Origin of the sequence: Microbacterium memoriense (assembly GCF_025398275.1) — a bacterium.
GTDB classification, from domain to species: Bacteria; Actinomycetota; Actinomycetes; order Actinomycetales; family Microbacteriaceae; genus Microbacterium; species Microbacterium memoriense.
Genome location: NZ_JAODOR010000014.1, coordinates 111,331 through 167,273 on the forward strand (window position 1 = coordinate 111,331; position 55,943 = coordinate 167,273).

Annotated in this window: 55 protein-coding genes and 3 tRNA genes (2 of these 58 only partly in view); 29 read left to right on the forward strand and 29 right to left on the reverse strand. The window is 66.7% G+C overall.

The genetic code is table 11. The annotated features are described in order from the left end of the window. From N4R40_RS12010 to rpmH, 7 genes are all read right to left on the reverse strand, one after another. Positions 1-200, reverse strand: partial view of a GIY-YIG nuclease family protein gene (locus tag N4R40_RS12010; RefSeq protein ID WP_261607614.1) — the 5' portion only. 124 nt of this gene lie to the left of the window's left edge; only the first 200 of its 324 coding nucleotides appear in the window; its start codon is at positions 198-200; its stop codon lies off the left edge, out of view. A 308-nt stretch (positions 201-508) separates the two neighbouring features. Continuing rightward, a complete protein-coding gene (rsmG, locus tag N4R40_RS12015) occupies positions 509-1,132 on the reverse strand; it encodes a 16S rRNA (guanine(527)-N(7))-methyltransferase RsmG (RefSeq protein WP_261607679.1) in 624 nt (207 codons plus the stop codon). 22 nt (positions 1,133-1,154) lie between these two features. Beyond that, positions 1,155-1,658, reverse strand: a complete 504-nt coding sequence (locus N4R40_RS12020; protein WP_261607615.1) for a Jag family protein — start codon at positions 1,656-1,658, stop codon at positions 1,155-1,157. A gap of 19 nt (positions 1,659-1,677) precedes the next feature. Continuing rightward, a complete protein-coding gene (yidC, locus tag N4R40_RS12025; RefSeq protein WP_407665920.1) occupies positions 1,678-2,724 on the reverse strand; it encodes a membrane protein insertase YidC in 1,047 nt (348 codons plus the stop codon). Between the two features lie 66 nt (positions 2,725-2,790). Next, positions 2,791-3,084, reverse strand: a complete 294-nt coding sequence (gene yidD / locus N4R40_RS12030; RefSeq protein WP_261607681.1) for a membrane protein insertion efficiency factor YidD — start codon at positions 3,082-3,084, stop codon at positions 2,791-2,793. 59 nt (positions 3,085-3,143) lie between these two features. After that, entirely contained in the window at positions 3,144-3,482 is a 339-nt protein-coding gene (gene rnpA, locus N4R40_RS12035) for a ribonuclease P protein component (protein WP_261607616.1), read from the reverse strand. Between the two features lie 9 nt (positions 3,483-3,491). Further along, the gene (gene rpmH, locus N4R40_RS12040) at positions 3,492-3,629 is read right to left on the reverse strand and encodes a 50S ribosomal protein L34 (protein WP_261607682.1); all 138 of its coding nucleotides are present in this window, start codon (positions 3,627-3,629) and stop codon (positions 3,492-3,494) included. A gap of 345 nt (positions 3,630-3,974) precedes the next feature. On the opposite strand from rpmH, the gene dnaA reads away from it, so the two are divergent. The 9 genes from dnaA (at position 3,975) to N4R40_RS12085 (ending at position 14,008) form a co-directional block, all read left to right on the forward strand. Beyond that, on the forward strand, positions 3,975-5,336 hold the full coding sequence (gene dnaA, locus N4R40_RS12045; RefSeq protein WP_407665921.1) for a chromosomal replication initiator protein DnaA: 1,362 nt from the start codon (positions 3,975-3,977) through the stop codon (positions 5,334-5,336). Between the two features lie 427 nt (positions 5,337-5,763). Beyond that, on the forward strand, positions 5,764-6,906 hold the full coding sequence (dnaN, locus tag N4R40_RS12050) for a DNA polymerase III subunit beta (RefSeq protein ID WP_261607618.1): 1,143 nt from the start codon (positions 5,764-5,766) through the stop codon (positions 6,904-6,906). A gap of 37 nt (positions 6,907-6,943) precedes the next feature. Next, positions 6,944-8,131 carry a DNA replication/repair protein RecF gene (gene recF / locus N4R40_RS12055; protein WP_261607619.1) on the forward strand — a complete coding sequence of 396 codons (1,188 nt, stop codon included), beginning with the start codon at positions 6,944-6,946 and terminating at the stop codon, positions 8,129-8,131. Continuing rightward, the gene (locus tag N4R40_RS12060) at positions 8,124-8,621 is read left to right on the forward strand and encodes a DUF721 domain-containing protein (RefSeq protein ID WP_261607620.1); all 498 of its coding nucleotides are present in this window, start codon (positions 8,124-8,126) and stop codon (positions 8,619-8,621) included. The genes recF and N4R40_RS12060 overlap by 8 nt, the downstream gene beginning before the upstream one ends. A gap of 112 nt (positions 8,622-8,733) precedes the next feature. Continuing rightward, positions 8,734-10,767, forward strand: a complete 2,034-nt coding sequence (gene gyrB, locus N4R40_RS12065; protein ID WP_261607621.1) for a DNA topoisomerase (ATP-hydrolyzing) subunit B — start codon at positions 8,734-8,736, stop codon at positions 10,765-10,767. Between the two features lie 30 nt (positions 10,768-10,797). Then, positions 10,798-13,383: a DNA gyrase subunit A gene (gyrA, locus tag N4R40_RS12070; protein WP_261607622.1), complete on the forward strand. Its 2,586-nt coding sequence runs from the start codon at positions 10,798-10,800 to the stop codon at positions 13,381-13,383. Then, the gene (locus N4R40_RS12075) at positions 13,380-13,781 is read left to right on the forward strand and encodes a DUF3566 domain-containing protein (protein ID WP_261607623.1); all 402 of its coding nucleotides are present in this window, start codon (positions 13,380-13,382) and stop codon (positions 13,779-13,781) included. The genes gyrA and N4R40_RS12075 overlap by 4 nt, the downstream gene beginning before the upstream one ends. A 68-nt stretch (positions 13,782-13,849) precedes the next feature. After that, a tRNA-Ile gene (locus N4R40_RS12080) sits at positions 13,850-13,926 on the forward strand. Between the two features lie 9 nt (positions 13,927-13,935). Beyond that, positions 13,936-14,008: transfer RNA gene (locus N4R40_RS12085), tRNA-Ala, on the forward strand. Between the two features lie 3 nt (positions 14,009-14,011). Here the strand turns inward: N4R40_RS12085 and N4R40_RS12090 are convergent. Together N4R40_RS12090 and N4R40_RS12095 are read right to left on the reverse strand one after the other, a co-directional pair. Next, positions 14,012-14,479 (reverse strand): aminoacyl-tRNA deacylase, encoded by a 468-nt coding sequence (locus tag N4R40_RS12090; RefSeq protein ID WP_261607624.1) that lies wholly within the window; start codon positions 14,477-14,479, stop codon positions 14,012-14,014. Positions 14,480-14,487: 8 nt separating this feature from the next. Continuing rightward, a complete protein-coding gene (locus N4R40_RS12095; RefSeq protein WP_261607625.1) occupies positions 14,488-15,060 on the reverse strand; it encodes a DNA helicase in 573 nt (190 codons plus the stop codon). Positions 15,061-15,151: 91 nt separating this feature from the next. On the opposite strand from N4R40_RS12095, the gene N4R40_RS12100 reads away from it, so the two are divergent. Together N4R40_RS12100 and N4R40_RS12105 are read left to right on the forward strand one after the other, a co-directional pair. Then, positions 15,152-15,709 (forward strand): peptidylprolyl isomerase, encoded by a 558-nt coding sequence (locus N4R40_RS12100; RefSeq protein ID WP_261607626.1) that lies wholly within the window; start codon positions 15,152-15,154, stop codon positions 15,707-15,709. A gap of 28 nt (positions 15,710-15,737) precedes the next feature. Then, positions 15,738-16,586 carry a rhomboid family intramembrane serine protease gene (locus tag N4R40_RS12105; protein ID WP_261607627.1) on the forward strand — a complete coding sequence of 283 codons (849 nt, stop codon included), beginning with the start codon at positions 15,738-15,740 and terminating at the stop codon, positions 16,584-16,586. Between the two features lie 82 nt (positions 16,587-16,668). Here N4R40_RS12105 and N4R40_RS12110 read toward each other — a convergent pair whose 3' ends face one another. Next, entirely contained in the window at positions 16,669-16,908 is a 240-nt protein-coding gene (locus tag N4R40_RS12110; protein ID WP_261607628.1) for a cell division protein CrgA, read from the reverse strand. 56 nt (positions 16,909-16,964) lie between these two features. On the opposite strand from N4R40_RS12110, the gene N4R40_RS12115 reads away from it, so the two are divergent. The 3 genes from N4R40_RS12115 to N4R40_RS12125 are packed head-to-tail and all read left to right on the forward strand — an operon-like array spanning position 16,965 to position 18,542. Beyond that, complete coding sequence (locus tag N4R40_RS12115; protein WP_261607629.1) at positions 16,965-17,747, forward strand: class E sortase; 783 nt, start codon at positions 16,965-16,967, stop codon at positions 17,745-17,747. After that, positions 17,747-17,905 carry a hypothetical protein gene (locus N4R40_RS12120; RefSeq protein WP_261607630.1) on the forward strand — a complete coding sequence of 53 codons (159 nt, stop codon included), beginning with the start codon at positions 17,747-17,749 and terminating at the stop codon, positions 17,903-17,905. The genes N4R40_RS12115 and N4R40_RS12120 overlap by 1 nt, the downstream gene beginning before the upstream one ends. Beyond that, positions 17,898-18,542, forward strand: a complete 645-nt coding sequence (locus N4R40_RS12125; RefSeq protein WP_407665912.1) for an anthranilate synthase component II — start codon at positions 17,898-17,900, stop codon at positions 18,540-18,542. The genes N4R40_RS12120 and N4R40_RS12125 overlap by 8 nt, the downstream gene beginning before the upstream one ends. Positions 18,543-18,692: 150 nt before the next feature. Here the strand turns inward: N4R40_RS12125 and pknB are convergent, their stop codons facing one another. From pknB to N4R40_RS12160, 7 genes are all read right to left on the reverse strand, one after another. Then, on the reverse strand, positions 18,693-20,375 hold the full coding sequence (gene pknB / locus N4R40_RS12130; RefSeq protein ID WP_261607631.1) for a Stk1 family PASTA domain-containing Ser/Thr kinase: 1,683 nt from the start codon (positions 20,373-20,375) through the stop codon (positions 18,693-18,695). Positions 20,376-20,461: 86 nt separating this feature from the next. Then, positions 20,462-22,264 carry a serine/threonine-protein kinase gene (locus N4R40_RS12135; protein ID WP_261607632.1) on the reverse strand — a complete coding sequence of 601 codons (1,803 nt, stop codon included), beginning with the start codon at positions 22,262-22,264 and terminating at the stop codon, positions 20,462-20,464. Then, positions 22,261-23,718 carry a peptidoglycan D,D-transpeptidase FtsI family protein gene (locus N4R40_RS12140; RefSeq protein WP_261607633.1) on the reverse strand — a complete coding sequence of 486 codons (1,458 nt, stop codon included), beginning with the start codon at positions 23,716-23,718 and terminating at the stop codon, positions 22,261-22,263. Before N4R40_RS12140 ends, N4R40_RS12135 begins: the two co-directional genes overlap by 4 nt. A 2-nt stretch (positions 23,719-23,720) precedes the next feature. Next, positions 23,721-25,097, reverse strand: coding sequence for an FtsW/RodA/SpoVE family cell cycle protein (locus tag N4R40_RS12145; protein WP_261607634.1), 1,377 nt, complete (start codon positions 25,095-25,097; stop codon positions 23,721-23,723). After that, entirely contained in the window at positions 25,094-26,332 is a 1,239-nt protein-coding gene (locus tag N4R40_RS12150; protein WP_261607635.1) for a PP2C family protein-serine/threonine phosphatase, read from the reverse strand. Before N4R40_RS12150 ends, N4R40_RS12145 begins: the two co-directional genes overlap by 4 nt. Before the next feature lie 12 nt (positions 26,333-26,344). Next, positions 26,345-26,884, reverse strand: a complete 540-nt coding sequence (locus tag N4R40_RS12155; protein ID WP_261607636.1) for an FHA domain-containing protein FhaB/FipA — start codon at positions 26,882-26,884, stop codon at positions 26,345-26,347. Next, a complete protein-coding gene (locus N4R40_RS12160) occupies positions 26,881-27,612 on the reverse strand; it encodes an FhaA domain-containing protein (protein ID WP_261607637.1) in 732 nt (243 codons plus the stop codon). Before N4R40_RS12160 ends, N4R40_RS12155 begins: the two co-directional genes overlap by 4 nt. Before the next feature lie 143 nt (positions 27,613-27,755). On the opposite strand from N4R40_RS12160, the gene N4R40_RS12165 reads away from it, so the two are divergent. After that, positions 27,756-27,839: transfer RNA gene (locus N4R40_RS12165), tRNA-Leu, on the forward strand. 62 nt (positions 27,840-27,901) lie between these two features. Here N4R40_RS12165 and N4R40_RS12170 read toward each other — a convergent pair. Then, the gene (locus N4R40_RS12170; RefSeq protein WP_261607638.1) at positions 27,902-28,543 is read right to left on the reverse strand and encodes a GntR family transcriptional regulator; all 642 of its coding nucleotides are present in this window, start codon (positions 28,541-28,543) and stop codon (positions 27,902-27,904) included. A gap of 310 nt (positions 28,544-28,853) precedes the next feature. Here N4R40_RS12170 and N4R40_RS12175 point away from each other — a divergent pair, with 310 nt between their 5' ends. Beyond that, positions 28,854-29,060, forward strand: a complete 207-nt coding sequence (locus N4R40_RS12175; protein WP_261607639.1) for a cold-shock protein — start codon at positions 28,854-28,856, stop codon at positions 29,058-29,060. Between the two features lie 27 nt (positions 29,061-29,087). On the opposite strand, the gene N4R40_RS12180 is transcribed toward N4R40_RS12175, so the two are convergent. From N4R40_RS12180 to nucS, 3 genes are read right to left on the reverse strand one after another with little or no spacing between them, the layout of a single operon-like run. Next, positions 29,088-30,344, reverse strand: coding sequence for a coiled-coil domain-containing protein (locus tag N4R40_RS12180; RefSeq protein ID WP_261607640.1), 1,257 nt, complete (start codon positions 30,342-30,344; stop codon positions 29,088-29,090). Beyond that, positions 30,341-31,018, reverse strand: a complete 678-nt coding sequence (locus N4R40_RS12185; protein WP_261607641.1) for an HAD hydrolase-like protein — start codon at positions 31,016-31,018, stop codon at positions 30,341-30,343. The genes N4R40_RS12180 and N4R40_RS12185 overlap by 4 nt, the downstream gene beginning before the upstream one ends. A gap of 19 nt (positions 31,019-31,037) precedes the next feature. Next, positions 31,038-31,730, reverse strand: coding sequence for an endonuclease NucS (gene nucS / locus N4R40_RS12190; protein ID WP_261607642.1), 693 nt, complete (start codon positions 31,728-31,730; stop codon positions 31,038-31,040). Between the two features lie 232 nt (positions 31,731-31,962). On the opposite strand from nucS, the gene N4R40_RS12195 reads away from it, so the two are divergent. Genes N4R40_RS12195 through N4R40_RS12210 form a run of 4 tightly spaced genes read left to right on the forward strand, consistent with a single transcriptional unit; the run spans position 31,963 to position 36,185 of the window. Continuing rightward, positions 31,963-33,810 (forward strand): tetratricopeptide repeat protein, encoded by a 1,848-nt coding sequence (locus N4R40_RS12195; protein WP_261607643.1) that lies wholly within the window; start codon positions 31,963-31,965, stop codon positions 33,808-33,810. After that, entirely contained in the window at positions 33,807-34,388 is a 582-nt protein-coding gene (locus N4R40_RS12200) for a DUF2510 domain-containing protein (protein ID WP_261607644.1), read from the forward strand. The genes N4R40_RS12195 and N4R40_RS12200 overlap by 4 nt, the downstream gene beginning before the upstream one ends. A gap of 8 nt (positions 34,389-34,396) precedes the next feature. Further along, a complete protein-coding gene (locus tag N4R40_RS12205) occupies positions 34,397-35,215 on the forward strand; it encodes a hypothetical protein (RefSeq protein ID WP_261607645.1) in 819 nt (272 codons plus the stop codon). Between the two features lie 25 nt (positions 35,216-35,240). Then, entirely contained in the window at positions 35,241-36,185 is a 945-nt protein-coding gene (locus N4R40_RS12210; RefSeq protein ID WP_261607646.1) for a helix-turn-helix domain-containing protein, read from the forward strand. 73 nt (positions 36,186-36,258) lie between these two features. Here the strand turns inward: N4R40_RS12210 and N4R40_RS12215 are convergent, their stop codons facing one another. Continuing rightward, positions 36,259-37,485, reverse strand: coding sequence for an MFS transporter (locus tag N4R40_RS12215; RefSeq protein ID WP_261607684.1), 1,227 nt, complete (start codon positions 37,483-37,485; stop codon positions 36,259-36,261). 68 nt (positions 37,486-37,553) lie between these two features. On the opposite strand from N4R40_RS12215, the gene N4R40_RS12220 reads away from it, so the two are divergent. The 7 genes from N4R40_RS12220 (at position 37,554) to mnhG (ending at position 44,892) form a co-directional block, all read left to right on the forward strand. After that, positions 37,554-38,615 (forward strand): LacI family DNA-binding transcriptional regulator, encoded by a 1,062-nt coding sequence (locus N4R40_RS12220; RefSeq protein ID WP_261607647.1) that lies wholly within the window; start codon positions 37,554-37,556, stop codon positions 38,613-38,615. 75 nt (positions 38,616-38,690) lie between these two features. Beyond that, positions 38,691-41,639 carry a Na+/H+ antiporter subunit A gene (locus N4R40_RS12225; protein WP_261607648.1) on the forward strand — a complete coding sequence of 983 codons (2,949 nt, stop codon included), beginning with the start codon at positions 38,691-38,693 and terminating at the stop codon, positions 41,637-41,639. After that, entirely contained in the window at positions 41,636-42,163 is a 528-nt protein-coding gene (locus tag N4R40_RS12230; protein ID WP_261607649.1) for a Na(+)/H(+) antiporter subunit C, read from the forward strand. Before N4R40_RS12225 ends, N4R40_RS12230 begins: the two co-directional genes overlap by 4 nt. Then, complete coding sequence (locus N4R40_RS12235; RefSeq protein WP_261607650.1) at positions 42,160-43,725, forward strand: Na+/H+ antiporter subunit D; 1,566 nt, start codon at positions 42,160-42,162, stop codon at positions 43,723-43,725. Before N4R40_RS12230 ends, N4R40_RS12235 begins: the two co-directional genes overlap by 4 nt. Continuing rightward, on the forward strand, positions 43,722-44,282 hold the full coding sequence (locus N4R40_RS12240; protein ID WP_261607651.1) for a Na+/H+ antiporter subunit E: 561 nt from the start codon (positions 43,722-43,724) through the stop codon (positions 44,280-44,282). The genes N4R40_RS12235 and N4R40_RS12240 overlap by 4 nt, the downstream gene beginning before the upstream one ends. Next, positions 44,279-44,548: a monovalent cation/H+ antiporter complex subunit F gene (locus N4R40_RS12245; RefSeq protein WP_261607652.1), complete on the forward strand. Its 270-nt coding sequence runs from the start codon at positions 44,279-44,281 to the stop codon at positions 44,546-44,548. The genes N4R40_RS12240 and N4R40_RS12245 overlap by 4 nt, the downstream gene beginning before the upstream one ends. Before the next feature lie 14 nt (positions 44,549-44,562). Next, positions 44,563-44,892, forward strand: a complete 330-nt coding sequence (mnhG, locus tag N4R40_RS12250) for a monovalent cation/H(+) antiporter subunit G (protein WP_261607685.1) — start codon at positions 44,563-44,565, stop codon at positions 44,890-44,892. Between the two features lie 216 nt (positions 44,893-45,108). Here mnhG and N4R40_RS12255 read toward each other — a convergent pair whose 3' ends face one another. From N4R40_RS12255 to N4R40_RS12285, 7 genes are all read right to left on the reverse strand, one after another. Further along, positions 45,109-45,735, reverse strand: a complete 627-nt coding sequence (locus N4R40_RS12255) for a TetR/AcrR family transcriptional regulator (RefSeq protein ID WP_261607653.1) — start codon at positions 45,733-45,735, stop codon at positions 45,109-45,111. 8 nt (positions 45,736-45,743) lie between these two features. Next, complete coding sequence (locus N4R40_RS12260; protein ID WP_261607654.1) at positions 45,744-47,930, reverse strand: YhgE/Pip family protein; 2,187 nt, start codon at positions 47,928-47,930, stop codon at positions 45,744-45,746. After that, positions 47,927-50,737 carry a YhgE/Pip domain-containing protein gene (locus N4R40_RS12265; RefSeq protein WP_261607655.1) on the reverse strand — a complete coding sequence of 937 codons (2,811 nt, stop codon included), beginning with the start codon at positions 50,735-50,737 and terminating at the stop codon, positions 47,927-47,929. The genes N4R40_RS12260 and N4R40_RS12265 overlap by 4 nt, the downstream gene beginning before the upstream one ends. Positions 50,738-50,834: 97 nt before the next feature. Continuing rightward, positions 50,835-52,277: an argininosuccinate synthase gene (gene argG, locus N4R40_RS12270; protein ID WP_261607656.1), complete on the reverse strand. Its 1,443-nt coding sequence runs from the start codon at positions 52,275-52,277 to the stop codon at positions 50,835-50,837. 128 nt (positions 52,278-52,405) lie between these two features. Beyond that, complete coding sequence (locus N4R40_RS12275; RefSeq protein ID WP_261607657.1) at positions 52,406-53,050, reverse strand: peptidylprolyl isomerase; 645 nt, start codon at positions 53,048-53,050, stop codon at positions 52,406-52,408. Positions 53,051-53,299: 249 nt separating this feature from the next. Then, positions 53,300-53,755 carry a DIP1984 family protein gene (locus tag N4R40_RS12280; RefSeq protein WP_196323580.1) on the reverse strand — a complete coding sequence of 152 codons (456 nt, stop codon included), beginning with the start codon at positions 53,753-53,755 and terminating at the stop codon, positions 53,300-53,302. After that, on the reverse strand, positions 53,752-53,907 hold the full coding sequence (locus N4R40_RS12285) for a hypothetical protein (RefSeq protein ID WP_261607658.1): 156 nt from the start codon (positions 53,905-53,907) through the stop codon (positions 53,752-53,754). Before N4R40_RS12285 ends, N4R40_RS12280 begins: the two co-directional genes overlap by 4 nt. A gap of 98 nt (positions 53,908-54,005) precedes the next feature. Here N4R40_RS12285 and N4R40_RS12290 point away from each other — a divergent pair, with 98 nt between their 5' ends. Together N4R40_RS12290 and N4R40_RS12295 are read left to right on the forward strand one after the other, a co-directional pair. After that, positions 54,006-55,292: an adenylosuccinate synthase gene (locus tag N4R40_RS12290; RefSeq protein WP_261607659.1), complete on the forward strand. Its 1,287-nt coding sequence runs from the start codon at positions 54,006-54,008 to the stop codon at positions 55,290-55,292. Further along, a protein-coding gene (locus N4R40_RS12295; RefSeq protein WP_261607660.1) for a lactonase family protein crosses the window boundary here: on the forward strand, positions 55,292-55,943 show its 5' portion. It continues 518 nt past the right edge of the window; the window shows 652 of its 1,170 coding nt (coding positions 1-652); it begins with the start codon at positions 55,292-55,294; the stop codon falls past the right edge of the window. Before N4R40_RS12290 ends, N4R40_RS12295 begins: the two co-directional genes overlap by 1 nt.

A 55,943-nucleotide genomic window follows, 5' to 3' on the forward strand; every position in this document is an offset into this window, starting at 1 on the left:
CCCTGCACTCGCTTCTCCCGCGCAAACGCGTCGTGAACGTTGTCGTATGTCTCACTGTAGACAAGGACCACTGGACGTCGACGCTTCGTGTACTGCGCGCCCTCGCCGATGTCGTGGAGCCAGACTCGATTTTCGAGGTTCCGACAGCTGCCTACGTAGAAGCTGCCATCCGCGCATTCGAGGATGTACATGTACGGCATGGGGACAGAGTGCAGTATTCGGCGGCGATCCATCCCAGGTACATGGCGTGATGTGGAAAGTCAGCGAAAGTGCCGGCGTGTGGAGGAGGCAGTGTTTCACGTGAAACAGGGCGTGGTTTCGGTACGGCGCCTGCGGCGCCTACTCAACCACCGAAATCTGGCCGGTCTCCGGGGATCGAGTGCCGGCGCGCGACGCAGGTGTATCGAGCCCAGATCACACCCCAGCGTTTCACGTGAAACAGGGCGTGGTTTCGGTACGGCGCCTGCGGCGCCTACTCGACCACCGATGGATGCTGCGGGCGAATGGATCAGCGGACGGTCGCGCGGATCACGCGAGTCGGCTCGGAGATCAAGCCTTCACCGACCGGCTCCACGCGCACGTTCGAGAGGCGGAACTTGCGGATCTGTTTGTCCGCCGCCGTCACCTCATTGGCCGCATTGGCACCCTTGAGAAGAATCAGCTCGCCGCCATCACGCACGAGGGGAGCAGTGAGCGGGATCAAGGTGCGAAGAGCACTGACAGCGCGGGCCGTGACGGCATCCAACACCGGCCCCTGCTTCCAATCTTCACCGCGCGCGCGAAGCACCTCGACATTGTGCAGCCCAAGATCAGCGACCTGCTCATTCAGCCACGCGACACGGCGCTCCATCGGTTCGATCAGCACCCACTGCACGTCCGGACGCGAAATGGCCAGGACGAGACCGGGAAGGCCTGCACCTGAGCCGATGTCACCAACTCGACCACCAGCGGGAAACAGTGGTCCGGCCACAGCGGAGTTCAGAATGTGCCGGCTCCACAATCGGGGGAGTTCGAGGGGACCGATCAGACCCCGCTCCTCGCCATGTTGCGCCAATGCAGCCGTAAACTGGCGCGCCTGCACGATTCGATCACCGAAGATGTCGGCTGCGACGTCAGGTTCTTGCTCGAGCATCACTGGAGTTTCACGTGAAACGTCACGCGCGACGGATGACCGTGTGGCGGTCCGCACCATCGCCATATGACTCGGAAACCAAGCCACGCTCCGAGACGATATCGTGCACGAGCTTGCGTTCGTAGCTCGACATTGCGGGCAGCGAAGCTTGGGACACACCCTCATCGAGGCGCGCAATGGCGCGGTCAACGAGCTTCTGCAGCTGCTGCTGACGTGCGTCACGCGATCCGCCGACGTCGAGAATGAGACGCGAGAAGCGACCCGTCTTGGTCTGCACGGCAATGCGGGTGAGTTCCTGCAGCGCCTGCACGGTGTCGGGCTCCGAGATCAACGACAGCGCGGCATCGTCGTCGTTCTCAACGGAGACATAAGCGCGGCCGCTGCGCACATCGAGCGCGAGATCTCCGTCGATGTCGGCGATGTCGAGCAGTCCCTCGAGATAGTCCGCGGCGACATCGCCTTCCTGCTCCAGCTGCTCAACGGTCGCCGTCGGGCGCAGAGTGTCCTGTTCGGGAGTGGTAGTCATGATGATCCTCGCGGCTCTCTCAGGCGTCCGTGGGCGGGTTGGTGTTCTTCTGCGCCTGCTTCTTCGCGCGCTGCTTGCTCACCGGCTGCTGACGCTTGGGAGCCTCCGCCTTGGCCTTCTGCGCTTCGTCGAAAAGCCGCTGCTGCTCGGCCTGGTACTTCTCCAAGGGAATGATCTTGCCCTGCGCGTCGAGCGCCTTGCCCTTACGAGCGAGTCGCTCCTCGCGAGCCTTTGCGGCATCCGAACCGGGGGTGGGGAGGTTCCGAATCACGATGAACTGCTGAACCATCGTCCAGATGTTGGACGTGAACCAGTACAGGACGACGCCGAGCGGGAAGAAGACACCCGAGAAGATGAACGCCAACGGCAGAACGTAAAGCATGATCTTCTGCATCTGGTACGCCTGGCCGGTCTTGGCCTCCGGCGACAGGTTCTTCGAGATGATCTGCAACTGGGTGAAGAACTGCGAGGCGATCATCAGGATGACGAGGATGATGAGGATGACGACGGTGACCGTCTCACCGGCACCCCACGCCTCGATCATGTTGACGTGCAGGGGAGCAACACTGAACAGCTCAGCGTCGTAGAACTGCTTGGTCAAGTCGGCGTTGAGCAGCCCGACGCCGCCCATGCTCCACTCGGCGTGCTTCTTGACGTCCGAGAGCGTGTAGAACATGCCGAGCAGAATCGGCATCTGCACGAGCAGAGGAAGGCAGCTCGACACGGGGGTGGTGCCGTGCTTCTTGTACAGCGCCATCGTCTCTCGGCTCATCGCCTCACGAGAGAGTTGATCCTTCTTACCGCGATACTTCTCCTGGACTTTTCGCAGTTCAGGGGCGATTTCCATCATCTTGCGCTGGCTCTTGATCTGCCGAACGAAGAGAGGGATCAACGCAGAGCGCACGACGATCACGAGGCCGATGATCGACAGCACCCAAGTGGTGCCGGCATTCGCCTCCATACCGATCGAGGTGAAAACCCAGTGCCAGAACACCAAGATCGCCTCGACGATCCACTTGAACGGCCACATGATCGTGCTGAAGAAGTCGAGGCCCGTTGTTGGCATCGGCGTCGTCGGCGTGGGAACAGCCGGCGACGGAGTCGCAGCGGCAAAGAGAAGATCCAGCACGGATCAGTCCTTTCTGGGGGGCACGACGAATCCGTGCGGAGTCAGTTCATGACGGAAGTGCGCGTGCGGCTTCACATCATCGATCCCACCCTGAGCCCACGGGTGGCACCGAGCGAGTCGGGCAGCCGTGAGTGCGGCGCCTTTCACCGCTCCGTGCTGCTGGACCGCTCCGACTGCGTAGGCCGAACAGGATGGGTAGTACTTGCAGACATCGCCGTAGACGTGCGAAATCGTGGCTCGATACCCGTGAAGGGCGGCCAGGACGACATTGCGGGGCAACAGGGGAAGACCCCTCATCACTTCGGATGCCACAAGTGCACCGTCGCCGACCGAAGAAACCGGAAGGGTCGAGACGCTCACGCCGCTGCTTTCCGGCCGAGACACCGGGTGACTTCATCGCGCAGCTGAGCGTAGTCAGCGGTCGCCGCGGAAGGCAGAGCACGGATGACGACGTCAGCTCCGACGCGGACTCCGGGCAACGCGTCGGCACACACGGCCTTCAGCCGGCGACGGACGGTGTTGCGGGTCACAGCGTTCCCCACTTGCTTACTGACGATGAATCCGAACCGCGCAGAGCGGTGTTCGGCTGTTGCGACCACGTAGGTCACCGTGCTCGAGCCGGCGCATCGGGAACCTCCTCGCACGACGGACTTGTAGTCCGCGCCGCGAGTGATGCGATTCCCGCGCGCCAGCACGCGGTCAGGTCAGGCCGACAGCTCGACGCGGCCCTTGGCGCGGCGAGCCGAAAGGATGCCGCGGCCGGCACGCGTACGCATGCGGGCGCGGAAACCGTGCTTCTTGGCGCGGCGGCGGTTGTTGGGCTGGAACGTGCGCTTGGTCATGAGGATCACTCCGGATCGGCGGTCACCGGAACGCTCGGGGCCGGGGACACAGGTATAGGGACTGCCCATGCGGGCGTAAGTCAACCGATTAAGGCTACGTCGAGACGGCCTGAAACTCAAACCGAGCAGTTCGGAGCCACATTATCCACCGCTCGAGCGCCATGCCTGGCGGCGACACGCAGCCCGGATCTACAGTGGATTTTGCGCCGGACACACTCCCTGACTAGCGTGTCACGGATAGTTATCCACAGGTGTGGATCGTTTTCATCATCGGCTCCCGGGAGGGACATGTCTCAGCACGAAATTCCGGATGTCCCGGTCTGGACCGCCGTGCTGGACGAACTCATGCGTGACGAGCGCGTCACTCCGCAGCTGCAGGGTTTCTTGAGTCTCGCCGTCGCACAGGGCGTCATGAGCGGCACTCTCTATCTCGATGTTCCCAACGACCTGACGGCTGCCCAGCTGAACAAGCGACTCCGGGCTCCGATCATGGAAGCTCTCGCGAATGTGGATGCCGAACCCTCGGCCTCATCCTTCCGCGTGGTGGTGAACCCCGAGCTCGCCGACGCGCATCTGACGGCGCCCGTCCCGGTGCAATCGACCGCCCCTCAGATGACGGTCATCCGACCGGCGTCGGAAGAGTATGTCGAGCAGGCGGCATCGTCCGCCCGCAGCGACACTCGCCTCAACCCCAAATACAGCTTCGACAACTTCGTCATCGGACAATCCAATCGCTTCGCTCACGCGGCCGCAGTCGCCGTGGCCGAAGCCCCGGCCAAGGCCTACAACCCGCTCTTCATCTATGGAGATTCGGGTCTCGGCAAGACCCACCTCCTGCATGCCATCGGTGACTACGCCCTCAGCCTCTACACCGGCATCCGCGTGCGGTACGTCTCGAGTGAAGAGTTCACGAATGACTTCATCAACTCGATCGCGAACAACCGCGGGTCGGCATTCCAAGCGCGGTATCGAGATGTCGACATCCTTCTGATCGACGACATCCAATTCCTCCAGGGGCGTCAAGAGACGCAGGAAGCGTTCTTCCACACCTTCAACACTCTCCACGACCACGACAAACAGGTCGTGATCACGAGTGATGTCCCGCCTCGTCAACTCACCGGGTTCGAAGACCGGATGCGCAGCAGGTTCGAATGGGGCCTCATCACCGACGTACAAGCGCCCGACCTCGAGACCCGCATCGCCATCCTCCGCAAGAAGGCACAGTCCGAGCGGCTTCTCGTTCCCGACGATGTACTGGAATACATCGCGACGAAGGTGTCTTCCAACATCCGCGAACTCGAGGGCGCGCTCATTCGTGTCTCGGCTTTTGCGAGCCTCAACCGCTCGAACCTCGATATTTCGTTGGCTCAGACCGTGCTGCGGGACATCGTCGACACCGACGACACCAACATCATCTCCCCGACCGACATCATCACCGCGACCGCGCAATACTTCCGGCTCTCGGTCGACGACCTGTACGGCTCCAGTCGATCGCAGTCGATCGCGACAGCTCGACAGATCGCGATGTACCTCTGCCGCGAGCGGACGAGTCTGTCGCTCCCGAAAATCGGTCAACTCTTCGGCAATCGTGATCACACCACGGTCATGTACGCCTGCAAGAAGATCGCGGAGCTCATGAAGGAGCGTCGCTCGATCTACAACCAGGTTTCCGAGATCACAACGCAGCTCGGGCGCATCGGCCGCTGATCGCAGCTCGCACGCAGCGGGCATATTCCTGCCCGCGCGCTTGACACGACTCCGTGCGAACGCGATCATACGTGTTCTTCACAGTGTGGAAAGCCTGTGGATAACTCGTCATCAAACGCGGACTTCTGTGAACGAATGGCAACTCCCTGTGGAATCACCGTCGACGTTCGGGATGCGGGTCGCCTCACGCCGCGCCACTCATCCGCACCTCGCCCACAAGTTACACGCGTGTGGTTTCCGTGTCTCGACTCGGATCGACCGAGTTATCCCCAGTTTCCACAGGGGTTAACACCATGACAGTTACCTCTCTTGAAGAAACCCGTTCGATAACCAGAACGAACAACGCGCTCCGTGAAAAGCCGTCTGCGGAAACCGAACCACAAGGGCACTAGCATGGGAGGGCTTTAGTCGACCCAAGGGAGCGCCAGTGAAGTTCCACGTGAATCGCGATGTTTTCAGCGAGGCCGTGTCATTCGTCGTCAAGCTCCTGCCGCAGAGAAATCCGCAGCCGATCTTGGCCGGCGTGCTGATCGAGGCATCCGAAGAGGGCCTCTCGCTCGCGGCGTTCGACTACGAAGCCTCAGCACGCACCACGATCGACGCAACCGTCGACGCCCCAGGCACGATCCTCGTCCACGGGCGGTTGCTGTCGGAGATCGCGAGTCGATTGCCGAACGCTCCCGTCCAGATCGAGGTCGGAGAGGACGATGGAATCGTTCTGACGTGCGGCTCGGCGCGGTTCACCCTGGCATCGATGCCGGTGCAGGAATATCCCGCGATCCCCGAGGTGTCCGGCGAGTCGGGCCTTGTGCCGGCCGAAGAGTTCGCGACGGCGATCGCTCAGGTCGCTTTCGCGGCATCTCGCGACGACGTGACACCCGTGTTGACGGGTGTTCAGCTCGAGGTGGCGGGTACGCAGCTCAGCCTGGTCGCGACCGACCGCTACCGCGTCGCGCTCCGCGAAGTCTCGTGGGACGGCGGCACGGTCGCGTCCGACGAGTCCACCACGGCACTCGTGCCGGCACGAACCTTGACCGAGGTCGGGAAGACTTTCGCGCACTCGGGTGACATCAAGATCTCGTTCTCGGGCTCGGGTGATCGCGAGATCATCGCCTTCACCGCGGCCAACAAGACCGTGACCTCGCTGCTCATCAAGGGCAACTTCCCGCCGGTTCGCCGCCTGTTCCCCGAGCAGACCGATCACTACGCCGTCGTGAACACCGCGGAGCTGGCCGAAGCCGTCCGACGCGTGTCGCTCGTGCTCGACCGTTCCGCTCCCCTCCGTTTCACGTTCAGCGAGGACGGCGTCTCGATGGATGCCTCCGGAACCGAGCAGGCTCGCGCATCCGAATCGGTCGACGCGACATTGGCCGGTGACGATGTCACGCTGGGACTCAATCCGCAGTACTTGCTCGAGGCCCTCGGGGCCGTCAAGAGCGAGTTCGCGCGGATCACGTTCACTTCCAGCGACAACGCGAACAAGCTGAGCCCGGTGCTGATCACCCCGCAGACGTCCGGTGGGCCGGAGAGCTTCAAATATCTGCTGCAGCCGAACCTGCTTCTGCGCTGACATCGGGAGTGTCATCCACGCCGCCTAGGCTGATCCGGTGATCGTCGAGCAGCTCAGCCTCGTCGACTTCCGCAACTATGCGGTCGCCGACGTTGCCTTGACGGCGGGTGCCAACGTCTTCGTCGGTCGCAACGGACAAGGCAAAACGAATCTCGCCGAGGCGATCGCCTACCTGGCCACACTCGGCTCCCACCGCGTTTCGCAGGATGCGCCGATGGTGCGTGATGGGGCGGATGCCGCGATCATCCGTGCTCGTCTCTCCCACGGCGATCGGCGGATCGTTCTGGAAATGCAGATCAACCGTTCCGGTGCCAACAAGGCGCGGGTGAACGGAGCGGCGGTGCGTCCCGTGGAGCTTCCGCGGTACGCGCAAGTGGTGCTGTTCGCCCCCGAAGATCTGCAGATCGTCCGCGGCGACCCGTCTGCGCGACGTCGATTCGCGGACCAGCTGCTCATCCAGCGTGCTCCGCGCATGGCCGGCGTCCTCGCCGACTACGACCGAGTGCTGAAGCAGCGCAACGCTCTCCTCAAGTCCGCACGATCGCGGGGTGTCCGCGGTGAAGGCCTGTCGACTCTCGAGGTGTGGGACGACAAGCTCGTCCAACTCGGTACCGAGGTCATTCGCGCACGTCTCGCCATTGCGGCGGACTTGTCCGCTCCCGTCGCGGCGGCGTACGCCGCAATCGCCGGCGAAGACCATCGGCCCGAGCTCGAGTGGAGCCTGACGGTGGATGGCGGTGACGCGGCCGATGACGGGGACGATCTCGATAGACCGACGCTGCGCCCCGGCACTCGATCGGCGGGTGCACCTGCCGAGCAGATCGCGACGGGGTTCCGTCAGGCACTCGCCGCCAAACGTTCGCAGGAGCTCGACCGCGCGATCACGCTCGTCGGACCGCATCGCGATGACCTTCTCCTCCGTGTGCGCGATCTTCCGGTCAAGGGCTACGCCTCACACGGTGAGTCATGGTCGGTCGCGCTCGCGCTCCGACTCGCGTCTGCTCGCTTGTTGCGGGAACAGTCCCAGCTGGGTGATCCGGTGCTGATTCTCGACGATGTCTTCGCCGAGCTCGATGCCGACCGGCGTGCCCGGTTGGCCGGACTCGTGGGCGATTTCGAACAGGTCATCGTCACGGCCGCCGTCGAGGAGGATGTGCCGCCGGCGCTCCGCGCTCGCACCGTCCGGGTCGTGGCCGGCACCATCCAGGAGGTCGCCGATGACTGAATCACACCTCGGCGGGATTCCCGAAACTGTCGCGACATACCTCCGACTGCGGGGTCTCGAGCCTTCGGCGCGCACTGCTCGGCGGCGCAAGAAGCGCGGTGACATCGACGACGACAAGATGCCCTTCGCACCGGGGCGCGACCCCACAGGTGTCGGCGATGTCCTGGCGGACCTCACACGTCAGGCGGGCTGGGATTCGCAACTCGCGCGCGAAGACCTGGTCTTGCAATGGGAACAGGTGACCGGTGCCGAGACCGCGCGGCATGCGAGTCCGGTGGCTCTGGCCGACGGCATCCTGACTGTGCAGTGCGATTCGACCGCCTGGGCCAAGAACCTTCAACTCATGCGCGCAGACATCGTGACGCAGCTCATGCGACGATTCCCCGATGCCGGGGTGCAGAACGTGCGGTTCGTCGGACCGGACGTCCCCTCATGGAAATGGGGCCCCAGAGCCGTTCCAGGGCGCGGTCCTCGCGATACCTACGGCTAATCCACGTCCTGCGGCATCCGGAGCGGTTTCCGCGCGCCACAGCGCCATTCAGACCCCTCAGAAGAGATAGAATGAACTGATCCTTCGAATCGATCTGGAGTGCTCGAAACATATGACGTCTGAAACCCCCGACAGCGTTCCCGAGGAACTCTCCACTCCCGATCAGAAGGTGCACAACGACTACGGGGCCGACGAGATCCAGGTGCTCGAGGGTCTCGAGGCCGTCCGCAAGCGTCCTGGTATGTACATCGGGTCCACCGGTGAGCGCGGCCTCCACCATTTGGTCTACGAGATCGTCGACAACTCCGTCGACGAGGCACTCGCCGGCTACTGCGACACGATCCACGTCACGATCCTCGAAGACGGCGCGTTGCGCGTCGTCGACAACGGCCGTGGCATCCCGGTCGACATGCACAAGACCGAAGGCAAGTCGACCGTGGAGGTCGTCCTCACGGTTCTGCACGCCGGTGGAAAGTTCGGCGGTGGCGGCTACGCGGTCTCCGGCGGACTGCACGGTGTGGGCTCGTCGGTCGTGAACGCGCTCTCCACCCGACTGGATGTCGCCGTCAAGCGTCAAGGTCACGCGTGGCGCCAGACCTTCCGCGACGGTGGCGCCCCCGCGGCTCCTCTTGCGAAAGAAGAGGCGACGGACGAGACCGGCACGACGATCACCTTCTGGCCGGATGCCGGGATCTTCGAGACGGTCAATTTCGATTACGACACTCTCCGCACCCGGTTCCAGCAGACCGCGTTCCTCAACAAGGGACTGCGCATCACGCTGAACGACCTCCGCCCCGACTCCGCCTACGTCCTCGATGAGGAGGGCACGGCTGTCACGAAGCAGCCGCACGACGACTTCCACTACGAGCGCGGACTCGTCGACTACGTGGAGTACCTCAACAAGGTGCGCAAGGCCGAGGTCGTCAACGACGAGATCATCGAGATCGAGTCCGAAGACACCGTCCGCCACATCTCACTCGAGTTGGCGATGCAGTGGACGACGAGCTACACCGAGAACGTCTTCACGTTCGCGAACACGATCAACACCCACGAGGGCGGCACCCACGAAGAAGGATTCCGTGCCGCCATGACGACGTACATCAACAAGTACGCGCGCGAAAAGGGCCTTCTCAAGGAGAAGGACGACAACCTGACGGGCGAAGACATCCGTGAGGGCCTCACCGCGGTGATCTCGGTGAAACTGTCCGAGCCGCAGTTCGAGGGTCAGACGAAGACCAAACTCGGCAACACCGAGGCCAAAGCATTCGTGCAGAAGGTCGTCGGTGACAAGCTCACCGACTGGCTTGACCGCAACCCCGTCCAGGCGAAGCGCGTCATCATGAAGGCCGTCGACGCGGCGACCGCGCGCATGGCCGCCCGAAAGGCCCGCGAAACGGCGCGTCGCAAGAGCGTGTTCGAGTCGGCATCCATGCCGGAAAAGCTGAAGGACTGCACCAGCAAGGATCCCTCGCTCAGCGAGATCTTCCTGGTCGAGGGCGACTCGGCCGGCGGTTCCGCCGTGAGCGGTCGCGATCCCGAGCACCAGGCGATCTTGTCGCTGCGTGGCAAGATCCTCAACGTCGAGAAGGCGCGTCTGGATCGCACTCTCGGCAACGCGGAAATCCAGGCGATGATCGCCGCGTTCGGCGCGGGTATCGGTGAGGACTTCGACGTCGAGAAGGCTCGCTATCACAAGATCGTTCTGATGGCCGATGCGGATGTCGACGGCCAGCACATCACGACACTGCTTCTGACATTGCTGTTCCGCTACATGCGTGGACTCATCGAATCGGGCTTCGTCTATCTCGCCCAGCCGCCGCTGTATCGGTTGAAGTGGTCGAACTCCGATCACGAGTACGTCTACAGCGACCGCGAGCGCGACGCCTTGCTTGCCGCCGGCGTTGCCGCCGGCAAGCGCATCCCGAAGGACAACGGGGTGCAGCGCTACAAGGGTCTCGGCGAGATGAACGCCAAGGAACTGTGGGAGACCACGATGGACCCCGAAACACGCACACTTCGCCAGGTGACGATCGACGATGCGGCCGCGTCAGATGAGATCTTCTCGATCCTGATGGGCGAAGACGTTGAGGCACGGCGCGGGTTCATCCAGCGCAACGCCAAAGACGTCCGCTTCCTCGACATCTGACCCTTCGACCAGCTCAGGGACCTCTGAAAAATGACTGACGACGAACGTCCGGACGTAACCTCCGGACACAACCACGGAAATATCGACCAGGTCGACCTGCAGGTCGAGATGCAGCGCAGCTATCTCGACTATGCGATGAGCGTCATCGTGGGTCGTGCGTTGCCGGACGTGCGCGATGGCCTCAAGCCCGTGCACCGCCGTGTGATCTACGGCATGTACGACGGCGGCTACCGCCCCGACAAGAGCTTCAACAAGTGCGCACGCGTCGTCGGTGAAGTGATGGGTCAGTACCACCCGCACGGTGACTCGGCCATTTATGACGCGCTCGTGCGTTTGGTGCAGCCGTGGTCGCTGCGCTACCCGCTCGCCGATGGCCAGGGAAACTTCGGGTCGCCCGGAAACATGGGGGCCGCGGCTCCTCGTTACACCGAGACCAAGATGGCGGCCCTCGCCATGGAGATGGTCCGCGATATCGACGAGGACACCGTCGACTTCGAGGACAACTACGACGGCAAGACGCAAGAGCCGAGAGTTCTGCCGGCGCGGTTCCCGAACCTGCTGGTCAACGGGTCCGTGGGTATCGCGGTCGGCATGGCCACGAACATCCCGCCGCACAACCTTCGGGAGGTGGCTGCCGGCGCACTCTGGGCGCTCGAGCACCCCGAAGCGACGCGCGACGAACTTCTCGAGGCGCTCATGGAGCGCATCCCCGGTCCCGACTTCCCGACCGGCGCACAGATCCTCGGCACCCGCGGGGTACGCGACGCACAGCGGACCGGGCGCGGGTCGATCACGATGCGCGCGATCGTGGCTGTCGAAGAGATTCAGGGTCGCACCTGCCTCGTCGTCACCGAATTGCCGTACCAGGTCAACCCCGACAACGTTGCGGCCAAGATCCGTGACCTTGCCCGCGATGGCAAGCTGACCGGCATCGCGGACATCCGCGACGAGACTTCCGACCGCACCGGCCAGCGCCTGGTGATCGTCCTCAAACGCGATGCGGTCGCGAAGGTCGTGCTGAACAACCTGTACAAGCACACGCAGCTGCAGGAGAACTTCGGCGCGAACATGCTCGCCATCGTCGACGGCGTGCCGCGCACGCTCGCGATCGATGGGTTCATCTCGTACTGGGTCGAGCACCAGGTGGAAGTCATCGTGCGCCGCACCGGATTCCGGTTGCGCAAGGCTGAGCGCCGCATGCACACACTCGAGGGCTACCTCAAGGCGCTCGACCAGCTCGACGAGGTCATCGCGTTGATCCGTCGCTCGCCCACCGTCGATGAAGCCCGCGACGGCCTGATGACGCTGCTCGATGTCGACAAGGACCAGGCGGACGAGATCCTCGCGCTGCAGTTGCGCCGTCTTGCCGCGATGGAACGCCAGAGGATCATCGACGAGGCTCTCGAGCTCGAGAAGCAGATCGCGGACTTCCGGGCGATCCTCGCCGATCCGATGCGTCAGCGCACCATCATCCGTGATGAGCTCACCGAGATCGTCGACAAGTACGGCGACGAGCGTCGCACCCACATCCTGCACGGCTTCGACGGCGACATGTCGATGGAAGACCTGATCCCGGTCGAGGAAATGGTCCTCACGGTGACACGTGCCGGCTACATCAAGCGCACACGCAGCGACAACTACCGTCAGCAACACCGTGGAGGCAAGGGGGTGAAGGGCGCGCAGTTGCGCGCCGATGACGTCGTCGAGCACTTCTTCGTCACCACGACGCACCACTGGCTGTTGTTCTTCACGACCAAGGGTCGGGTGTACCGCTGCAAGACGTACGAGGTTCCCGAGGCCGGCCGTGACGCCAAGGGTCAGCACGTCGCAAACCTCCTCGCCCTCCAGCCGGGCGAAGAGATCGCGCAGATCCTCGACATCAGTGACTACGCCGTGGCGCAGTACCTCGTGCTCGCCACCCGCGACGGCAAGGTGAAGAAGACCCTGCTGAGCGAGTACGACACGAACCGTCAGGGTGGCATCATCGCGATCCGGCTGCGTGGGCAGGAAGAGGAAGACGGCGACGAGGTCGTCAGCGCCCTACTGGTCGATGAGACCGACGACGTCCTCCTCATCTCCCGTCAGGGAATGTCGTTGCGCTTCACCGCCACCGACGAGTCGCTCCGCCCGATGGGACGTTCCACCGAAGGAGTGAAGGGGATGTCGTTCCGCGAAGGCGACACACTCTTGTCCGCGTCGGTGGCGCAGGACGATGCATTCGTCTTCGTCGTGACTGAGGGTGGCTACGCCAAGCGCACCGCGGTCGGGCAGTATCGCCTGCAGGGGCGCGGTGGACTGGGCATCAAGGTGGCCAAATTGAACGAGGATCGCGGTGATCTCGCGGGTGGTCTGATGGTCCGTGAGGACGACGAGGTCTTGGTGGTTCTTGCCAGCGGCAAGGTGGTACGCTCTGCCGTGGCCGAGGTCCCCGCCAAGGGCCGTGACACCATGGGCGTCGTATTCGCCCGACCGGACGACGAGGATCGCATCCTCGCTATCGCTCGGAACGGTGAGCGTGGACTGGCCGAGACCGCCGAAGAAGCGGCATCCGAAGATGCCCCCGTTGCCGCAGAGACTTCGACTGCGAGCCCCGAAGAGAGTAGTACTGACGCATGAGCACGGTAGCCGACAAGCTGGCAAAAAAGTCGTCCAGCAAGACCAGCTCCAAGCAGGTCCGCCTCCGCCTGGTCTACGTGGACTTCTGGTCCGCCGTGAAGCTGTCGTTCCTCGCGGCCGTCGCCCTCGCGATCGTCACGATCGTCGCGGTCTTCCTGATCTACACGGTGCTGAGCACGACGGGTGTCATCGGCAAGCTCGACGAGCTGCTGAAGGCGTTCGACGACAACTTCACGCTGGGTGACTATGTCGGCTTGCCGCAGGTGATGGCCTTCGCGTCGATCGTCGCGATCCTCAACCTCATCGTGATCACGGTGCTCGGCGCGGTCGTGGCGGGCATCTACAACCTCATGGTGAAGGTCACCGGCGGACTGCTTGTCGGCTTCACCTCGAACTGATTTCGGATTCTCCCGCAGTTCGGGTAAAGTCTTGGAGGTTGACGGCGCGCAAGCGTCGACCTCCGCACGGGGCTATAGCTCAGTTGGTTAGAGCGCTTCACTGATAATGAAGAGGTCCCAGGTTCAAATCCTGGTAGCCCCACCACCCCAGTCCGGGGCCTTAGCTCAGTTGGTAGAGCGCCTGCTTTGCAAGCAGGATGTCAGGAGTTCGAATCTCCTAGGCTCCACAGTTATTTGTTCTCCTGCGAGATGTCGGCCACGGTCGCCGCGTAGGCAGCGATCAGGTCATCGGCCTCGACGAACAGACTGTAGCCGTGTGCGCCGGCACCCATCGCGATGCGCCGACCCGCAATGGCCCCATCCGCGTAGATGGGCCACGCCGTGGTGCTCCCGACCGGCACGATCGTTCCCCGCTCGTATCCGGTGGCCTCAAGGGCACGCTGCGGGTCGGGGAGTTGCAGCTTGTTCACTCCGACGACGGCGCGCAGCTTCGGCCACGAGATGGACCGATCGCCCGGGATGAGCGCGAACAGATAGGTGTCGTCGCCGCGTTTGACGACGAGGGTCTTCACGATCTCCGACGGATGCAGACCGAGAAGGCCCGCCGCTTCCTCCAGGGAGGATGCGGCGGGCCTTTCGCGGATCTCGATCTCAAGTCCACGCGCGGCTGCTGCCGTCCGGACCCGTTCGAGCGTCATAGCGACGCTCAGGCGTCGGGAGCGCGCAGCGGGTCGTCGGCGACCCAGAGCTCGTCGTCGGCGCGCAAGGTCTGCCAGGCGGCGTACAGAACACCGGCGGCGGCGGCGAGACCGAAGAGGATCGCGATGACTCCGCCCGCGCTGATGCCGGACTTCTTCGGCTCAGCGATGGCGAGCCGCTTGGCCGCCTTCGCACCGTACTTGTCGGCCTTCTTCTGCAGGTCGGCGACGTCGAAGCCACCGAAGCCGCGACCAGCGGCGAGACGCGCACGTGTGTCGTTCGCGGCATCCCACACCGACAGCGCCGAACCCACGACGGCGCCCGCGGCGGGTACGAGGTTCCGGTTGTAGATCTTGCGACCGGTCTCGACGCTCTGGTTCACGTAGGGAGCGGCGTACTTCTCGTAGCTGTGCTGCACAGCCGGCACGACCTGCTCACGGTTGTAGTGACCCAGCTGACGTCCCGCTTCCCGGGCGATGTCACCGGCCTGACCGACCAGGACCTGCTGCGACTCCCAGACCTTGTTGGCCTGGGTCTGGAGCTTGCGAAGTTCTTTCTTGCGCTTACGGCTGACGCTCACGGGGTGACCTCCCTGATCGGGGAACGTTTCTCTCCATCTTGCCAGACAGCGGCGGCCATGCCAGGGGTTGACAGATGTGAGAATAGTGAGCATGACGATTCACACCGCCGTAGCCACGCTTCACACCAACCACGGCGACATCGTCGTCAACCTGTTCGGCGACCACGCGCCGCGCACCGTGCAGAACTTCATCGGACTGTCCGACGGATCGCAGGCCTGGACGCACCCCGGCACCGGCAAGCCCGGCGAGGGCGCGCTGTACAGCGACGTCATCTTCCACCGCATCATCCCGAACTTCATGATCCAGGGTGGCGACCCACTCGGACAGGGCGTCGGTGGCCCCGGCTACAACTTCAACGACGAGATCAGCCCCGAGCTGAACTTCAACGAGCCCTACATCCTCGCGATGGCCAACGCGGGCCTCCGCCGCAACGCCATCACCGGCAAGGCCGAGGGCACGAACGGTTCGCAGTTCTTCATCACGACCGACCCGACCCCCTGGTTGCAGGGCAAGCACACGATCTTCGGTGAGGTGGCGGATGCGGATTCGCGCGCCGTCGTCGACGCGATCGCAGCTGTCCCCACCGGTGCGGGCGACCGCCCGATCGAGCCCGTCGTGCTGAAGTCGGTCGACGTCGTCGCCGTCTGATCATCGACACGATCAGGAACCGGTGCACATGACGGATTCGGATCTCCGGACCAATCCGGACAATTTCTGTTACCGGCATCCTGATCGGCAGAGCTTCGTGCTGTGCCAGCGCTGTCTGCGCACGATCTGCGGAGAGTGCCAGACGCCGCTGCCGGTCGGAGTGATCTGCCCGGAGTGCCTGCGCGACGCTCAGCAGCAACAGAAGTCCGCAACCGTCACCCGGATGCCGCGGCGCCGGGCGGGTGTCGACTCCCGACTGATCGTGACGTACACGCTCGTGATCATCACGACCGTGTTCTATCTGATCGGTCTGATCCCGGGGATCGGCGAGAGCGTCCAGAGTCTGTTGGCGTTCAACGGCGTGCTGGCCTACATCCAGCCGTGGCGACTGGTCACGGTCACCCTCGTGCACGCGGGGATCTGGCATATCGCGCTGAACATGTTGGCTCTGTGGGCACTCGGACGGAGCCTCGAGCCGCTCCTCGGACGATGGCGATTCCTCACGCTTTACCTGCTCAGTGCGCTGGGTGGGTCGGTTCTCGTCGCCTTGCTCGCTCCGGGCACGTGGGTGGTCGGAGCCTCCGGCGCCGTGTGGGGGCTGCTGGGCGCGATGTTCGTGATCGGACGCCACATCGGTGCGAATGTCACCGCGATCGCCGTGATCATGGGCATCAACCTCGTGCTGACGTTCCTTCCCGGATCCGGCATCTCCTGGCAAGCGCACATCGGTGGCGGCCTCGTCGGCGCGCTCATCGGTTTCATCCTTGCGCGCACGCGGGCCACGCGGATGCGGAGCCGGCAGATCTGGTTGCTGGTCGGGGTGGGCGTGGGCCTCGTGGCCCTGCTCGCCATTCCGTACCTGCTGTACTACGCCTGAGTTATCCACAGATTCATCCACAGCTGGGGATGAATTACACCGGTGTAACTCACAGCTGTGGGATCAGCTGGGGATGGCGGGTTCAGCGCCAGCGGGTCGTCATCAGGAAGCCGACGAAGGCGATCCCGAAGCCGATGACCAGGTTCCAGCCGGCGATGCCGGGGATCGGCAGCGTCTGGTTGCTGAGGTAGAAGATGATCACCCAGAGAAGCCCGAGGATCATGAGACTCAACATGATGGGCTTGAACCACACCGGATTGGGGGTGGCGTCACCCGCGGTGTGCTCGACGATCTGTTCGTCACCCTTGCCTGAACGTGCCATGGCGTCGATTCTACCTGTCAGCCGCGGCACAACCTACGCTCGATAGAATCCTCGGCATGGGGGACCGTGAACACACGTCTCGTCGCGAGCGACGCGAGCGACCACGTCGCCGCGTATCCGTGCTCGGCGTGATCGGCGAACTGCTGATCACCGTCGGGGTCGTGGCGCTGCTGTTCGTCGCGTGGCAGATGTGGATCGGTGACGTGATCATCGGCGGGCAGAAGCACGCGGAAGCCGATGCACTGTCGCAGAGTTGGATGATGCCCGCGGCGACGCCGAGTGAATCCGCCTCGCCTGCGCCCGTTCCCACCGATGCGCCCGCCGAGGCCGTGGTTCCGGTGCTGGCGCAGCCGGCGCACGGTGAGCAGTTCGGCGTCATGTTCGTCCCCCGTTTCGGCACGGATTGGAAGTTCACGATCGCCGCAGGGACGACCCGCAAGGACATCCTCGATCTCGGCGAAATCGGCCACTATGCCGACACCGCCATGCCGGGGCAGGTCGGCAACACGGTGTACGCCGCTCATCGCTGGACCTCGGGGCAGCCGTTCGACCCGATCGACAAGCTCGTGGTCGGCGACGCGATCGTCGTCCAGACCGCGGAGGGGTGGTACACCTACCGGTTCCGCACCCTCGAATACGTGCAGGACACGCAGGTCGACGTGCTCCTCCCGGTGCCGCAGCAGGCCGGCGTCGAAGCCAACGGCCGCTATCTGACACTCACCAGCTGTGCGCCCAAGCTCAACATGCTCGAGCGCATCATCGCCTATGCCGTCTTCGACGAGTTCACCCCGACCGCTGACGGTCCTCCGGCGGCACTGACCGAAGGGGTCACCGTCTGATGTACGGCGCACTGTGGCGAATTCTTCCCGGACCCGTGTGGGTGCGTGTCCTCCTTCTGCTGATCTTGGCCGCGGCCGTGCTCTACGGCCTGTTCTGGCATGTCTTCCCGTGGGCCGCGCAGTTCATCACTCCCACGGAATCCACCATCGGTGGATGAGTTGTCCGGGCGGATCCTCGTCGTGGACAATCACGACAGTTTCGTCCACACCCTGATCGGGTATCTCGACGAGCTCGGTGCGCACACGGTGCTCGTCGAGGCGGATGCCGTCGTGGACCCGGCCGAGGTCATCTCCGGCTTCGCCGGGGTCCTGGTGTCACCTGGCCCGGGGGCACCCGAAGGCGCCGGCGCTTCGATCGACATCGTCCAGGCTGCGGTGGATGCCGGCATCCCCTTGCTGGGGGTGTGCCTCGGCCATCAGGCGCTCGCCGCCGCGTTCGGTGCGACCGTCGCCGAGGCCCCGGAACTGCGCCACGGGATCACCTCCCTGATCCACCACGACGGGACCGGGATCTTCGTGGGACTCCCCCATTCCTTCGCCGCGACGCGGTATCACTCTCTTGCCGTGCGGGCCGAGACGCTCCCGCGGGAGCTGGTGGTGACGGCGACGACGGAGTCCGGCGTCGTCATGGGTATCGCGCACCGCACGGCGCCCGCGTGGGGAGTGCAGTTCCACCCCGAGAGCGTACTGACCGAGGGGGGCTACCAGCTCTTGGGAACGTGGCTCGAGACCGCCGGGATCGACGGTGCTGCCGCCCGCGGTGCGAAGCGTCGTCCGCTCCGGCCGGTCAGCTGATCCCGATCGCCCGGGTGTCAGGTCGGTGACCTGAACAACTCCTGCAGAGTTCTGCGTGCCGGGGCGCGCCGGCCCGGAATTCCGGGGGACGATCCACACCCGCTCGTCACCCTGCAGGAGTTATTCAGGTAGTGCGACGCGGAATCCCGATCAGCCCGTGCAGACGGTCAGATCCACGTTCGAATGGATCGGCACGTCTCCCGGCGCGAGCGACTGCGACGCGACGACCGGCTCTCCCGGAGCAGCCAGGCACGCCGGATCTTCGATCACGGCGACCGTGAGGGCCATGTCATCGGCGGTGAGGTCGCGCTGCGCGGCGGCGACCGTGTAGCCGACCATGTTCACGAGCGTCACCTTGCCGCTCGCGACGACGAGGTTGACCGTGGTTCCCACGGGAACCTGTGATCCTTCGGTCTGATCTGCCGAGATGACGACGCCGGCTGCGAGATTCGGATCGTTGCTGTTGCGCACCGACCCCACCCCGAGCCCGGCAGCAGAAAGCGCCGCCGAGGCCTCGGCCTGACTGAGGGAGACCAGCGTGGGAACGGTCGCGAGTTGCGCGCCGGTCGATACGTACAGCGTGATCTGCTGGCCCGGTGTGACCCTGGTGCCGGCGGAGGGGTCTGTCCGGACGACATTCCCCTCCGCGATCGTGTCGCTGCTCTCATCGAGCCGCTCGGCTTGGAGGTCTTCGTCGAACAGCGCCTCGTTGGCCCGGTCCCACGACATGTCGATGACGTTCGGGACGACGCGGGCGTCCGGCGTCACACTGGGCCCCGGACGACTCGTCATGACCCAGATCAGCACCGAGATCAGCACGGCGGCAAGCACCGCGACACCCATCCAGATCCACGCGGCCGGGGGGCCTGCCTGCGTGCGGCGCATGGTGGTGTCGGTGCTCAACTGTCGTAGCGACCGAGCGGTTTCCGCCGCCTGACGCGGGTTCGCGCCGTACAGCTCACTGGTGAGGACCCCGACCTGGCGCTTGCTGGGGGTGCGACCATCGGCCGTCGCGTCGAGAGCTTCCCGGAAGGACGCGGCATCTTGATACCGCTGATAGGGGTCCTTCGCGAGCGCGCGGAGCGCCACGGCATCCAACGCCCGCGGCACGCTCTCGACGAGATCGGACGGCGGCAGTGGCGTCTCGCTGACGTGTTGATACGCGACCGCAACGGGAGTGTCTCCGCGGAACGGCGTGCGGCCGGTGAGGAGTTCGTACAGCACGACGCCGGTCGAGTAGACATCGGCGCGCGCGTCGACCGGCTCACCCTTGGCCTGCTCGGGAGAGAAGTACGACGCAGTGCCGATGATCGCCGTCGTTTCGGCCACGGTCGAGGAGGAATCGGAGACGGCTCGCGCGATCCCGAAGTCCATCACTTTGATCTGCCCGCGCTCGGTAACCATGACGTTGCCGGGCTTGATGTCGCGGTGGACGACTCCGGCCCGATGCGAGTACTCGAGCGCCTCGAGGATGCCGTCGGTGTAGCGGAGGGCGTCCGCCAGTGGCACCGGACCGTCCGAGATCACGGATTTCAGCAGAACGCCGCCGACCAGCTCCATCACGATGTACGGAACGGGATGCGTCGTGCCGTCCGGGTCGGTCTCGGTGTCTTCGCCGGCGTCGTAGACGCGGACGATCGTGGGATGCGCCATCCGCGATGCAGCCTGGGCCTCGAGGCGGAACCGCGTGCGGAATGCACTGTCGACCGCGAGTTCGCGCTTGAGGATCTTGATGGCGACCGAACGGCCGAGCGTGAGATCTTTCCCACGGTAGACGCTCGCCATGCCACCACGCCCGATGAGTTCGTCGATGCGGTAGCGGCCGGAAAGCACGCGCGGCTTTACTGACACTTCACTCCCTGGGCTGACTCGTAGCCAGCCTAACCGACGCCCCTGGAGGGCGCCCTCACGATTCGGCGTCAGCCGTCGTTGCCGCTGCCGTCGTTGCCGTTGCCGTTGCCGTTGTTGCCGTCGGTCGGCGCCTCCGCGTCGGGAGTGGGTGCGGCAGTGATCGTCGCCTGGACCTCTGGCGAGGTCGCCGACGTCCGTTCACCCGATTCACCCGTGCAGGTGACGGTGTAGAGCGCAGTCAGGATGCGTCCGACTTCGCTCGCGACCGTCACGGGGACGGGGCGATCGTTCGGCCCGAACGATCCGCTCGATTGTCCGTTGGACTGGAACACACCGTTGGTGAGGGTGATGTTGTACGACGACACCGTGCTCGATCCGGCGGGGCACGTGAACCCGGTCCAGTTGATCGTTGCGGTGCTGCCGGCCTCAACCGTGGGGGACGAGGCACCGTTCACCTGGATGACGGGAGCGGTCGTCGGCGTGTTCATCGGCGTCATGGGACCGTAGGCGGTCAGCGTCACCTGCTGGTCGAGCCCCACGGTGCCCGAGACCGGGTTGGTCTCGTAGATGAGTCCCTCTTGATCGGCCGTCGGCGCGGCGACGGATCCGGTCTGGCAGGTGACCGCGGTCATATTGTTCGCGTTGGCGATCTCGGTCGCCTGCGCGCACGTCTGACCGAGGAACCCGAGCGTGTCGATCTGGACCGTCGTCGGGGTCGGCTCCGGGGTGTCGGATGGCGTCGGGGCCGCGGACGACTCGGGGGACGTGTTGGTGGGCTCGGGCTGGGCTCCCGTGTTGCCGAAGAGGGCGAACAGCGTGCCACCGAGAACGAGCAACAGGATTCCGATCAGCGCGATCAGCGGCCAGGTCCACGGGCTGCGCTTCTTCTTTTCGCCGGTCGCCTCGTCCACGAGCGTGCCCGCCGGAGCTGCAGCAGGCAGGATGCGGGTGGCTTCGTCAGTCGCGAGTCCCCCCGGGTTGAGGAGCTGGGTGACGTCATTGACGGCGACCCCACCAGCGATCGCGGGCACGATCGCCGCCGCACCGGCGATGTCGCCGCGACGGAGCGCGGTCGCGGCGCGCGCCACGGCGGATGCCGTCGCCGGGCGGTCTTCCGGCTTCTTGGCGATCATGCTCAGGACGAGGTTCTTGACCGGTTCACCGATCGTGTCGGGAAGCGGCGGCGGCGCATCGTTGATCTGCGCCATCGCGATCGCGACCTGCGACTCACCCGTGAACGGGCGCTTGCCGGCCAAGGATTCGAACGCGACGATACCGAGCGAGTAGATGTCGGTCGCCGGTGAGGCGGCGTGCCCCGAGGCCTGTTCGGGAGACAAGTACTGGACCGTGCCCATGACCTGCCCGGTCGCCGTCAGCGGCACCTGGTCGGCGATACGTGCGATGCCGAAGTCGGTGATCTTGACCCGGCCATCCGGCGTGATGAGGAGGTTTCCGGGCTTGATGTCGCGGTGGACGAGGCCGGCGGCGTGGGCAGCCTGGAGCGCGGCAGCGGTCTGGGCCACGATGTCGAGCGTCTTGTCGGTGGAGAGCGAGCCCTCACGTTCGAGGATCGTCGACAGTGCCTCGCCGGGCACGAGCTCCATCACGAGGAACGCGGAGCCGTTCTCCTCGCCGTAGTCGAAGACGCTGGCGATGCCCTCGTGGTTGACGAGAGCTGCGTGCCGGGCCTCGGCGCGGAAGCGCTCGAGGAAGCCGGGGTCGCCCATGTACTCGTCTTTGAGGATCTTGATCGCGACGGTACGCCCGATGACGTGATCGGTCGCTTCCCAGACCTCACCCATACCGCCGATGGCGATCCGGGAATCCAGTTCGTACCGCCCGCCGAAGCTCACACCTTGCGTCGGTCTCATCTGCTCAGCACCGCCTCAATGACTTTCTTCGCGATGGGGGCCGCGATCCCGTTGCTCGTGCCTTGCTGCCCGAGCCCTCCGCCGTTCTCGACCATGACTGCGACGACGACCTGGGGGTCGTCGGCAGGGGCGAACCCGGTGAACCACAACGTGTACGGGTCTCCCGGACCATGCTCGGAGGTGCCGGTTTTTCCCGCCACGTCGACGCCATCTATTCTTGCACCGCTGGCTGCGCCGTCACTGACATTGGCCACCATCATCGTGGTCATCTGGGCGGCCAGATTCGCCGACAGGGCACGGTCGAACTCCGTGTCCTCGGGGGTCTGCTGGACTGTCAGGTCGGGAGCGACGACGCGATCGACCATGCGTGGATTCATCACGACGCCGTCGTTGGCGATACCCGCGGAGACCATCGCCATCTGCAGCGGCGTCGCGATGACGTCACCTTGCCCGAAGCCGGAAAGTGCGGTCTCCGGGTCGGACAGCGCCCGCGGGTACACCGAGGCGGTCGTGGTCAGCGGAATGTCGAAGCTCGTGTTGAAGCCGTACTTCTCCGCCTCGGCACGAAGAGCGTCGTCGCCGAGCGCGACAGCCAATTGCGCCATGGGGATGTTGCAGCTCAGCCGCAGGGCAGTTGCCAGCGTCACCTGGTCGCCCTCGCCGCACGTGCCGCCGTCGAAGTTGCTGATGTCCGTCGACGTGCCCGGCAGGGTGTACCGGGCGGGGTTCGGGAACGTCGAATCGGGCGTGTAATCCCCGGACGCGAGCGCGGCCGACACGACGACGAGTTTGAACGTGGACCCGGGCGGGTTCAGTTTGCCGGCGATGGCGCGGTTGTCGAGCGGTCGCAAGGCATTCGCGGTCAGGGTGTCGTAGTCGGCGAGCACCTGCGCCGTGTCGTGCGATGCCAGCAGATTCGTGTCGTAGCTCGGGCTCGTCACCATCGCCAGAACTCGGCCGGTTTTCGGTTCCATCGCGACGACGGCGCCCTGATAATCGCCGAGTGCGTCGTAAGCGACCTTCTGGACAGCGGGATCCAGCGACAGGACGACGTTCGACCCACGCGGGGGTTGGCCCGTCACGATGCGGTCGATACGCGACAGGAACTGCGAGCTGTCGGTTCCGGAGAGCACCGTGTTCATGGCACTCTCCAGGCCCCGCGACGATCCGAGCACGGGATTGATGAAGCCGGTCACCGGAGCCCACATCGTGCCGTCCGGGTACGTCCGGCTCCAGCTGTAGAGGTCGCCGCTCGGCACGGATGACGCGATCACGGTGTCACCGGCGAGGATCGAGCCCCGCTGGACTTCGTAGGAGTCGTAGAGCGCGCGCTTGTTATAGGGATTCGCGCTCAGTTCACTGGCCTGGACGACCTGGATCCAGCTGATCGCGCCGAAAAGCCCGACGAACATGACCAGCATGACGATGCTGAGGCGGCGGAGTTCTTTTGTCATGACTAGCCGATCACCACCCGCGGACGGGAGCGCACGGCATCCGACACGCGCAGGAGTAGCGCGACGATCAGCCAGTTGGCGACCAGTGATGACCCACCGGCCGCGAGGAACGGGGTCGTCAGCCCGGTGAGCGGGATCAGGCGGGTGACGCCACCGACCATGATGAATACCTGCAGCGCGATCGTGAACGAGAGCCCGGTCGCGAGGAGCTTGCCGAAGTCGTCCTGCCCGGCCATGCCGATCCGGATGCCGCGACTTGTGAACACCATGTACAGGCACAGGATCGCGAAGAGCCCGATGAGACCCAATTCCTCGCCGAGGCTGGGGAAGATGTAGTCGCTGTGCGCGAGGGGCGTGAGGTCGGGGCGTCCGCGGCCGAGTCCGGTGCCGATCAGACCTCCCTGCGCCAAACCGAAGATCCCGCTGACCAGCTGGTAGCTCGAGCCGTTGACGAGGTCGGGGTTGAAGGCATCCAGCCAGTTCGTGAAGCGCGCGCCGACGTAGGGCAGGATCCGCGAGGCGAAGAAAGCACCCGATACGGCGAGGACGACGCCGATCAGCACCCAACTGGTCTTGCCCGTCGCGGCATAGAGCATCGCGACGAACATGCCGAAGATGAGCAGACCCGTGCCGAGGTCGCGCTGGAAGATGATGATGCCCATGGACGCGGCCCAGATCAGCAGGAGGGGACCGAGTTCGCGCGCGCGCGGCCACGTCATACCGAGGAATCGGGTACCCACCGAGGTCAGTGATTCGCGCGTGCGGACGAGGTACCCGGCGAAGAAGACACCGAGCGCGAGCTTGGCGAGCTCACCCGGCTGGAACGAGAAGAGCCCCCCGATCGAGACCCAGACGTCGGCACCGGCCTCCACACCGAGTCCGGGAACGAGGGGCAACAGGAGAAGCGCGATACCCGCGAACCCGAAGACGTACGTGTAGCGGAACAGCACGCGATAGTTCTTGAGGAAGAGCACGACCGCCGTGGCCCCGACGATCGCGATGACGAGCCACGCGAGCTGGCGGGTCGAGAACGCACCCCACCCGGAGAGGTCATCGGCGAGGTCGAGGCGGTAGATCATCGCGAGTCCGAGACCCGAGAGCACCGTGGCGATCGGAACGACGAACGGGTCGGCGGCGCGTGCCGTGAAGCGCAGGACGACGTGGAGGACGAGCACGAGGACCGTGAGCCCGCCGCAGTAGTACAGGAACGTCGCGTCGATCTGGCCTTCGGCGCCCAACTGCACCAGGGCGACCGCGACCGCATTGATGAGGAAGGCGAACAGCAGGAGTCCGAGTTCCCGGTTGCGCTGCGTCTGCGGCAGACGCAGCCGCCGGAGGGCCTTCACGACGGTGGTGTCGGTCTCGACGGTGTCGGTCACGGAGTCCCTCCCGTCGTCGGGCGGAGGTTCGCGACGATCGCATTCGCATCGGCGACCGAGCGGGCCGAGATGGTGTCCTCGACAGCCATCCGCTGGTACGTCGGCAGATCTGCCAGCAGGATGCCGGTGTCGTCGTACACGGAGGACAGGGCGATCGGGCCGATGTCCTGCTGGATGCCGCGGAAGATGACGACCGTATCGTCGTCGGCGCCGACGAAGTACCGCGTCTGCGTCCAGGTGTAGGCGCCGAGGAGTGCGGTCGCGATCGCCATGAGGATCAGCGCGAAACCCACAAACCACCAGACGCGGCGGCGGCGCCCACGGCGGCGATCTTCCTCGATGAGTTCCTCGAGGAACTCGACCGCCGGCTCGAAGTGTGTGGGCTCGTTCGCCGCCTGGCGGCCCGGGTGCAACCAGCTCGTGCGTCCGGGTCGTGCGGCGGGGACCTCGATGCCCTGCGGGTTCGACGCGGACCCGACGATCGTGGGCGTCCCGCTGAAAAGCGGATGATTGCCACCCACATCGACGATGACGATCGTCACGTTGTCCGGGGCGCCGGCATCCAAAGCCTGCTTGAGAAGAAGATCGGCGGTTCGGCCCGGCGCGAAACCCTGACCCAACGCCTTCTCCGTGTGGGCGTCGTCCACGACGCCGCACAGGCCGTCCGAGCACAGCAGCCAGCGGTCACCCGGCTGGGTCGGCATGATGAAGGTGTCGACATCGGGATCGGGATCCATGTCGCCGAGTACCCGCATGAGAACCGAGCGCCGCGGGTGATACCGCGCCTCCTCGGGCGTGATCCGGCCGGAGTCCACGAGGCGCTGCACGAACGTGTGGTCCGCGGTGATCTGGGTGAGTGCGCCGTCGCGGTACAGGTAGATACGCGAGTCGCCGATGTGGGCGATGACGGCGTAATCCTCGACCATGGCCAAGGCGCTGACCGTCGTCCCCATCCCGGCGAGCTCGGGCCGCTCGGCGACCGTGTCGATGAGTTGCGTCGCGGTCTCGCCGATCGCCTCCTGCAGAGCATGCTCGGCATCGCTCGGGGTCGGGAACGGGTGATCGAGCTCTTTCAGCCGGTGCACGGCCAGGCCTGAGGCGACGTCACCGCCGGCGTGGCCACCCATCCCGTCGGCGACGACGAATAGGTTCGAGCCGCTGTAGCCCGAGTCCTGATTGTTGGAGCGCACCTTCCCCGTATGGGAGATGGCGACACTGGATCCCTCGAAGGCCATGACGAGCGGCCGCTACTTCCGCAGCTCGAACGTCGTGGCGCCGACCTTGATCGGCGCGCCGATGCGCACCGACACGGGCGTGCTGACGCGCTGGCCGTCGTGCCAGGTGCCGTTCGTCGAGTCGAGGTCCTGGATCATCCATTGGTCCCCCCACAGAAGGAGGCGCGCGTGATGACTGGAGGTGTAGTCGTCGCGGATCACGAGACCCGACTCGCTCGAGCGGCCGATCGTGAGCGGCTCGGAGCCGAGCGGGAGCTCCAGCCCGGCTTTCGGGCCACTCGTGATCATGATGCGCGCGACGGCGTCACGCGTTGCGTTCGATCCCGATCCGGTCGGTGTGGCCGCCGGCGGGGTCGACGGTGTGATCGGCGCGGTCGCGGCGTGAGCAGGGGCAGAGGCCACGGGAGTCGCCGCGACCGGTGCGGGGTCGGGCATCTTTCGCACGGTCACTCCGAACAGGTCTGCGCGCAGCGAATAGACCACGGCGAAGACGAAGAACCACAGCAGGACCAAGAATCCGATCTGCAAGAGCAGAAGGGTGAGTTCACTCACGACATGCCTCCGTGGCCGAAGGCGCGTGTCGCGTCCGCGGCCGACGTCGACGGGCGCGGCGGCGTTGCCTGTGCGATCACGTGGAAAGCGATGTCGGTGCGTCCGATCGTGACGACCGAGTCAGGGGCGAGGGCCGCCTCGGAGACGGGGCGGCCGTCCATCTTGGTCCCGTTCGTCGACTTCAAGTCGCGCACCATGGCGCGCTCGCCGTCCCACAGGATTTCGACGTGGCGGCGGCTCGTGCCGGCATCCGGGATCGTGATGTCAGCGTCGCTGCCGCGACCGATGACCGTCCGGCCCTTGACGAGTGGATGCCTCTTGCCCGCGATGTCGACGACGCCGCGCCAGGAGACGTCCCCGGCGGCGGTCCGCGAATCGACGCGGACCGTGCCCGTCGGGAGTTGGGCGTCGGCCTTGATCGCGATCGTCACGGGCCCGGCGAAGCTGAAGCCCTGCGCTTTCGCGTGGGTCTCGACGAGGAGCAGGAGCTCCTGCTCGAGCGTGGAGCCCAAGGAGTCCATCCGTTCGGCGTCGGCGGGAGCCAGCCGCACAGCGAAGGTGTTCGGCGCGAGGATGCGGTCTCGGCTGACGACGACCGCCTTCGCGTCGAGCTCGCTGCGCAGCGCCGAGGCGACCTCGACGGGCTGAACGCCACTGCGGAAGGTCTTCGCGAACGCGCTGTTGACGGCGCGCTCGAGTCCCTTCTCGAAGCTGTCAAGTAGTCCCACGGGGCTCCTCTGGCGTGCTGACCGGTTCGTACATGCTAGTTGCACAGACTGTGAGCACGCGGATGCCGCACCCTGAGCCGATTGCAGCGGGGTCTCCACTGCGTGATATCCTCGGGAAGTTGACCCGGTGGTGACACCAGTTCGCGCGAGTGGCGGAATAGGTAGACGCGCTGGCTTCAGGTGCCAGTGCCCGCAAGGGCGTGGGGGTTCAAGTCCCCCCTCGCGCACACAACACATTCAACCCCCGACCGGAATCTTCCGGGCGGGGGTTGAGTCGTTTCCGCGTCCCTCAGCCGACGTTGTGGAGGAATCGCAGAACGCGTTCGGCCTCGTCGGCGTTACGGGTGGCGATCGCTTCGCGGAGATCCCGGTATCCGTCCGCCCGCGCCATCGGGCAGGCGACGAACGGCACCCATCCGCGGAGATTCCGCCGAATCGCCAGCGACGCCTCGCGGATGAACCCGGTGAACACCGCGTTGTGCGTGGCGATCGTGACGCGGGTGAAGAAGAGGACGGATGCGTCGAACACCCGGATCGGATCGGATCCATCGACGCTCGCTATCACGGCATCCGACGCGCTCACCAATTCGGCCAGCTCGTCATCCGTGCACTCGGTGAGGGCCAGACGCAGGGCGTTGCCCATGAAGTACGCCGTGAAGGCTCCGGTGTCGGCGCGGAGCTTGTCATCGGGATCGGACACACGCGTGTAGCGGCCGACCGCGATCTCCACGAGCCCGAAGCGCTCCAGGCGCTGTAAGGCTTCGCGCACCGGAGTGCGAGACACACCCAACTGCATGGCGAGATCGACGTCACGCAACTGCTGCCCGGGTGCGAGCGATCCGTCGAGGATGGCATCACCGATGCGCGCATACACCTCGTCGCCGAGGATCGTGCCGCTGGTGAGTTCGATCGGGGGGAGAATCGCAGTCATCGCGGGAAATATCCTACTTCGCGCCGGCCCGTCTTCACGGCCGATTCCCATGAATGCACCCCTCGCTGAGGCACTGATATATCGGTAGAGTGAGCGCAGTCACGCCTAGCGTGGCATTATCCGGGGGGATCCGTCGACGCCCGGGCGCACGCGCTCAGCGCGAGACGCCTGGGCGTCGAATGGTTAACCGGCAATTATTGCAACGTTTATGTCACCATCTGACAACGGTCAGGCGGATGCCCAGGAAACGGCGCTACCATGACGACTGGCGCACTCGCGCCGAATACAGCTCGATTTAGTAAGGCAGTTCATGAGCACCAGCGGTACCGTCAAGTGGTTCAACTCGGAGAAGGGCTTCGGCTTCATCGCTCCCGATGAGGGCGGCGCAGACGTCTTCGCCCACTACTCCGCCATCGAGTCGAGCGGTTACCGCTCCCTCGAGGAGAACCAGCGCGTCGAGTTCGAGATCGCCCAGGGCCCTAAGGGCCTGCAGGCGGAGAACATCCGACCCATCTGAAGTCTTCACGGCCCGCAGAGCGGATCGTCAGTCTTTCGCCAAGACGTCGTAGTCCGCAAGGGCCACGGCGTCTTCGGCGTTTCTGAGGGCGCGCCGAGCGGCATCGAGCGCAGTCACCGGGTTCTCCGCGCCGCGTGCCGCCGCGAGCTCTCGATGCGCGGCCGCGAGACGCACGCGTGCATCCGCGCCGGCGTGGGCAGCACGGGGCTCGGCGCGCGAGATCGCGTCGCGCGCCGCAGTGAGCGTCCCCGCTAGAGCGGTGCGCGCCCCGCGGAGGCGCTGTTGGGCCGTGCGCGCGTCGCCGAGCGCCAGATCGAGACGATCGCGCAGGCGCGCGAGGCGATCGACCGTCGCGTTCGGCCGGCGATGCGCATGAGGTTCCAGGGCCGACAGCTCGTTCTCCAGTTTCCGCAGCTCGACGCCTAGGCGTTCCGCGTCGGCGGGCTCGAGTTCGTTCCGTACCGACAGGGCATGGCGCAGGGCCGCACGCGCGTCCGCAACCTCGCCCTCCACCGCGCCGCCGGCATCCGTGACGAGTCGATGCCTTTCCTCCACGCGGCGCGCGGCGGCGGAGGCCGTTCGAAGTGCACGCTCCGCCTCGGCGAGCACCGGCACCGCACTCCGGGTCGGGTCGCTCGCTCGCGTTGCGGCGTCATCGATCAGTCGCTCGGCAGTGGCCAGCGCCGTGACGGCCGTCGCGGCGTCCCGCTCCGCGTCGGCCCATTCGGAGCGATCCCAGCGCTCGACGAGCTCCGCCAAGAGCGCCGCCGGATCGGCCAGTTCCGCGCTCAGCTGGCGGCACCGATCTCGCGCCGCGCCGACCTGGGATGCGGCAGACACGTTCGCCCGCATCCATTCGTCGTGCTCGCTCCGTGCGCGTTCGACCGATGTGATCGCGGCGTCGGTGCGTGCGCGGATCGCTCGCGACACACGCCGCACATCGTCGGGATGCGTGTCCGGCCCGAGCTCACGGAACTCCGCGAACGCGCTGTCACGCGCATGCTGAGCCGTCATGCGGGCACGCCGCAACGCGGCCGGCGCGGTGCCGTCGTACAGGGCACCCGACAGACCCACCTCGAGGTCGAGCTCCTCGACCAGATCATCCAGACGGACGAGGCCCGCACCGGTGAGTGTGCGCTCCTGCTCGGCGGCCGCGCGAGCGCGGGGAGAACGACGCTGGCGCCGCAACGCCCAGATGGCGAGAGTGCAGAGAGCGGCGGCGGTCCCGAACACGATCAGCGCCGGGAGGACCCACGCTCCGATCGCCCCGAGCGCGTCGCTCATTCGCCGTCCGCGACCAGGAGTGCCCTCAACTCGGTGGCGTCGTCGACCTGTGCGGCGGCACCCTCTCCTTCGTGTGGCCAGCTGAAGCCCCACCGGACGAAGATCACGGGCACACCCTGCTCGGCACCGCCCTCGATGTCGTGGTGGCGATCGCCGATCAGCACCGGGCGACTCGTGTCCACCCCGACGGCTTCGAGGCGCCGGAGCGCTTCGGCGATGATCGCCGATTTCGAGGCGAGGGTCTTCTCGTCCGGCGTCGCGCCGACGACCGCCTGAAGGTACGGCGCGAGATCGAAGTGCTCCACGAGGGCGGCGACCTGCACTTCGGGTTTGGAGCTCGCTGTCGCCTGGGGGATGCCGGATTCGCCCAGCTCGGTGATCAGGTCGCCGACCCCGGGATAGAGCTTGGCGCCGTTCGTGTACCCATCGGCGCGACCGATGCGGCGGTACATCGTGGTGGCATCCGCTGCTTGCTCGGGGGTGAGGCCGAGGTTTCTCTGGAACGACTCGTGCATGGGCGGTCCGATCCAGTTGACCAGCTCGGCACGCGTCGGCGGCGGGAAGCCCAGTTCATCGAAGGCCAGAGTGAGGCGTCGAAGGATGCCGTCGGAGGCATCGACCACGGTCCCGTCCACGTCCCAGAGGATGCAGGTCCACGGTGATCTGAGCGTCATGCGCCCAGCCTAGCGAGCGTCAGAACAGGCGCGGCGCTCCGGACTCGGTGCCCTTCATGCCCTCGTAGTCGAGCGTCACACACCGGATCCCACGGTCGGTGGCCAGCACCTTCGCCTGAGGCTTGATCTCCTGCGCGGCGAACACCCCCGTTACCGGGGCCAGGTGCGGGTCTCGCCCCAGCAAATCGAGGTACCGGGTGAGCTGCTCGACGCCGTCGATGTCGCCGCGACGCTTGACCTCGACCGCGATCGTGCCGCCGGCGGGGTTGCGGAGCAGCAGGTCGACGGGACCGATTGCAGTCGGGAACTCGCGTCGGACGAGGGTGAGTCCGTCGCCGATGACCTCGACCTGCTCGGCGAGCAGGCGCTGGAGATCGGCCTCGACGCCGTCCTTCTGCAGGCCCGGATCGACGCCGAGTTCGTGTGACGAGTCGTGCAGCACCTCATAGATGCGCACGAGAAGTGCGTCGCCGCTCTTGGCATGGGTCACCCGCCAGTGCTCCTGCACACCGGCCGCGGTGGACTCGGCATCCGGAACCTCCACCGTCAGCGTGCACGGCGGGCTCATCCAGTTGAGCGGCTGGTGTTGGATGTCGCGGTGAAAAGCGACGGTGCCGTCCGCCTTCAGCATGATCAAGCGGGTGGCGAGGGGGAGATGCGTGTTGAGACGCCCGGTGTAATCCACGGAGCAACGAGCGATGACCAGGCGCATCCGACGATCCTACGGTGCCCGGTTCCGCGCCGAGTGCGCGGGGTGCGCGCGAGCGCGCTGCGTGCGCACCGGCATCCACCGGCGCGCTCGGCACGAACCAGCGCGCTGGCCGACGTGTGTCCGGGGTTGTCCGGGATTGGGCGTACGCGAGGGGACGCGAGCGAGTGGCTTGTTAGAACAGGAAACATGACACGACCGGATCGTGGAGAGTGCCCACGCGGACACTGCCGCCATGGGCACGCTCATTGCGGTCGAGGCGCAGCGGAGTCGCCGCGTGCAGCTGGAGGCAGCACGCCGTCAGATCGAGGCGGCCGAGCGGCAGACCACTGTCGTCCGCGAAACAGCGCTCGCGACCCAGCACGCCGTTGCCGCGGCCGCCGACCGTCAGATCGACGCGCAGCGGGAGACCACGCACGCCGTCGCTGTTTTGGGTGCATCGATGGATGCCATGAACGACCGGCTCGGTGACGCGCTGGACCTCGGCTTCCTGCGGGTCCAAGAAACGGTGAGCGAAGGCTTGGAGACGCTCGACCGCAACCTCAACGTGCTCGCCGGCATCATGCACGGCGGGTTCGAGCTGGTCGGGCAACGGATGATCGAGCAGACCGCCGTCCTCGGTGACATCGCTGCGATGACCGCCAACCCGCTGACGACGGCAGCCGCCGAGCATTACCGCCGCGGAGCGGTGTCGTTGCGGCAAGGGTGGCTCGACGAGGCGGTTCCCGAGCTCGAACTCGCGATTGAAAAGGACCGGACCAATCCGGCGCCTCACTATGCCCTTGGCCTGGCGAAGGCCGCCCAGAGCCACCAGGCGGAGGCGTTTGCATCCCTGATGTTGGCTATCAAGTACTCCGCGGCCGATGAGCGCTGGGGTTCGCTCGCCGCGAGCGCCGCGATTCTGCTGCGCTCGGTGGCGACACCCGATCAGGTCGACGAGGTCGGGCATGCGATCGACAGCGCATTGCGGGTCGCCCCCACCTGTGCCGAGCTTCTGTTGATCCGCGCCGTGCACCGCGGGATCCAGGCGGATCTCGTCAAGGCCTTCACCTTCGCTCCGGAATTGGCAATCGTGGCGATCCAGGCCGGTGTTCCCGGCGCGGAGGACGCGGCCGAGATGGTGGCGACCGATCCGTCGAGCCCGGTGCACGCGCGCCGGGAGATCCAGCGGCTCGTCGCCGCGTCCGGGGACGACGGCTTCGGCACCAATGTCGAGCCTGCGGATATTCCGCAGGCCATGATCGGTTACGCCGGATGGGTCCGCACGGCACTCCCTGTGGTCGAGGAGCACGCCCGTACCGGCATCCCTCAGCGATTGGACGCTGCGGCCGACGTCGTGTCGTTCACACGAGCGGAAGCGAATCTCTGTCGTCTCACTCTTGCCCACGTGCGGGAGAATCTGCGCGAGCTCGAACGTCGGCGCGACACCGCCGTCGAGGTGGTAGCTCGCGCGGATGCCGCGGCCGCCGCATATCGGATGCTTCCGCCCGCGACGGCGACGCTCGAACACACGGCACATGTCGTTGGTGGGATCCGACCGTTCACCCGGCCTGTCGTGGCGCTGATCGTCACGGTCTTGTCGATGGCGTTCGCGGGTGCGAATCCATCCGTCTCGTTCATCGCCGGGACGGCTGCAGTCGTCTTCGGCATCCTGTTCATCGTGTGGCTCACAAAGGCGTTCCGCCAGCTGGCGGAACGGCGTGCGGTCGCTGCGCGTGAAGCGGCAACCGCGCAGCAGATCCGCGACCACCAGGTGCGGATTGCGCAAGATCAGAGCGATCGGGCGCGTGACCGCTCCGAGCGAGAGCTCTCGGATGCCCGGCGCGCGCGCCAGGCGACCGAGCAGGAAGTGACCGCCGCCACCGGTCGAATTGTCGCGCTCGATGCAGAGCTCGAGGACGCGCAGAACGAGCACCGACGGGCGCAAGACGAATTCTCGCGCCTGACCTTCGAGGCAGACCTGTACCCGCAGCCGATTATCGCTCTTCTCTCCCAGCTCGCGCCTCCCCGTATTCACCCGCTCGGCGACGTCACTGGGTCAACTCTTTCCCCCGAATCACCTCACCGAAAGGCCTCACGATGACCACGACTCCCGCAGGTTGGTACCCCACGGAACAACACCCCGGACGTCAGCGGTATTGGGACGGGGAACAGTGGACGGGCCACTTCCACCCGCCGCTAGCCGAGGCCCCTGCCCCGCCCGTGACCGCCGCCGAGGTCACGCAGATGGCGGCGGCTTCGGGTGGAGACGATGATGTGGTCGGGATCCTCAACTCGCTCAAGAACGACGCGATCGCGGCCGGGATGCTGACCAAGCACAAGGTCACCTCGAAGGTGAACAAGCGTCGCCAGGAGGTCGAGGCCAGCTTCACCGCAAGCCTGAAGGGCGTCAAGAACTACTGGGTCAAGATTGACGTGGTCAAGACACCGCACGGCATCAGCTGGTCGCCCGACAACGGTCTCTGGAACAAGGACGGCGCTTCCCGCGGAGGCAAGATGGGGCTGGCCAACGAGCTATCTGCGAGCGGGGGAATGGTCAGTGGATTGGTCGGAAACATGCTCGCCGGGTCCGCAGCGAAGGCTGCGGCGAAGGATGCGCAGCGCGCTCAGATGGAGTACGCGGCGTTCGAGGCCGCGGTTCTGTCGAACTATTACCGCTGAGCAGATGCATGGCCGACACATCCGCGTACGACGCGATCATCGCTCGGGTCGTGGCGATGCGCGCCTCCACCGACTGGCGAAACGGGGAGCAAAGACTGCGTGAGCTGGAGGCTGAGCTGAAGAAGCTCGGTGCACCGGCGGAGCCGAGAGATCGGCAGCGCATTTGGGCTGACTTCTCCGCCGCCCGCGCCGCGTATCGGAACGCGCGCGCGGAGTTCTTCGCGGCGAGGGAGTCGGGGAGTGGCGCCGCCCGTGGACGGGGGGCGGGCGGCACCACTTCAGCGCGGTCAACGGCACCTTTCCCTGAGCGTGCGAAGGAACAGGACGAGGCCAGGCGGCGGAAACAGACCCTCATCGGGCAGCTCCGCCTGGTGGTGGGTGGAGAGCCGGGGGGACCCGCCACCGCACAGGTGAAGACGCTGGGTGGGGAGTTCTTCCAGGCCGGGTACGCCGGGAACGAGCACAACGATGCACTCGCGGCGGAGTTCTCCGGTCTGCGCTCGGAGTACTTCCGAAAGCTCGACGGCGCAATGCAGCGCGCGCAGGAACACCGCGACCGCGTTGCGCGCGATATGGATCACGCACTGTTCGTGCTGGAGCGGATCGCGCACGGCTCGGATGTCACCGACCGATGGACCAAGTGGACCGAGGCCTCCGAGCGGTACCGCAGCTTCGGGTACCCCGGCAAGGAGAAGAAGGCGGAGTTGGACGCGCGCTTCCAGCGCCTGCGCGCCGAGTTGAGTACCGCGCTCGAGCGGGACAAACGGAAGCGTCAACGACAGCGAGAAGCAGAATGGGCCGCTAACCGGGTCCATCGCCGGAGGTAGCGGGCGACCCGGATACACTGACGCCGTGGAACAGGACGTCAGCCCGCCGAGCTCGGCATCGCGGTTCGATCCACTCGTTGACGAGCTCCGCGTGCTGCGAGAGGCGCGCGGCGTCACGTACCGAGAGCTCGCGGCCCGCATCACTCGGCAGCGCGAACAGGATGGCGTCGCCCCCGCCACCGCGCGGATCGCGCACACCACGGTCTCTGACGTCTTCCGGCCCGGGCGCTCGCGGCTGAACGCCCACCTCGTCGCGGAGATCGTGCGTGCGCTCGACGGTGATGTGGTGGCGGCAGAGGACTGGCGTGCGCGGGTCGCTCAGGTGGCTCCGCTGCCGCCGGCGAGTCGTCCTCTGCCCCGCGTGATCGATGCGCCGGCACCGATCCTCCCGGTCGCGCCTCGCGCCTCGCCGGCGATCATCGTCGCGCTTGTCGCGGGTGGTCTTCTCATTAACGCGACCGGCAAGTTCTTCAACCCGCTTCTGGGTGACATCTTCTTCCTGGACATGGTGGGGACAGCCGTCGTGGCACTGGTGGGCGGGCCGTGGCTGGCTGCTCTCGTCGGTGCGCTGTTCGTCGTCGTGGAACTCCTCAAGTTCCAGATCGGCGACGCACTGTTCGCGGTGACCATGATCTTCGCGGGACTGATCTGGGGCTTCGGCGTCCGGCGCGGCTGGGGCAGCACGTTGCCGCGGTTTCTCGCCGTGAGCGCCGTCGTGGCAGTCGCGACGTCGGCCGTCGCCATCCCGATCACGATGCTGTACTTCAACGGTCAGGTCGATCGCGGGCTCGATGTCTTCTTCGCCCAGTTGCAGGCGGACGGCCTCGGTACGTGGCTCGCGGTCGGGGGGACCAATCTCACCGTGTCACTGCTTGACAAGGTCTTCACGGGTGCGATCGCTTTCCTGATCGCGCGCCTGATCTGGGCACTCCCGTGGTCCGCCGAGCAGGCCCTCACGCCGCCGCGCTGATCCCGCAGCGTCCTCCGGCATCCACCGGCGCGCTCGGCACGAACCAGCGCGCTCGGCGGACGTGGGGGCGGGGTCAGTGGCGGCCGACGCCGACCTGCGAGCCGGCGATGGGCTTCGCGGCGCCGGAGGCCAGGCCGCTCACGATGATGAGGCCGACGATGATACACAGGGTCGGCAGAATCCCGATCTGATGGCTGATCCAGCCGAGCACGGGTGGGCCGCACAGGAACGCGACGTAGCCGATCGTCGCGGCCGCGGAGACGGATGCCGCCGCGCGCGACGGGTCGTCGGCCGCCGCGGACATGCCCAGGGGAAAGCCGAGCGAAGCGCCGGCACCCCAGAGCGCGACGCCGACGAAGGCGACCGGCAGGTTCGGGGCGAGGATGAAGGTGATGAGTCCCGCGGCAGCGGCGACCGAGAGGATGCGGAGCGTCCATACGCGTCCGATCCGGTCGACGAGCGGTCCACCGACGGCGCGGAAGGCGGTCATCGCGACCGAGAACACCGTGAGTGCGATCGCGCCGACCTCTTCGCGCTGGCCGTGCCCGTCGACGACCGCGATCGTCAACCAGTCGTTCGCGCTACCTTCGGCGAAGGCCATGCCGAGCATGATGAGCCCGATCGCGTAGATGCGAGGCTCCCGCCACACCGCGAGCGCGGCCGAGAACCGTTCGCGGCGGGAAGAGGCGGGGGAATCGTCCTTGACGTCTCCGGGGTCGTGCACCGGCACGAATCGCAGGGACACGACAGTGACGGCGACGACCAGTACCGCAACGGCCCAGAGGTGGACACTGACCGGAACCTGCCACGCTGCCATCGCGACACCGATGCCGGCGCCCGCGACGGTGCCGAGACTGAAGAAGGCATGGAAGAGCGGCATGAGCGTCTTGCCGAAACGCTGCTCGACCGCGGCTGCTTCGACGTTGATCATGACGTCACTGGCGCCGAACGTGAGACCCATGAGGGCCAGGCCGACGGCGGCGACCGGAAACGACCCGAGCGTCTCCACGCCGAAACCCACGATGATCAGCGCGATCGTGAGTCCGGTGAACATGACGTACAGCCCGCGACGAGCGCCCCAGCGCACCACGATGATGTTGGCGAGAGTGAGACCGATGAGGGATCCGGCGCCCATGACGAACAGCAGCATCCCCAACTCGAGGTCACCGATGCCGAGCGCGCGCTTGACCGAGGGCAGGCGCGAGGCCCACGAGGCGAACGTCACTCCGCACAAGAGGAACAGAGCGAAGATGGCGGTCCGCCACTGCACCAGGGTGGTGCGGGTCATCTCGGGAGCAATGGTGGTCACGCAGAGAGCCTACCGAATCGATTCGACACCGGGCGCAACAGAGGGGTTACCATCAAGGGGTGACCACTCGGCGGGCGACCATCTCCGACGTCGCGCGCGCCGCCGGGGTCGCGCCGTCGACGGCGTCGGTCGTCTTCAGTGGAAAGACACCGGTCTCGGGCCCCACCCGGCTGAAGGTGCTCGTGGCGGCCGAAGAACTGGGATACACCGGTCCCGACCCACGCGCGGCGTCACTGCGACGTGGGCGCAGCGGCATTGTTGCGGTGGTGTTCGAAGGACCGCTGGGTTCGGCGTTCCTCGACCCGGTCCAGCGGCTCATGATGGACGGCCTGTCGGAGGCGGTCGCGCCCCTCGGCGCCGGCCTGCTCCTCCTCCGGGACCCGGTCGAAGCCGGCGAGGCCGACCCCTCCGCACCCACGCTCATCACCGCACCGATCGATGCGGCGGTGCTGATCGGATGCAGCCCGATACTGCGACACTCGCTCGAGGCAGTGCAGGCCCGGGGCATACCCGTTGTCGTGATCGAGGGTGATGCCGGTGACGGTGTTCCGCGGATCTTGCTGGACAACCGGGAAGCGCAGCGTCAGGCCGCCCAGCATCTGCGTGACCTCGGGCACGAGAATGTCGCGATCGTCACTCTCGGCCGCGACAAGCGCCGCGAAGCGGGCTGGGTGTCTGAGTCCGACGAGATCACGGTGGACGTCACGCGCGATCGGCTTGCCGGCGCGCGCGACGTCTACCCGGATGCCCGGGCCTTCTCGGCCGCGACGAGCACGATCGATGGCGGGACAGCGGCCGGCCGCATTGTGCTGAGTGACCCCGAGTCGCGGCCGACGGCCGTCATCGCCCAGAGCGATCTGCTCGCGACCGGGGTGATCCGCGCGGCCGAGGAACTCGGGCTCCGTGTGCCGGAAGATGTGAGCGTCACCGGTTTCGACGGTGTCCCGGTGGACGGCCTCGCCCCCTACGTGCTGACGACTCTTGTGCAGGCGGCCACCGAGAAGGGACGCGCGGCGGGCGCCGTGATCGCCGCCATGCTCGATGACCGCGAGCCCTCATCACTGTTGTTCACGTGCGAATTCCGACCCGGGAATACGACCGGCCCGTCAGCGATGCGTTGAGGGGTTTCGCGCGCCGGGCGCTGAGGACTCCCGTAAACTAGTCGCAACGACCCCCGCGAACCCGAGGAGGCCAGGTTGCTGATTCTCCTCGGCGCGTTCGCGATCGTTCCGCTGGTTCTTCCGTGGCTCGTCGGTCGTCTCGGACCCCGCGCTTTCTTCCTCGCGGCACTCGTTCCGCTTGCGGCATTCACCCACGCCGTGCTGCAGACGCCCACCGTGCTCGCCGGCAACGCACCGTTTGAGACCTACGCGTGGATTCCGCGACTCGGCATCGATCTGTCGATGCGGATGGACACCCTCGGCTGGGTGATGGCCTTGATCGTGACGGGCGTCGGGGCCCTCGTCATGATCTACTGCCGTTGGTATTTCGCGGGCAAAAAAGAGGGAGTCGGACTCTTCTCCGCCGTCCTGCTCGGCTTCGCCGGAGCGATGTACGGATTGGTCCTGACGGACGATCTCATCGTTCTGGTCATGCTGTGGGAAGTCACCAGCATCCTGTCCTATCTGCTGATCGGCTTCTATCACCGCCGCGGTGCCAGTCGCCGCGCGGCCTTGCAGGCGCTGCTCGTGACAACCCTCGGTGGCCTCGTCATGTTCGTCGGCGCCGTGATCGTCGCGGTGCAGGCGGGCACGTCGAGCATCTCCGAGATCCTCGTGTCTTGGCAGGCGCTGGAGGCGACGGTCAACCCCGCGCTCCTCAACACCGCCGTGGCCATGTTGCTGGTCGGGGCGCTCAGCAAGTCGGCCATCTTCCCCTTCCACTTCTGGCTTCCCGGCGCCATGGCAGCTCCCACACCGGTGAGCGCGTATCTCCACGCGGCGGCGATGGTCAAAGCCGGCATCTACTTCATCGCCCGGTTCGCCCCGTTCCTGTTCATCTCCGATCTGTGGCGTCCGATCGTGATCTCGCTCGGCATCTTCACGATGCTGCTCGGTGGTCTACAGGCGCTCCGCGAATCGGACCTCAAGCGCATCCTGGCCTTCGGCACCGTCAGTCAACTCGGCATGCTGACCGCCGTCCTCGGCTACGGCGTCCGCGATACGGCGCTGGCGGGACTCGCGTTGCTCGTCGGGCATGCCCTCTTCAAGTCGGCGTTGTTCCTCGTGGTGGGTGTGATCGACCGCCAACTCTCCACACGCGACATCGGCGAGCTCTCCGGCGTCGGCCGGCAGGCCACGACGCTGGCGACGTTTTCGATGATCGCGGTCGCTTCGATGATCGGGCTCGCCCCCACGATCGGGTTCGTGGCGAAAGAGGCGACACTCACCGCTTTCCTCCACGACGCCGCGACCGATCCCTGGGCACTCGTCGCACTCATCGGAATCGTGCTCGGCTCGGTTCTGACGGCCGCGTATGGAATCCGTTTCGTCTGGGGTGCGTTCTGGACGAAGAAGGATGCCGATGGCGCACCGCGCCCGGTCACCGCATGGCCCGACCCGCCGATTGGCTTCCTCGCGGCGCCGGTGCTCTTGGCCGGGCTCACGCTCGTGCTCGGCTTCGCCGCTCCGTGGGTCGACACCGCGATCGCCCCGTACGCCGATCAGGCGGCGGATGCCGGAGTCTCCGAGCATCCGTACCACTTGGCTCTCTGGCACGGATGGGAGCCCGCCCTCTTCCTGTCACTCGGATCGATCGCGTTGGGCTTCGCGGTGTTCGCGCTGCAGCTGCGGTTCGGCTGGGCACCGCGCCGCGTGCTGCGCTTCTCCGCCGCCGACGTCTACAACGCCACGCTCCGCGGTATCGCGCGTGTCTCCACGTGGACCACGACCTTCACTCAGCGGGGATCGTTGCCGCTGTACGTCGGCACGATCCTGGTGGTCTTCGTCGCCGCCGAGGGCACCGCGCTCGTCGCCGGCATGGCCGATTGGAACATCCAGCTCGACGGCTGGCAGACACCGATGCAGCTTGTCGCCGCGCCGATCATGATTCTCGCCGGGCTCATGGCGGTGCGCGCGCGCAAGCGGTACACCGGCGTCGTTCTCGTGTCGGTCACAGGGCTGGGGATGGTGTTGCTGTTCGCGACGAGCGGTGCGCCGGACCTCGCGCTGACGCAGATTCTGGTCGAGACGGTGACTCTCGTCGCGTTCGCTCTCGTTTTGCGTCGGATTCCCGCGCGCCTCGGTGAACACAATGCGTCGGTGTGGCCCGTCGCGCGGGCCCTCCTCGCCGTCGGCGTGGGTGTCACGATGGCGTTCATCGCGATGGTGGCGACGGGCGCCCGGGTCGCCGATCCGATCTCGGACCGTTTTCCCGAGTTGGCCTACGAACTCGGCCACGGCAAGAACGTCGTCAACGTCGCCCTCGTCGACCTGCGCGGGTGGGACACGATGGGTGAGCTATCGGTGCTGATCCTCGCGGCAACCGGGGTCGCGTCACTCGTTTTCGTCACGCATCGCTCCGACTTGCTCTCCCGCGCGATCTCGCCGCTGCCGACGGCCGCGACACGGACCCGCCGCCCGCTCGTGGAGACCGAAGAGGGACCGCGCCCCCGTTCGGCCCGGCCGGACAGCACGCGTCAGGCGTGGTTGATCGGCGGGCAGCGGATGCGTCCCGAGAACCGGTCGATCATGCTCGAAGTGATCGTCCGCATCCTCTTCCACACGATCATCCTCGTGTCGATCTATCTGCTGTTCGCCGGACACAACCTGCCGGGCGGCGGATTCGCGGGGGGCCTCGTGGCCGGTATGGCGCTCGTCATGCGGTACGTCGCGGGCGGTCGCTATGAGTTGGGTGCCGCCGCTCCGACGGATGCGGGACGCCTCCTCGGCGTCGGCATGACGTTGGCTGTCGGGTGCGCGGTCGTTCCGCTGCTGTTCGGCGCGGCGCCGCTGACCAGCTGGTTCTGGGAAGCCGAACTCCCCGTCATCGGTCACATCGAATTCGTGACCTCGACGATCTTCGACATCGGCGTGTACCTCGTCGTCATCGGACTCGTGCTCGACGTTCTGCGCTCGCTCGGCGGCGAAGTCGACCGACAGGTGCAGGCCCTCCGGCAGACGCCGGGAACGGTGGGCGTGTCATGAGCGTCTCCTTCGTGCTGATCATCATCATGGGCGTGCTGTTCGCCGCCGGCTCGTACGCGATGCTCGAGCGCAGCCTCACGCGTGTGCTGTTCGGCTTCCTGCTCCTGGGCAACGCCGCGAACCTGTTCCTCCTGATCGTGATGGGGCAGCCCGGTGTGGCTCCGTTCTTCGGGGCGGCTTCGTCCCCGGAGGAGATGAGCGATCCGTTGCCCCAGGCGCTGACGCTCACGGCGATCGTGATCACGTTCGCCGTCTCGGCGTTCCTCCTGGCCCTGATCTACCGCTCGTGGCAATTGGGGCAGGCCGACACGGTTCTCGACGACGAGGAAGACGTCGCGCTGCGCGCGCGGACCCCCGTCGACGAAGACGTGCTGGACGACGAGATCACACCGGAAGACGACGACGCCACGACCGACTTCATCGGATCCGCGACCGCGCCGATCACCGTGCTGCACCACCGCGATCTCGACAGCATCCGCGATGACGCGCCCACCGACACCCCGGACGGAGGCGATCGGCGATGAGCGCGCTCGTGCCCCTGCTCGTGACACTGCCCCTGTTGGGGGCAGCGCTCGTGCTGATCTTCGGCCGGCAGCGTCGGGTGCAGGTCGGCGTGTCGATCGTCACGCTGACGCTCGTCCTCGTCATCGCCTCCGTGCTGCTCTACGCGGTCGATACGACCGGTCAGGCGATCGCGGTGTCGGTGGGTGGATGGCCGATCCCCTTCGGGATCGTCCTCTATGTCGACCGTCTGGCGGCGCTCCTCGTCGTGATCTCGAGCGTCGTGCTGCTCGCGGTGCTGCTCTTCTCGGTCGGCCAAGGTGCGGCGGACGGCGACGACGACACCCCCGTCACGATCTTCCACCCCTCGTATCTGATCCTCGCGGCGGGCATCTTCAACGCCTTCATCGCCGGAGACCTCTTCAATCTGTACGTCGGATTCGAGATCCTGTTGGTTGCCTCCTACGTGCTGATCACGCTCGGATCGACCGAGAACCGCATCCGCACGGGCGTCGTGTACATCGTCGTCTCGCTCATGTCCTCGATCCTCTTCCTCGCGGCGATCGCGGCGATCTACGGCGCGCTCGGCACGGTCAACATCGCGCAGCTCGCCGAGCGCATGAGCGAACTGCCGCAGTCCACCCAGCTGGTGTTGCACCTCATGCTCCTGCTGGCCTTCAGTATCAAGGCGGCGGTCTTCCCGCTGTCGTTCTGGCTGCCCGACTCGTACCCGACCGCGCCGGCGCCGGTCACGGCGGTCTTCGCGGGTCTGCTCACCAAGGTCGGCGTCTACGCGATGATCCGCACCGAAACGCAGATCTTCCGCGACAACGATGTCAATACGCTGCTTCTGTTCGCCGCCCTCGCGACGATGATCGTCGGGGTACTCGGCGCCGTCGCGCAAGCCGAGTTGAAACGCATCCTGTCGTTCACGCTCGTGAGTCACGTCGGGTATCTGGTATTCGGTCTCGCGATCGCGACACCGCTCGCCCTCGGCGCGACGATCTATTACATGGTCCATCACATCGTGGTGCAGACGACCCTCTTCCTCGCGATCGGTCTCATCGAGCGGCGCGCGGGATCGACCTCGATCCTCAAGGTCAACGGGCTCATGCGCGCGGCACCGGTGATCGCAGTCCTGTATTTCTTGCCGGCGATCAACCTGGGAGGGCTCCCGCCGTTCTCGGGCTTCATCGGGAAGTTCGCACTCTTCCAAGCGGCGGCCGAGGTGGGGACGCCGCTGATGTACGCGCTGATCATCGGCGGCATCATCACGTCACTCCTGACGCTCTATACCCTCATGCGGGCATGGAACCTGGCGTTCTGGCGTGAAGAGGATGACCAGACCGACGAGCTCGCCGCGCCCGATCGCATCTCCTATCTCGACGAAGCACCGGCCGCCGACGAACAGAACGAGCGTCGCGTCATCCCGCGCATCATGACCGCCACGACGGCGGGCATGGTGGCCGTCACCGTCGCGCTCACGCTCTTCGCCGGGCCGTTGTACGAATTGTGCGCTCGGATCGGCGATGCGCTGCAGGATCCCATCTCGCTCGTCCAGCTCGAGCAGGAGGCGCAGTCGTGAGCCCCGCGACGATCGCCTCCGCGCTCTGGCGGCAGCTGCCGTTCTTCGTCTGGCTCGTCGCGCTCTGGATGTTGCTCTGGGGCCAGTTCACGGTGCTCGCAGCGGTGACCGGCATCATCGTGGCGATCTTCGTCACCCGAGTGTTCCGCCTGCCGCCCGTCGAGCTCTCCGGACGGGTGAACCTCTGGTGGGGCCTCGTGTTCTTCGTCGAGTTCCTGGCGGCCCTCATCCGCGGGTCGCTGACCGTGACGTGGCAGATCCTCGCTCCCGGCCATCCTGGCACGGCGATCATGGCTGTCCCGCTCGTCACCGACGACGACCTGATCATGACGCACGTCGCGGTCACGGCATCCCTCATCCCGGGCTCGCTCATCGTCGACGTCGACCGCGATCGACGCATCCTTTACTTGCACGTGCTGGGCGTGCGCGATGAGGCGCAGCTCGAACACCAGCGTCGCTCCGTGCAGCAGTGGGAAGAGCGAATCGTGCGCGCTGTCGGATCCCGCGATCAGGTTGCGGCGATCCGCGACGCGGCCGCAGAGGGGAAATCCGCATGAGCGTCCTGTTGACCGTCGTCTACGTCGTCTTCGCCGTGGCCGCGCTCCTGACCGTGTGGCGGATCATCTCCGGGCCGTCGATCCTCGACCGGGCTGTCGCCTCCGACGTGCTGCTGACGCTCATCATCTGCGTGCTCGGGGCGGAGATGGCGATCAACCACCACACCCGCACGCTGCCGCTGCTGCTCATCGTCGCGGCGGTGGGTGTGTTCGGATCGATCTCGATCGCCCGGTTCGTGGCCCGCCGAGACGGAGGAACGAAGTGATCGACGTCATCGTGATGGTCCTGATCCTCATCGGCGCCCTGCTGTGCCTCACGGCGGCCATCGGTTTGCTGCGATTCCGGGATGTCCCGTCGCGCCTGCACGCGGCCACGAAACCCCAGGTGCTGGGGCTCATCCTCATCGCGATCGCGATCGGCCTGTCACTCGGCTCGTGGCAGGTGACCGCGTTCCTCGTGCCGATCGTGTTGATCCAGCTCGCGACGGCGCCGCTGTCGGCGCACATGGTCGGCCGTCAGGCGTATCGCAACGGCACGATCGACGAGCAGTCGTTGCTTGTCGACGAGCTCGACGAATCACGTCGCACCCCGCCCGCAGCGGGCGGCTGAGCCGGTCCACGACCCGCGTTTCGGCGGGGGCGCGACGGCTGCGAAACGAGCACGCAGGGGGATGCCGCGCGCCGCCCGGCGAGGTCCTCCTCCGCGATCAGGGGGTGACCCGGGACGCCGGGATGCCGCATTCGGGAGGACTTCTGCGTCCGGGAGGGCGAATGCCGCCCGGAAAGACCTCCCCGAACGTCGTCCCCTCCCGGACGCAGCGCGCGGTCAGCCCACTCCGAGGATGTCGGGGTGGGCGGCAAGCAGGTCGCGCTGCTCGGTCCACGACAGGCCCGCGATGCTGAGGACCACGCGGATGACGGTGGCCGCGGCATCCGCCGTCGTCAGACGCAGTTCGCGCAAGGTCGCGCGCGCCGTCTCCTCGATGAGGAAGGCGAGGAGGTCCGGCGGGACGTCGCCCCGGAACGCCCCCGACGCCACACCCGCGCGCGCGAGCGCACGCAGGCGGCGGCGCAGCGGGGCGAGTGCGCGGATCGTCACGGCGACATGGGTGTCGTCGAGGGCGATGTTCGCCGTTGCGCGCACGGTGGATGCCTCGTGCCACAGCCGCGCGGCCATCCGGGCCAGGGCGACGCGCGGGTCGCGATCGTCGACCTCCTCGGCGATCGCGTTGAAGCGGACGGTGCCGTTCGTGATCACCTCGCGCAGCAGGCTGTCGCGGTCGGGGAAGTGCCCGTAGAGTGCGCGGCGGGAGAGCCCCGCGGCATGGGCGATCGTGTCGAGCGACGCGTTCGGGTCGTTCGACAGCACCGACTGGGCCGCCGCGAGCAGCGCGGCCCGGTTCGCGGTCGCGTCGCGCCGCCGGCGCGGTGTGGAGGAGATGGTCGTGGCCATGGCATTCCTCACATGAGCTTCGTCGAGGCCATCGCATCGACGAGACCTCGGTTGAACGAGATGAGCGGCCGCCGCAGCACGAGCCCGAGGAGCAGCGCGGGGACCATGAAGGCGAGAAGGAGCCCGAGCGACACCCAGAAGTCAGCGCCGTAGGTCCCCGCGATCGCGGACCGGATCGCTGAGATCGCGTGCGTGGCCGGGAGGAAGGGGCTGACGCCCTGGAACCACGGCGGTAGCAGCTGCAGCGGGTACGCGCCCCCCGACCCCGAGATCTGGATCACGAGCAGGACCACCGCGAGGGCCTTGCCCGCGTTGCCGAACGCGATGACGAACGTGTAGATGATGAGCGAGAACATGAGCGAGGTCACCCACCCGGCCAGGAGCAGCAGGAACGGATGCGCGGGTTCGATGCGCACGAACAGGATGAGACCGAGGACCACAAGCGTCGACTGCGCGAGGCCGGTCGCGGCGAAGATGCCGTAGCGGCCGAGGTACTTCTGGGTCGGCGAGAGCTCAGGTTCTCCCGGGAGGGCATCACGGCTGACGTCGACCCGGATGGCGACGGTCATGAGGAGCGCCCCGACCCAGAGGGCCAGCACGGTGTAGAGCGGCGCCATCCCCGCGCCGAAGCTCACGACGGGGAACACCTCCACGCGGTCGACGCGGACCGGTTCGGCGAGCGACGTCGCGAGCACGCTCGGGTCGGATCCGACAATCTCGCTGAGACCCGCGAGGTCGCCGGTCTGGGCGGCGCGGGCGATCGCCTGCTGCACGCCGTCGAACTTCGTCGCGGCGTCGGAGAGCGTCGTGCTGAGCTGCGCGGTCAGAGCCTGGGCGCCCTGCAGGGTGCCGACGACGGAGTCGGATGCCCCGGAGAGCCCGGCCGCGGCCTGCGCCAGGTCGCCGCGCACGACCCCGATGTCGTCATCGATGACCGAGAGGGTCGAGCCGAGGGCATCCAGCTGCGGCTTGAGAGTGCCGGTGTACGAGTCCTGTGCCTGCTGGATCGCCTGGATCGCCTGCGCGACGAGGTCTCGCACCTGCTGGTGGGATGCCTCGGCGGCGGCGTTGCCCGCGGTGATGTCGGTCGCGGCCTGGACGAGGGAGTCGTGCAGCTCCTGCTGGCGACCGATCGCCCGGTCGAGCTGGGCGACGACGTCGTCGAGAGCCGCCTGCGCGGCCGGAGGCAGCTGCGGACGCACCTCGGTGACGAGCGTCGTGCGCAGAGACGTGGCGTCGTCGATCTGCTGCTGCACGCGCGCGGCAACCGTGGTCAGCACGTCGGCCTGACTGCCGCTGAGGGTGCCCACCTTCGCGTACAGATCGTCGACGCTCGCCCCCGCGGCGGCATAGCCCTGCGCGGTCGTGCGGAGCGCGTCGGCGACCGAGGTGGTCGCCGACTGCAGGACATCGCCGAGCTGTTGCGCGGCGCCTGCGCCGGAGCCCGCGGCATCCGACGTGTCGCCGAACGCCGCCCCGGTGCCGGAGACGAGGGCCGACGCGCTCTGCGCGAGCGGGATCGTACCCTCCGCGAGCGCCTCGAACATCTCGGCGGTCTGGGCGCCCGCGCGCAACTGGGTCGCGACCGATCCGACGCGGGCCTCAACCCGGGCGAGGGCCGCTTGCGTGTCGGCGTCGGTCAGGTAGTCCGACAGCGACGAGATGAGGCTGAGCGCGACGTCGCTGAGCGTCTCGGTGAACACCGAGCTGATCTGAGCCGAGACGCCCTCGGCTCCCTGACCGGTGATCTTCGGGGCGAGAGCGTTCTTCTTCTCGTTGGTGTAGTACGCCAGCTCGGTGCGCTGCGCGCCGTCGGCGTAGAAAGTGAGCATGTCGGCGCTGAACGAGGGCGGCAGCACGATCGCGGCGTAGTACCGGCCCGACTTCGTGCCGTCGATCGCGTCGTCCTCCGAGGTGATCACCCAGTTGAGCTGATCGTTAGCGCGCAGCTGCGAGAGCACCTGCTCGCCGACGTTCACGCGGACCGGGACGAGGTCGCTCTGGTACCCCTCGTCGGTCGACGCCACCGCGACGGTGAGGTTCTCGGTGTTACCGAACGGGTCCCAGCTGGCGAGCACGTTGAACCAGGTGAACAGCGATGGGATCACGACGAGCCCGAACATCACGATGATCGCCATGACGTTCATGACTGAGTGCCGCAGATCGCGACGGATCAAATGCAGGATGCCGCTCATGCCTGCTCGCCTCCTTCGCGCCGGGTCTCGGGTGACGGCGTGGGATCCGTGGGGGATGTCTCGGGCTCCGTCTCCGGGGCCGCGTCCGCCTCGGCCGTGCGGAACAGTCTCGTGAGCGCGTCCTCGTCCGGCTCGGATTCGTCCGTGCCGGTCGGCGCATCGGGGACGTGCGGGTCGGGAGCTTCGCTCGTCGGGACCGTTCGCTCGGCGGCGTCGGGAACCGGGGAATCCCGCCCGTCCGCGGCGAGCGGCATCGTTGTGACCGCGCCGGCCTTGGCCTCCTCGCCCCGCATCGCGAGGCGCAGTTCTGCGTCGCCCATACCGGCGAGCTCGGCGGCGGCCTCGAAGCTGTGGCTCACGTATTCCAGCACGACGAGGAACGCGACGACGAGGAGGCACCACAGGAGCCAGAGGAACAGGAGTGTCGCGCTCTGCTCGTGCAGCAGCCACGCGATGAGGCCGAGGACCGCCATGCCCCCGAGCCCTGTGAGGAGCGCGATGCGCAGGAGCGCGGGGTACCGTTCGGCGAACGGCCGGGCGCGCCGGTCGAGCCGGCCGCGGAACTTGTCGCGGTCGGCGAGAGCGTGGATGACGTCGGTCAGCCGGTAGCCCCGGCCGACGATCTGGACGTCCTCGCCGATCAGCAGATCGGTGGCGATGACCTCGCGGTTGAACAGGCGGTTGAGGTACGCGAGGCGCCGGCGCACGACGAGACCGAGCACCCAGGCCATCACGACGAAGATCGCCAGCACGCCCATGAACCGCCACCAGTGCGCGCCGTAGAACCCGGCGATCGTCTCGCGCATCGCGTCGATGCCGTACGTGAACGGCAGGAACGGATAGATGTTGCGGAAGAACTGCGGCATGAGCTCGATCGGGTAGAGGCCAGAGGCTCCCGGTATCTGCATGATGACGAGCAGGACGCACAGCCCCCGCCCGATGTGGCCGAACGCGACGCACAGGGCGTAGATGATGCTGACGTACGCGAGGGAGATGAGGATGCCGGTGCCCACGAACGCGAACGCGTCAGCCGTCTGCACCCCGATGATCAGGTTGCCGACGCACACGACGATGGCTTGCAGCATCCCGAGGGCGCCGAACAGCAGGAAGCGACCGACGTAGGCTTCGCTCACGCGGATCGGGGCGACCCCCTCGGTGTCGACCTCGACCTTGAAGATCACCATCAACACGAACGCGCCGATCCACAGCGACAGGTTCGTGAACAGCGCCGCCATCGCCGAACCGTACGAGGAGACGGGGAAGACGGCGTGCGAGACGACGTCGACGGGGCTCGCGATGAACTGCGCGATCTGCTGTGGCTCGAGCCCGGTGACGGTACCGAGGGATTTCCACGAGGATGCCGAGCCGAGCGCCAACACGTCGGTGCGCGCGTCGCCGAGCCCGGTCTGGATGCCGGCGAGCGTGCCGTCGAGACTGTCGAGCGCCCCCGAGGTGGCGACGAGCTGGGTGTCGAGACCAGAGAGGAGGTCGGCCGACTGCGTGAGCTGCGCGCGCTGGGCGTCGATGGCGGCGGAGAAGCCTCCGGCGCTCGCCGACAGCGTCGCCATCGCGCTCGTCAGCGCGGGGATCGATTGGGTGAGCGCCGTGCGCAGGCCCGAGGCCGACGTCTGCGCGCCCTGCACAGCGGTGTTCAGGGCGTCCGCGGTCTGATGCACGGCCTGCATGGCGGCAGCCGCGTCGGCGTTCATCGTCTGGAGGTCCGCGAGCAGCCGCTGGTCGGCCTGGTTCTGCTCCTGCAGCGCCGTGAGCACCTGCTGCAGCTGCTCAGTCACCGCCGAGTCGAGACCGCCCTGATCGAGCAGCGTCTGCAGCTGCGCGATCGCGGCGGCATTCGCCTCCGTCACGGTGGTGATGTCGTCGATCGCGCCGTCGATGCGCGCCGAGGCCTGCCCGAGCGTCTGCGTCACCTGGGTGACTGAGATGTGCGCCTGCGCCGAGGCATCCGCCAGCAGCGTCGCGCCTTGCACATAGGCGGAGGTCGCGGCATCGGTGAACGAGAGCACATCGCGCTGAGCCTGTGCGACGCTCGTCTGCGCCTGGGCGAGGGCGGTCTGCACATCGCCGAGGGTGGTGTCGACGTCGCTGAGGGTCGTCTGCGCACCGCTCAGAGAGCCGCGCGATCTCTCCAGTCCGGTCTTCATGTCGGTGATGCCCTGGCGCGCCGAGGCGATCTGCGCGGCGGTGGCGTCGAAGGCGTTGAGGCTGTCGGTCTTGGCGTTCAGCAGCTTGAGCGCGACGTCATCACCGGCATCCTTCAGCTCCGTCGTCGCTGCCTCCGCGATCTGTTCGATGAAAGCGCTCGTGATCTTGCTGTTGACGCCGGAGGCGCCGACGTCGGTGATCTTCGGGGCGATCGCGCTGGCCTTCTCGTTGACGTAGTAGGTCAGCGCGGGCTGGGTGAACGTGCCGGTCGTGATGCTGAGCAGGTCGGAACTGAAGCTCTGCGGAATGACGATCGCGGCATAGACCGCACCCGAGTGCACGGCCTCACGCGCCTCGTCTTCGCTCATGAACTCCCAGCCGAGCTGGTGGTCGGCGCGCAGCTGTTCGACGACCTGTGCGCCGACATCGACGGGTCCGGTCGGGTCCGCGCGGGCGCCCTCGTCGAGGTTGACGACGGCGACGCCGATGTTGCCGGTGTTGGCGTAAGGATCCCAGAACGCGTTGATGTTGAACCAGGCGTAGAGCGCCGGGGTGAGCAGCACGCCGAGCACGATGACCCACGTCCGGCGCGCGCGGAAGATCCGCGTGACGTCACGCCGGAAGACTTGGAAACTCTTGCGCACCGACCTATGGTACATCTAATCTGCACACCGGTGTGCAAGTTGTGATGAGGAGTTTTGCGCGTGATGCGCCGCTTCCGGTCCGGGGGGCGGTCGGCGATCAGTCGGCGCCGAAGTCGAACATCGCCGACTCCGATGCCGCCTCGACGGCGTCGGCGAGGGCTTCGTCTGCGGCATCCGCCTGCTCGGCATGCTCGATGATCTCGCGCGACTCTCCGCTCGCGAGCTCGCCGACGAGTTCTGCCGTCGCCCCGCCGATGAGGCCGAGGCCCGCGTACTGCTCGAGGCGCGCGCGCGAGTCGGCGATGTCGAGGTTCCGCATCGTGAGCTGGCCGATCCGGTCGACGGGGCCGAACGCGGCGTCGCCGACGCGTTCCATCGACAGCTTCTCGGGGCCGTAGGAGAGGTTCGGGGAGGTCGTGTCGAGGATCGTGTAGTCCTCGCCGCGGCGCAGGCGCAGCGTGACCGAGCCGGAGACCACCGAGCCCACCCAGCGCTGGATCGACTCGCGCAGCATGAACGACTGCGGCTCGAGCCAACGGCCCTCGTACATGAGTCGTCCCAGGCGGCGTCCCTGCTCGTGGTAGGTCGCGAGGGTGTCTTCGTTGAGGATGCCGTTGACCAGCCGCTCGTAGGCGATGAACAGCAGCGCCATCCCGGGCGCTTCGTAGATGCCGCGCGACTTCGCCTCGATGATGCGGTTCTCGATCTGGTCGCTCATGCCGAGACCGTGGCGGCCGCCGATGGCGTTGGCCTCCATGACGAGGGCCACCGCGTCCGGGTAGGCGACGCCGTTGAGCGCGACCGGGCGCCCCGCCTCGAACGTGATCGTGACGTCTTCGGTCTCGATCTCGACGGCCGGGTCCCAGAACCGCACTCCCATGATCGGGTCGACGATCTCGAGCGAGACGTTGAGGTGCTCGAGTGTCTTGGCTTCGTGCGTCGCGCCCCAGATGTTCGCGTCGGTCGAATAGGCCTTCTCGACGGAGTCGCGGTAGGGGAAGTCGTGCGCCACGAGCCACTCGCTCATCTCGGTGCGCCCGCCGAGCTCGGTCACGAAGTCGGCATCGAGCCACGGCTTGTAGATGCGCAGCGCGGGGTTCGCGAGCAGGCCGTAGCGGTAGAACCGCTCGATGTCGTTGCCCTTGTACGTCGAGCCGTCGCCCCAGATGTCGACGCCGTCTTCCTTCATGGCGCGCACGAGGAGGGTGCCGGTGACGGCGCGCCCGATCGGCGTCGTGTTGAAGTACGTGCGCCCGCCCGAGCGGATGTGGAACGCGCCGCACGCGAGGGCGACGAGCCCCTCTTCGACGAGCAGCGGCTTGCAGTCGATCAGTCGCGACGCCTCGGCGCCGTACTGGAGCGCGCGCCCCGGGATCGAGGCGATGTCGTCTTCGTCGTACTGACCCAGGTCACCGGTGTAGGTGTAGGGCACGGCGCCCTTGTCGCGCATCCACGCGACCGCGACGGACGTGTCCAGGCCTCCGGAGAAGGCGATGCCGACGCGCTCGCCGACGGGCAGGGACTGAAGGACCTTCGACATGCCTCAAGTCTAGTGAGCGCCGCATCCCCGCCGATCCGACACGATCGGTGCGGACCGACAGGATCCGCGCGCGGATACGGTGCCGGCTCGCGCGCATCTTGTCGGCTCGCGCGGTGTGGGGGCGTGGGTCAGCCCAGAGTCACGGCGGTGATGTCGACGGGGGATGCCGGAGCGACGCCGTCGGGGCCGACGCCCGCGGCGGCGACGGCTCGCACGAGATCGATGCCGGCGGCATCCATCATCCCGAAGACCGTGTACGCGGGGGGAAGCTGGGTGCCCTCGTAGACGAGGAAGAACTGCGACCCATTGGTGTCGGGGCCGGCGTTGGCCATCGCCAGCGTGCCTGCCGGATACGTCTCGGTCCCGTCGAGCTCGTCGGCGTACCGATAGCCGGGTCCGCCCATGCCGGTGGCGGAAGGATCGCCGCACTGCAGCACGAAGATGCCCTCGACGGTGAGTCGATGGCACGTGGTGCCGTCGAAGTAGCCCTGCTCGGCGAGGGAGACGAAGCTCCCGACGGTGCAGGGTGTCCGATCGGCATCCAGGGTGAGGGTGATGTCACCGGCGGAGGTCTGCAGCGTCGCGGTCACGTCACCGGACCGGGCCGGCTCGGACGGCGGAACGTCGACGTCGCGCACCCCACCGGGGGCTTCGGTGTACTCGCACCCTCGGGCTCCGGGCGCCGACTCCTCGGACGCCGGCTGTCCCGCGCAGGCGGTCAGGGTGAGCAGAAGACCGACCGCAGCCGCGACGGAGAGCAATCGTGAGCGCATGCCGACAGCCTACGGTCCGCCTGCGAGACGGATCCGACGCCGGCGGGTCCCCTGTCCCACCCTCGTCCGTGAGCCAGCGCGTGGTGATGAGATGTGCAGGCTGCCGCGTGCGTGTGTGCGCCGTGCCGAGCATGCGCCGTGACCGGGATCTTCCGGTGGACCGGCTCGTCGGTCCTGCAGAGCCGCCGATTGCCCCCGGCGGCGTGGGGTGTGCGCTCGCACTCTCGGACTACCGACTGCACGCCGGCGTCAGATCAGTTCGCTCTGCCAGTTGGCCTCCTGGATGCGGATGTCGAGCTCTCGCCATTCCTTCGCGAGGGCGTCGGCACGCGCGCGGACGGCGGCGACGTCGATCGCCGCGACGTAGCGGATCTCGGACTGGCTGTAGCGGTCGCCGCGGGCGGCCCCGGCATCCGCCGCCTGCGTGTAGGCCTGCACCCGCAGCCGGAGAACGTCGCGGCGGGCCAATGCATCGGTGAGCGTCGCGCCGTCGGCGAGGGTCGCCTCGAGGTTCGTGCGGTTGATCCGCGTGATGAGGTCGGCGAGGCGTTCGGCGACACGGTCGTGCTCGGACAGCAGCGCGGTGGGGTCTTCGACGGGCGGCTCCCCCTCCTGCACGCGCGCGTGCTGCGCTGCGCGCTGGGCGAGCTGGGAGAGCCGGGTGGCGAGGGCGGCGCGCTCCGCGAGTGCTTCGGCGAGCTTCATCGCCCCAGCTTCGCACGGCGGCGGCGACCGATCCAGACCACGAAGAAGGCCACGAGCAGGATGAGCGGCGCGATGAGGTGCAGCACCTCGTTCGACGACGGGATGGGAGCGGCGCCCTGGGGGAGCTCGATGCCGACCACGCCGTGGCCCATGTCCGAGTGCGCTCGTCGGAACACTATCCGCTCGCGGGTCGCGGAGCCCAGGTCGGTAGGATGGGGTGTAACCGTCCGACAAGCGGGGGAGAAGGCCCATGCCAGGCATTGTGATCGTCGGCGTCCAGTGGGGAGACGAGGGCAAGGGCAAAGCCACCGACCTCCTCGGGGAGCGCACCGACTGGGTCGTCAAGTTCAACGGCGGCAACAACGCCGGCCACACCGTCGTCATCGGCGACGAGAAGTACGCCCTGCATCTGCTGCCGTCCGGCATCCTCTCGCCGGGAGTGAACGCGGTGATCGGCAACGGCGTCGTCGTCGACCTCGAGGTGCTCTTCGCCGAGCTTGCGGCGCTCAACGCCCGCGGCCTCGACACGTCGCGCCTGCGCATCAGCGCCAACGCCCACGTCATCACGCAGTATCACCGCACGCTCGACAAGGTCACCGAGCGCTTCCTCGGCAAGCGCATGATCGGCACGACCGGCCGCGGGATCGGCCCGACGTACGCCGACAAGATCAACCGCGTCGGCATCCGTATCCAAGACCTCTTCGACGAGAACATCCTGCGGCAGAAGGTCGAAGGCTCACTCGATCAGAAGAACCACCTGCTGGTGAAGGTCTTCAACCGCCGCTCCATCACGGTCGACGAGATCGTCGACGACCTGCTGTCGTACGCCGAGCGCGTGCGACCGATGGTCGCCGACACGTCGCTGCTGCTGAACGAGGCGCTGGATGCCGGCGACGTCGTCGTCTTCGAGGGTGGCCAGGCCACGATGCTCGACGTCGACCACGGCACCTATCCGTTCGTGACGTCGTCGTCGGCGACGGCGGGCGGTGCGTCGACCGGGTCGGGCGTCGGCCCCAACCGCCTCGACCGCATCGTCGGGATCGTGAAGGCCTACACCACTCGTGTGGGATCCGGCCCCTTCCCGACCGAGCTGTTCGACGAGCAGGGCGAGTGGCTGCGCAAGCGCGGCTTCGAGTTCGGCACGACGACCGGGCGCCCCCGCCGCGTCGGCTGGTACGACGCCCCGATCACCCGCTACGCCACCCGGATCAACGGCATCACCGATCTCGTCATGACCAAGCTCGACATCCTCACGGGGCTCGACCAGATCCCGGTGTGCGTCGCCTACGACGTCGACGGCGAGCGCTTCGACGAGGTGCCGGTCAACCAGAGCGACTTCCACCACGCCACCCCGATCCTGGAGTACTTCCCGGGGTGGAAGGCCGACATCTCCGGTGCGCGCACCTTCGACGACCTCCCGCTGGAGGCGCAGGACTACGTGCTCGCGCTCGAAGCCATGAGCGGCACCCGCATCTCGGTGATCGGTGTCGGCGCTTCGCGCGACGCCGTGATCGTCCGGCACGACCTCGTCGACTGATGCGGTTCTTTGTCGGCGGGTACACCGCTGACAAAGGCGGTGCCGCCACCGGGATCGGCGCGCTCCGCGCGGGAGAGCCGGGCGCCGTGCTCGCGGGCGGGCAGTTGTCGTATGCCGATGCGGTGCGCACCACCGGGTCGCCGTCGTGGCTCGCCTGGCATCCGACGCTGCCCGTGCTGTACGCCGCGATGGAGGGATCCGGTTCCGTCCGCGCGTGGGCACGCATCGGCGAGGAGTCTTTCGTCGGGCTGGGCAGCGCGGTCGCAGCCGGCGGCTCCGTGTGCCACGTGGCGGTCGCGCCCGACGGGCGGTGGCTCGTCGCGTCGTCGTACGACGACGGCAGTGTCGTCCGGATCGGACTGGATGCCCGTGGCGCGCTCGGGTCCGCCACGATCGGCGCCGCAGCCGTCGACCCGTATGCCGGTAGCGGCACGCAGGGGGCGAGCGAGCCGTCCGGACTCATCGACGTGCCCGAGCCGCCGCGCGAGCGAACCGCCATGGAATCACTCGTCGCGTTGCTGAGCGCTGCCGACGAGCCCGCGATGCCGCCGCCGGCGGGAGACAGCGCTCGCCGGTCGCACGCTCACCACACCCGGTTCACCCCCGGCGGGCTGGTGAGCACCGACCTCGGGTTCGACCAGGTCCGCATCT

What these genes read in the sequence shown, in the direction of transcription:
- N4R40_RS12255 (WP_261607653.1), bottom strand. Translation starts at nt 45,735, where the DNA reads ATGGCCACGACCATCTCCTCCACACCGCGCCGGCGGCGCGACGCGACC.
- N4R40_RS12180 (WP_261607640.1), bottom strand. Translation starts at nt 30,344, where the DNA reads ATGAGCGACGCGCTCGGGGCGATCGGAGCGTGGGTCCTCCCGGCGCTG.
- N4R40_RS12090 (WP_261607624.1), bottom strand. Translation starts at nt 14,479, where the DNA reads ATGACGCTCGAACGGGTCCGGACGGCAGCAGCCGCGCGTGGACTTGAG.
- N4R40_RS12060 (WP_261607620.1), top strand. Translation starts at nt 8,124, where the DNA reads ATGACTGAATCACACCTCGGCGGGATTCCCGAAACTGTCGCGACATAC.
- N4R40_RS12175 (WP_261607639.1), top strand. Translation starts at nt 28,854, where the DNA reads ATGAGCACCAGCGGTACCGTCAAGTGGTTCAACTCGGAGAAGGGCTTC.
- N4R40_RS12075 (WP_261607623.1), top strand. Translation starts at nt 13,380, where the DNA reads ATGAGCACGGTAGCCGACAAGCTGGCAAAAAAGTCGTCCAGCAAGACC.
- N4R40_RS12185 (WP_261607641.1), bottom strand. Translation starts at nt 31,018, where the DNA reads ATGACGCTCAGATCACCGTGGACCTGCATCCTCTGGGACGTGGACGGG.
- N4R40_RS12105 (WP_261607627.1), top strand. Translation starts at nt 15,738, where the DNA reads ATGACGGATTCGGATCTCCGGACCAATCCGGACAATTTCTGTTACCGG.
- N4R40_RS12110 (WP_261607628.1), bottom strand. Translation starts at nt 16,908, where the DNA reads ATGGCACGTTCAGGCAAGGGTGACGAACAGATCGTCGAGCACACCGCG.
- nucS (WP_261607642.1), bottom strand. Translation starts at nt 31,730, where the DNA reads ATGCGCCTGGTCATCGCTCGTTGCTCCGTGGATTACACCGGGCGTCTC.
- N4R40_RS12135 (WP_261607632.1), bottom strand. Translation starts at nt 22,264, where the DNA reads ATGAGACCGACGCAAGGTGTGAGCTTCGGCGGGCGGTACGAACTGGAT.
- dnaA (WP_407665921.1), top strand. Translation starts at nt 3,975, where the DNA reads ATGCGTGACGAGCGCGTCACTCCGCAGCTGCAGGGTTTCTTGAGTCTC.
- mnhG (WP_261607685.1), top strand. Translation starts at nt 44,563, where the DNA reads ATGGTCCTGATCCTCATCGGCGCCCTGCTGTGCCTCACGGCGGCCATC.
- N4R40_RS12100 (WP_261607626.1), top strand. Translation starts at nt 15,152, where the DNA reads ATGACGATTCACACCGCCGTAGCCACGCTTCACACCAACCACGGCGAC.
- rsmG (WP_261607679.1), bottom strand. Translation starts at nt 1,132, where the DNA reads ATGCTCGAGCAAGAACCTGACGTCGCAGCCGACATCTTCGGTGATCGA.
- N4R40_RS12195 (WP_261607643.1), top strand. Translation starts at nt 31,963, where the DNA reads ATGGGCACGCTCATTGCGGTCGAGGCGCAGCGGAGTCGCCGCGTGCAG.
- N4R40_RS12200 (WP_261607644.1), top strand. Translation starts at nt 33,807, where the DNA reads ATGACCACGACTCCCGCAGGTTGGTACCCCACGGAACAACACCCCGGA.
- N4R40_RS12245 (WP_261607652.1), top strand. Translation starts at nt 44,279, where the DNA reads ATGAGCGTCCTGTTGACCGTCGTCTACGTCGTCTTCGCCGTGGCCGCG.
- N4R40_RS12170 (WP_261607638.1), bottom strand. Translation starts at nt 28,543, where the DNA reads ATGACTGCGATTCTCCCCCCGATCGAACTCACCAGCGGCACGATCCTC.
- gyrA (WP_261607622.1), top strand. Translation starts at nt 10,798, where the DNA reads ATGACTGACGACGAACGTCCGGACGTAACCTCCGGACACAACCACGGA.
- gyrB (WP_261607621.1), top strand. Translation starts at nt 8,734, where the DNA reads ATGACGTCTGAAACCCCCGACAGCGTTCCCGAGGAACTCTCCACTCCC.
- N4R40_RS12235 (WP_261607650.1), top strand. Translation starts at nt 42,160, where the DNA reads ATGAGCGCGCTCGTGCCCCTGCTCGTGACACTGCCCCTGTTGGGGGCA.
- N4R40_RS12140 (WP_261607633.1), bottom strand. Translation starts at nt 23,718, where the DNA reads ATGACAAAAGAACTCCGCCGCCTCAGCATCGTCATGCTGGTCATGTTC.
- N4R40_RS12020 (WP_261607615.1), bottom strand. Translation starts at nt 1,658, where the DNA reads ATGACTACCACTCCCGAACAGGACACTCTGCGCCCGACGGCGACCGTT.
- N4R40_RS12150 (WP_261607635.1), bottom strand. Translation starts at nt 26,332, where the DNA reads ATGGCCTTCGAGGGATCCAGTGTCGCCATCTCCCATACGGGGAAGGTG.
- rpmH (WP_261607682.1), bottom strand. Translation starts at nt 3,629, where the DNA reads ATGACCAAGCGCACGTTCCAGCCCAACAACCGCCGCCGCGCCAAGAAG.
- N4R40_RS12290 (WP_261607659.1), top strand. Translation starts at nt 54,006, where the DNA reads ATGCCAGGCATTGTGATCGTCGGCGTCCAGTGGGGAGACGAGGGCAAG.
- N4R40_RS12280 (WP_196323580.1), bottom strand. Translation starts at nt 53,755, where the DNA reads ATGAAGCTCGCCGAAGCACTCGCGGAGCGCGCCGCCCTCGCCACCCGG.
- argG (WP_261607656.1), bottom strand. Translation starts at nt 52,277, where the DNA reads ATGTCGAAGGTCCTTCAGTCCCTGCCCGTCGGCGAGCGCGTCGGCATC.
- N4R40_RS12115 (WP_261607629.1), top strand. Translation starts at nt 16,965, where the DNA reads ATGGGGGACCGTGAACACACGTCTCGTCGCGAGCGACGCGAGCGACCA.
- N4R40_RS12260 (WP_261607654.1), bottom strand. Translation starts at nt 47,930, where the DNA reads ATGAGCGGCATCCTGCATTTGATCCGTCGCGATCTGCGGCACTCAGTC.
- N4R40_RS12120 (WP_261607630.1), top strand. Translation starts at nt 17,747, where the DNA reads ATGTACGGCGCACTGTGGCGAATTCTTCCCGGACCCGTGTGGGTGCGT.
- N4R40_RS12205 (WP_261607645.1), top strand. Translation starts at nt 34,397, where the DNA reads ATGGCCGACACATCCGCGTACGACGCGATCATCGCTCGGGTCGTGGCG.
- N4R40_RS12285 (WP_261607658.1), bottom strand. Translation starts at nt 53,907, where the DNA reads ATGGGCCACGGCGTGGTCGGCATCGAGCTCCCCCAGGGCGCCGCTCCC.
- yidD (WP_261607681.1), bottom strand. Translation starts at nt 3,084, where the DNA reads ATGAGGGGTCTTCCCCTGTTGCCCCGCAATGTCGTCCTGGCCGCCCTT.
- N4R40_RS12275 (WP_261607657.1), bottom strand. Translation starts at nt 53,050, where the DNA reads ATGCGCTCACGATTGCTCTCCGTCGCGGCTGCGGTCGGTCTTCTGCTC.
- yidC (WP_407665920.1), bottom strand. Translation starts at nt 2,724, where the DNA reads ATGCCAACAACGGGCCTCGACTTCTTCAGCACGATCATGTGGCCGTTC.
- N4R40_RS12230 (WP_261607649.1), top strand. Translation starts at nt 41,636, where the DNA reads ATGAGCGTCTCCTTCGTGCTGATCATCATCATGGGCGTGCTGTTCGCC.